The sequence below is a fragment of the Bradyrhizobium sp. NBAIM08 genome (assembly GCF_020193935.1).
Classification (GTDB): domain Bacteria; phylum Pseudomonadota; class Alphaproteobacteria; order Rhizobiales; family Xanthobacteraceae; genus Bradyrhizobium; species Bradyrhizobium yuanmingense.
On sequence record NZ_JADYVR010000022.1, the window covers coordinates 1 to 54,210 of the forward strand.

Sequence of the window (54,210 nt, forward strand, 5' to 3'; positions counted from 1 at the left end):
GACACTCCCGGAACTGCACCCCCGCCCCCGCCGTTATGGCTCGGGCGGCCGCCCGGCCGCGTCAATGTTGCAGGCGAGATGCTCGCCTCCGCCAGCCACTTTCCGCTAAAATGCCCGAAAACCGCGCCGATGCATGAGGTCCGCCATGAGCTTCCGCCGCGACACCATCACAAAGCCGATCTTCTCATGGGCGCGCGGCGTGCTGCCGGCGATGTCCGACACCGAGCGCGAGGCGCTGGAGGCGGGGGACGTCTGGTGGGATGCCGATCTCTTCACCGGCAACCCCGACTGGTCGAAGCTGCTGAAGGTCCCGCAGGCGACGCTGACGGACGAGGAGCGGGCCTTCCTCAATGGCCCCGTCGACGAGCTCTGCGCGATGCTCGATGAGTGGAAGATCTTTTGGGAATCGCGCGACCTGCCGCCGGACGTCTGGCACTTCGTCAAGCGCGAGAAATTCTTCGGCATGATCATCCCGAAGGAGTACGGCGGCCTCGGCTTCTCGCCCTACGCGCATTCGGAAGTGGTGCGCAAGATCTCGACGCGCTCGATCGCGGCCGCGGTCACCGTGATGGTGCCGAACTCGCTCGGCCCGGGCGAACTCCTGATGCGCTTCGGCACCACAGAGCAGCAGCAGCGCTGGCTGCCGCGCCTCGCCGACGGCCGCGAGATTCCCTGCTTCGGCCTCACCAGCCCGGAAGCCGGCTCCGACGCCGCCTCGATGGTCGACACCGGCATCATCTGCAGGGGCGAATTCGAGGGTCGCGAGGTGGTCGGCCTCCGCCTCAACTGGCACAAGCGCTACATTACGCTCGGTCCGGTCGCGACGCTGCTCGGTCTCGCCTTCAAGGCCTATGATCCCGATCATCTCGTGGGCAGCCGGGAAGAGCTCGGCATCACCGTGGCGCTGATCCCGACGAACCTGCCCGGCGTCGAGATCGGGCAGCGTCATCTGCCCTCGATGCAGGTCTTTCAGAACGGCCCGAATTGGGGCCGGGACGTCTTCATCCCGCTCGACTACGTCATCGGCGGCAAGGAGCGGCTGGGGCAGGGCTGGAAGATGCTGATGACGGCGCTCGCCGCCGGCCGCGGCATCTCGCTGCCGTCGCTGTCGGCGGCCGGGGCCGCCTATGCCGCGCGCACCACCGGCGCCTATGCGCGCATCCGCGAGCAGTTCGGCATCTCGATCTCCAAGTTCGAAGGCGTCGAGGAGCCGCTCGCCCGCATCGTCGCGACCGCCTACCAGCTCGACGCCGCGCGCCGGCTCACCTGCGCGGCACTGAACGCCGGCATCCATCCCGCCGTCATCTCCGGCATCATGAAGCTGCACGCGACCGAGCGGATGCGCACTGCGGTCGACGATGCCATGGACATTCATGGCGGCAAGGCCGTGATCGACGGTCCGCAAAATTATCTGGGCAATCTCCACCGCGCCGTGCCCGTCGGCATCACAGTGGAAGGCGCCAACATCCTGACCCGCAATCTCATCGTGTTCGGACAAGGAGCCATCCGCGCCCATCCTTACCTGCTCGACGAGATGAACGCGCTCGCAGATACCGATCGCGAGCGCGGCCTCGGCGCGTTCGACAAGGCGTTCTGGAAGCATGTCGGCCACAGCTTCAGGACACTCTTCCGCGCCATGGGTCGCAGCTGGACCTTTGGCGCATTCGCCCCAGTGCCCGATGCGGGCGATGCCACGCCCTTCTATCGCCAGCTCTCGCGCTACTCGGCGGCCTTCGCGCTCTGTGCCGACATGGCGCTGCTGACGCTCGGCGGCGCGCTCAAGCGCAAGGAAATGCTGTCGGCCCGCTTCGGCGACATCCTGTCCGAGCTCTATCTGCTCTCGGCCGCGCTGAAGCGCTGGCAGGACGAGGGGCGGCAGAAGGAGGATTTTGCCGCGCTGGAATGGTGCATGGCGACCGGGTTCAAAACCATCGAGAACCGGCTTGCCGAAATCCTGGCCAATCTGCCGAACCGCTTCGTCGCCGGCTTCCTCAGGCTCGTGGTGCAGCCGTTCGGCGCCCGCGTGCTCGGCCCGTCCGACCGCATCGTGCACCAATGCGCTGCCATCGTGCTGGAGCCGTCCGCGGCACGCGATCGCCTCACGCCGGATCTGGCCCATGTCGACGACGACGGCGGCTTTGCCCGGCTGGAGCGCGCGTTCAAGCTGGTCGCGGCGACGGATGCGATCGCCAGGCGCATGCGTGCTGCGCATATCCGCGACTGGAAGGAGGCGGTGACCAAGGGCGTAATCACGCAAGCCGAGGGCGAGCAACTCGCCGCTGCCCGCGAAGCCGTCACAAAAGTGATAGAGGTCGACGATTTTGCGCCGGAGGCGCTGTCGCCGATTTACAAGAAAACCGTCAATGTGCATCAGTTCTTCCAGGAACTCGGTGAGCAGAGGGCGGCGAGCTGATGGCACGACCGGTATTCATCGTCGACGGCAGCCGGACGCCGTTCCTGAAGGCGCGTTCGGGGCCAGGGCCGTTCACGCCGGTCGATCTCGCCGTGCAATGCGGCCGACCGCTCTTGGCGCGCCAGCCGTTCTCGCCCGATAGCTTCGACCAGGTCATCCTCGGCTGCGTCAACGTGATCGCGGACGAGATGAACCCGGCCCGCGTCGCCGCGCTACGGCTCGGCATGGGCGAGGACATGGTCGCCTTCACCGTGCAGATCAATTGCGGCTCGGGCATGCAGTCGATCGACACCGCCTACCGCTATATCCGCGAAGGCCATGCCGATATGGTTTTGGCCGGCGGCACCGAGGCGCTCAGCCACGCGCCGCTGGTCTGGCCGAATTCCGGCGTGCGCTGGTTCGCCGGCCTTGCCACCGCAAAGGGCATGGCCGCGAAGCTCGCCTCGGCGTTCAAGCTGAGGCCGCGCGATCTCAAGCCGATCATCGGCCTCGAGCGCGGCCTGACCGATCCCGTCACCGAGCTGAACATGGGCCAGACAGCCGAGGTCGTCGGCCATCTCTTCGGCATCACGCGCGCGCAGTCGGATGCCTACGCGGCCGACAGCCATCGCCGGCTCGCGCATGCGCAAAGCGCGGGTTATCTGAAGGGCGAGGTCGAAACCGCGTTTTCCCGCGACGGCAAGTTCTTCGACCACGACGATGGCGTGCGTCCGGACTCCACGGCGGAGACGCTCGCCAAGCTCCGGCCGGTGTTCGAGCGCCCGTGGGGCCAGGTTACCGCCGGCAATTCCTCCCAGATCACCGACGGTGCCTCCTGGGTGATCCTCGCCTCTGACGCTGCCGTTGCAAAGCACAAGCTGACGCCGAAAGCTGCGATCGTCGACAGCCATTGGGCCGCGCTCGACCCCAGCATCATGGGGCTCGGTCCGGTGATGTCGGTGACGCCGCTGCTGACGCGCAACGACCTCACCCTCAAGGACGTCGAGACCTGGGAGCTGAACGAGGCCTTCGCAACGCAGGTGCTCGGCTGTCTCGCCGCCTGGAACGACGACAAGTTCTGCCGCGAAATATTGCGGCTCGACGGCGCGGCCGGCGAGATCGACCGCGAGCGGCTGAACGTCGACGGCGGCGCGATCTCGCTCGGCCATCCCGTCGGCACCTCCGGCAATCGCATCGTGCTGCATCTCGTCAATGCGATGAAGCGGCTCGGCACGCGGCGCGGAATTGCCACCGAATGCATCGGCGGCGGGCTCGGCGGCGCCATGCTGATCGAGGCGGTATGACCATGGATTCCAAGATCATGACCGTGCTCGCCGACCGCGTGCTGGAGCTCGGGCCGCGCCCTGCGCCGGATGGTCCCTACAAGCACTTCAAGCTGACGCGAGATGAAGACGGCGTCGCCTGGCTGCTGTTCGACCGCGCTGATGCCAGCGCCAACACCCTGTCCTCCGACGTGATGGAGGAGTTCGACGCTGTGCTCGCGGCGATCGAGACCGAGCGTCCCGCCGGTCTCGTCATCCGCTCGGCAAAGCCGTCCGGCTTCATTGCCGGCGCCGACGTCAATGAATTCCGCGGGGCCAGCGATGCCGGCATGGTGGAGACGCGCATCCGCGCCGCGCATGCGGTGGTCGACCATCTGGAAGCCTTGAGGCTGCCGACGGTCGCGGTCATCCACGGTTTCTGCCTCGGCGGCGGCCTCGAGGTGGCGCTGGCCTGCCAGGCGCGCATCGCGATCGAAGGTGCGCGCTTCGGCTTCCCGGAGGTGATGCTCGGCCTGCATCCCGGCCTTGGCGGCACCGCGCGTTTCACTGCGCTCGTCAATCCGACGCAGTCGATGGCGCTGATGCTGACCGGGCGCACCATCGATGCGCGCCGAGCCAGATCGCTCGGCCTCGTCGACACCGTGACGCAGGAGCGGCATGTCCAGGGCGCGGTGAAGGATGCGCTGTTCGGCCGTCTGAAGCGGGCCAAGCCTGGACTGCTGGCGCGCGCCGCCAATCTCGGGCCGGTGCGCGGCCTGCTGGCCAAGCGCATGCGAGCGGAGGCCGCGAAGGCCGCATCGCGCGAGCATTATCCAGCGCCCTATGCGCTGATCGATCTCTGGGAAGCACATGGCGGCAGCAAGGCCGCGATGCTGAAGGCCGAACAGGCCTCGTTCGCCAAGCTGATGGTGACGCCGACCGCGCAGAATCTGATCCGGGTCTTCTTCCTGCGCGAGCAGATGAAGAAGGCGGCAGGCGCCGGCAGCACGGTGAAGCATGTCCACGTCATCGGCGCCGGCGCGATGGGCGGCGACATCGCGGCCTGGTGTGCGGGGCAGGGCGTTCGCGTGTCGCTCGCCGACATGAAGCCGGAGCCGATCGCAGGCGCGGTCAAGCGCGCGGCCGACCTCTACGGCAAGATCATCCGCAAGCCCACCGACGTGCGCGACGCGCTCGATCGCCTGATCCCCGACATGGACGGCGAGGGCGTCCGCAACGCCGACCTCATTATCGAGGCGGTGCCGGAAAAGCTGGAGCTGAAACAGAAGGTCTATGCCGGACTCGAGCCGCGGATGAAGCCCGGAGCCATCCTTGCGACGAACACGTCCAGCATTCCGCTGCAGGATCTGCGCACCACGCTGGCGCGGCCGGAGCGGCTGGTCGGCCTGCATTTCTTCAACCCGGTGTCGCGGCTGCAATTGGTCGAGGTTGTCAGCCATGACGGCAACGATGCACACGTGCTGAAAGAGGCGCTCGCCTTCGTCGGCGCGATCGACCGTCTGCCGCTTCCTGTAAAGAGCTCGCCGGGTTTCCTCGTCAACCGCGCGCTGACGCCTTACATGCTGGAAGCGATGGTGATGCTGGACGAGAAGATCGACCAGCGTCTGATCGATGAAGCGGCCGAGCAGTTCGGCATGCCGATGGGTCCGATCGAGCTGGCCGATCAGGTCGGGCTCGACATCTGCCTCGACGTCGGCGACATGCTGCGCACCAAGTTCGGCGATCTCCTGCCGCCGACGCCGGCCTGGCTGCGCGAGAAGGTCGCGAAGGGCGAGCTCGGCCGCAAGACCGGCAAGGGCTTTTACACCTGGAAGGACGGCAAGGCGGAGAAAGCAGCGTTGCCGGAGACCGGACCGCGGGTCACCGACCAGATGATCGACCGCCTGGTGTTGCCGATGTCCAATGTCTGCGTCGCGGCGCTTCGCGAGGGCATTGTCGACGATGCCGACGCGGTCGACGGCGCCATGATCTTCGGCACCGGTTATGCACCCTTCCGCGGTGGCCCGCTGAATTACGCGCGCACGCGCGGCGTGGAGAACATCGTATCCACTCTGCGCGCGCTGGCGGAACGATTCGGCGCGCGCTTCGCGCCCGATCCGGGCTGGGACAATTTCAAGTGAGAGCCATATGAGCGAACAAGCGACCGGACCGCGGGGATCTCTGCATCCGCACGCTGGCGATGCCGGCCGACACCAATGCCAATGGTGACATCTTCGGCGGCTGGCTGCTCAGCCAGATGGACGTCGGCGGCGGCGTGTTCGCCTCGAAGGTCGCGCGGTCGCGCACCGTGACGGTCGCGATCGAGGCGATGAATTTTCGCAAAGCGGTCTATGTCGGCGATCTCGTCTCGGTCTACGCCAATCTCGTGCGCGTCGGGCGCACCTCGCTGACCGTGCATCTCGAGGCCTGGGCATTGCGGCGAAAGGAGTTGCATCCGTTCCTCGTCACCGACGGTCATTTCACCTACGTCTCGATCGACGACCACGGCCGTCCCCAGGCGATCCAGCAAAACGATCCGCCGATCGCGACGTAATCGCGCGCGACGCACTGTCCCATCTTGCCAGGCCTTGCAGCGCCGCAGAACGCGGCACGAGCAAGTCACATCGTCGCGGCTTCGCCAAGAACCAGTCAAGAACCAGTCATAAAACGGATGAGGTCCCGGCGTACTCAATTGCGTGTCGATTCGGGGTGGAAACGGCCGCAAATGCCCTTGGGAACCTTTGGGCAGGAGCGCCGTTGTTTGCCCGCACTGAGGAAGCCACGGACTATGCCGGACAGCTACATCATCGAAGTCGATTCGCAGACCGCAGGTATCGTCGTTCGTTCTTCTGGAGGCTACTGCTTCTTCGCCTCATCGCACCGCTTCAACCGTCTCGAAGGCCAGCTCTTCCGCAACGCCCGCGAAGCCGAGCGCGCCGCGCGCAGGCTGGTGAATGGCGACGTGAAGGAGGCGGCGTAACTGTCATTCCGGCCCGCGAGGCGTGGTCGGAATTTTTTGCCGAGCGCGCCGCTGCCCTCCTTCTCCCCTTGCGGGAGAAGGTGGCGCGAAGCGCTGGGGTTGCTTCAGCGAATTCAGCAGAGAGATAGACACGCGGATAGATACCCCTCACCCGTCTCGCCGCTACGCGGCGAGCCACCCTCTCCCGCAAGGGGAGAGGGTGAGGGCAATCATCACAACTTCGTCGCCGCCCGCGACAACAGCTTCCACTCGTCGCCTTGCTTCTGCCAGTTCATCAGGATGTGAAGGTTGGTCGATACTTTTTTCCCATCGGCCGCCATCTCCTGCTCGCCCAGCCAGTGGAAACGCACGATCGCTGCGGGGCCGACGACCTTGATGGTGGGATCCTTGTATTCGATGGACAGAAACTTCGATTTGCCGTCGGTGGCGTTGGCGATGAACGCCGCCTTGTCTTCGACCTTGCCGCTGGAATGGCTGTAGCTCAGTTCCTCCGCGCAGAGCGCGCCGAGCGCCTTGGGATCGGCCGCGATCTGGGCGAGGCGGAAGGCCTCGACCCTCTTCGCCACGGCGTCCTCGTCTGCCGAAGCGGCGAGCGCCGGCGTGGCGAACGCAAGCGCGGACACGGCGAGCGTCGAGAGAGCCAGATCCCGTCGGTTGATCGTCATCGTTTCCTCCTTTTTGATCTTGCAATCAGTGTTGCAGTCGCACGCGACTTTGTCGAGTGTCACCTGCCTCATGTGGATGCGTCATTGCGCGATCGAGGCCGTATTGATACGCCTTCCGCATCGATGCGCCGCGCATTTGGGAAAGTACGGAAATGATCGAGACCAAACACGATGGAATGGGCCGGGCGCTGTTGTTCGACATCGACGGCACGCTCGCCGACACCGATCCGTTGCACTTGAAGGCTTTCAACCAGGTGCTCGGCCCGCACGGACACGTCTTCGATCACGCACGTTTCTCCCTCGAGCTGCAGGGCTTCGCCAATGTCGCCATCGGCGATCGCTTTCTGCCCCACGAGGCGCCGGAGCGGCGCGCCCTCATCCTCGAAGAGAAGGAGGAGGTCTTCCGCACGCTGGTGGCCGGGCAGATCGCGCCGCTGCCGGGCCTGATGGCGCTGCTCGACCGCGCCGATGGCGCCGGCATCCCCATGGTCGCCGTGACCAACGCGCCGCGTCTCAACGCCGAGCTGCTGCTCTCAGGACTCGGCATCACGCATCGTTTCAAGGCGCTGGTGATCGGCGCCGAGCTGCCGCACGGCAAGCCGCATCCGCTGCCCTATCAGGAGGGGCTGCGTTTCGTCGGCGCGAGCCCGCGAGCCTCGATCGCATTCGAGGACTCCCGCACCGGCGTGCAGTCCGCAACGGCCGCCGGCATTCCGACTGTCGGCATCCGCACCAGCCTCAGCCATGCTGACCTGGTTGGAGCAGGCGCGGTCGCCTCCGCCAGCGCGTTCGACGACCCGACGCTGCTCGCACGTCTTGCAAGTGCCATGGGGTGGTAAGAAATGGCATGGTGAGGACCTTCATCCGTCAACCGTGATCGGCGTCCGCATTGACCGCAGGCGCGAACCGCCGCACCATGCATTATTCTGATGTGAGGCCTCTGCCGTGACCGGATTGACCCATCGCCAAGCCGAAATCCTCAACATCGCGCGCGCCTCCGGCCGTGTCATGGTCGAGGAGCTCGCGCGCCGCTTCGAGGTATCGGCGCAGACCATCCGCAAGGATCTCAACGATCTCTGTGAGCGGAGATCGCTGACCCGCATCCATGGCGGCGCCATCATCGCCTCGGGCGTGGAAAACCTCGCCTATGAGGCGCGCCGTTTCGTCGCCGCCGACGAGAAGAAGGCGATTGGGGCTGCCGCCGCCTCGCTGATCCCGAACGGCTGCTCGCTCTTCATCAACATCGGCACCACGACGGAGGAGGTCGCGAGCGCGCTGACCTCGCATGAGGATCTGCTCGTCATCACCAACAACCTCAATGTCGCCATGCTGCTCTATCGCCATCCGCGCATCGAGGTGGTGGTCGCCGGCGGCACGGTGCGGCGCGCCGATGGCGCCGTGGTCGGCTCGACCGCGACGCAGCTGATCGGACAGTTCAAGGTCGACTATGCCATCATCGGCGCCTCGGCGATCGACGAGGAGGGGGCGCTGCTCGACTTCGACTATCGCGAGGTGCAGGTGGCGCAGGCCATCATCGCCAATGCCCGCAGCGTCATGCTGGTCGCCGATTCCACCAAGCTGCGCCGCAGCGCGCCGGTGCGCATCGCCCACATCACCCAGATCCAGACCTTCGTTACCGACCAGGAGCTGCCCGAGCGCCTCGCCACCATCTGCCACAGCAAGGGCATCGAGGTGGTCGAGGCGATGCCGAAGGGCGCGGAGGTCGACGATGCGTCGACCGAGGTGCAGGATGCCGCACCGGAAGCCGCGCCAGTGGTGCGGCTGAGATAGAGGCTAAGCGCCGTCCCACGGGTTGAGCAGCGGAACGCCGAAGGCCGCAAAATCCTTCACGTTGCGTGTGACGAGTGTGAGATCGTTGACCAGCGCAGTCGCCGCAAAGAAGCCGTCCATGACGGACAATGCGACGCCGCTCTTGCGGCTCTGCGCCATGAGGTCACCCCAACGCTCGGCCACTGTTTGGTCGATCGGCAGGACGCGCTCGGCAAACCGCGCAGGCAAATCGTGGGCAAGCCAGACGGCCAGCGCGGTGCGTCGGCGACCATCCTCAAGCAATGCGATGCCACGGCGAAGCTCGGCGATCGAGGCGACGCTGATGAACGCACGGTCCTCATCGATCCTATCCAGCCATGCCACAACTTTTGGCGAAGGCGCGGGCCGCTGAACTTCCGAAAGCACGTTGGTGTCCAGCAAAAGGTTCATGGCACTTCGTCGCGTGGCGCGTCGTGCAGCCGGTCGAGTTCAAGGTCAACGCCGCGTAATGGCGAGGCCAGCAGGAATTCGGCCAGGGTGCCCTTACGCGCTGTCTTGCGCGCCCATTCCTCGACGGAAACGATGACGGCATTCGGCTTGCCGTGACGGGTGATGACCTGCGGGCCGGTCTGGGCGCGGTCGAGCACCTCGGACAGTCGCGCCTTGGCATTGGCCAACGTCCAGCTGTCATTCGTTGGAAGCGCGTCGGGTTCAACGTTACGATTGACCATAGGGATAAACCATTTTGACTAAACCATTTTGACTAGTATGACTATAATCGCTCGACGCTGACCAATCAAGGTGCTGGTGCCTCCCAAATCGCCGTGGCGCTGCCCAACATGAACTCCTCTTGCTCACCAAGAAACTTCCGCTTTCGCTTCCTTTCGCCTCTCTTTCATCTTGCTTTCGTTTTTCGGTGTGATCTAATCAAAAGCGAAAGTAGCCGCTTGATGGAACGGGCGGTCGCCGGGGGATGCGTCTGTTGGAGCGTATTTTCGATCTCGCCATCATCGGAGGCGGTGTTAACGGCTGCGGCATTGCGCGTGACGCGGTGGGCCGCGGCAATACCGTTTTCCTGTGCGAAATGAACGATCTGGCGAGCGGGACATCGTCGTGGTCGACCAAGCTCGTGCATGGCGGCCTGCGCTATCTCGAATATTACGAGTTTCGGCTGGTCCGCGAGGCCCTGATCGAGCGCGAGATCCTCTGGGGCATCGCGCCCCACATCATCCGGCCCCTGCGATTCGTTCTGCCGCATCACGCCGGCCTGCGCCCGGCCTGGCTGCTGCGCCTCGGCCTCTTCCTCTATGATCACATCGGCGGCCGTCACCTGTTGCCGGCGACCCGCTCGGTCGATCTCAAGCGCGATGAGGTCGGCAAGCCGCTGATCCCGAACCGCTACAGCCGCGCCTTCGAATATTCGGACTGCTTCGTCGACGACGCCCGCCTCGTCGTGCTCAATGCGCGCGATGCCGCCGACAAGGGCGCCGAGATCCGCACCCGAACCCGCGCCACCGAGATTCGCCAGTCGGACGGCGTCTGGACCGTCAGCATGGTCGATACGCTGACCGGCGCGCGCTCGCAGATCCAGGCCAAGGCGCTGATCAATGCTGGCGGACCCTGGGTCGAGGACGTGCTCGGCCGCGGCGCCGGCGTGAATGCGAAAGCCAAGGTGCGCCTGGTGCAGGGCTCGCACATCGTCGTGAAGAAGCTCTACGACCACGACCGCGCCTACATGTTCCAGAATGCCGATGGCCGCATCATCTTCGTGATCCCGTACCAGGACGACTTCACGCTGATCGGCACCACCGACCGCGACTATGACGGCGATCCTGCCAAGGTGAAGGCGACGCCTGAAGAGATCGAGTATCTTTGCAAGGCGGCCAGCGAATATCTGGCCAAGCCCGTCGCGCCCGCCGACGTGGTCTGGACCTATTCCGGCGTGCGTCCGCTCTATGACGACGGCGCCAGCGAGGCCAAGGCCGCGACGCGCGACTACGTGTTCGAGCTCGACACGCCCGGCGGCGTGCCGCTGCTGTCGATCTATGGCGGCAAGATCACGACCTATCGCAGGCTCGCCGAAGAGGCCTTGGAGCGCCTTGCGCCTTACTTGCGCAGTGCGAAAGCGCGCGAAGGCTGGACCGGCAAATGGCCGCTGCCGGGCGGTGACATGAACGTATCCGACATCGACGGCCTGATCGCCGAGCTGCAGCGCGGCTATCCCTTCCTCAGCCATGAGCATGCGCGGCGCCTGGCGCGCGCCTATGGCACCCGTGCCATCAAGCTGCTCGGCGATGCAAAATCGGCTGCGGATCTCGGCCAGGCCTTTGGCGCCACGCTAACCGAGCGCGAGGTCCGCTATCTCATGGCCAACGAATGGGCCGTCACCGCCGACGACGTGGTCTGGCGCCGTTCCAAGCTCGGCCTGCGACTATCTGCCGACGAGATCGCGACCCTCGACGACTGGATCAGGAGCCATGCCGTGGCGCAAAGTCCCCTGCTGGAAACGGGAGGACGCTCATGACCGTGACACTCGATCACGTGACCCGGACCGTGGAAGGCGTGCCGCACATCCGTGACGTCTCGCTGACGCTCGAGAGCGGTACGCTCAACGTGCTGCTCGGGCCGACGCTGTCAGGCAAGACCTCCATCATGCGGTTGCTCGCCGGCCTCGACAAGCCGACCACGGGCAAGGTGTTCGTCAACGGCAAGGACGTCACCGGCGCCGACGTGCGCCAGCGCTCGGTCGCGATGGTGTACCAGCAGTTCATCAACTACCCCTCGCTCACGGTCTACGAGAACATCGCCTCGCCCCTGCGCGTGCAGGGCAAGCCGCGCGACGAGATCGAGGCGCGCGTCGCCGAGGCCGCAAAGCTGCTGCGGCTCGAGCCGTTCCTGAAGCGCACGCCGCTCCAGCTCTCCGGCGGCCAGCAGCAGCGCACCGCGATCGCACGCGCGCTGGTCAAGGGTGCCGACCTCGTGCTGCTCGACGAGCCGCTCGCCAATCTCGACTACAAGCTGCGCGAGGAGCTGCGGGCGGAGCTGCCGCGCATCTTCGAGGCCTCCGGCGCGATCTTCGTCTATGCCACAACCGAGCCGACCGAGGCGCTGCTGCTCGGCGGCAACACGGTGTGCATGTGGGAGGGCCAGGCGCTGCAGATGGGTGAGACCACCAATGTCTATCGCCGGCCGCAGACCTTGCGCGTTGCGCAGGTGTTTTCGGATCCGCCGCTGAATCTCGTGGGCCTCGAGAAGGGGAACGGCATGGTCCAATATGCGGGCGGGAGTGCAGCGCCCGCGTCCGGGCTTTATGCCGGTCTGCCCGACGGCTTCTATCGCGTCGGCTTTCGTGCCCATCAGCTCGGGCTTGCCAATGGCGAGGCCGACCGTCACGCCTTCCACGCCACTGTCACGGTGACCGAGATCACGGGTTCGGAGAGCTTCGTGCATCTGACCCGCGACGGATCGAATTGGGTGGCGGTGCTGCACGGCGTGCACGAGTTCGAGCCGGGCCAGATGCTCGATGCCGTGCTCGATCCCAATGATGTCTTCGTCTTCGATGCCGCCGACCGTCTGGTCGCGGCACCGGGCTCTTAGGAGGGAGATGCGCCATGGCCCGCATTGACCTCGTCGATCTCGCCCATTCCTACGGCGGCAACGATGCGCCGCAGGAGAGCTTTGCGCTCAAGCCTGTCACCATGACCTGGCGGCAGGGCGGCGCCTATGCGCTGCTCGGCCCCTCCGGCTGCGGCAAGACCACGCTTCTGAACGTCATCTCCGGCATCATCACGCCGTCGCGGGGGAAGATCCTGTTCGACGGCAAGGACATCACACCGCTGTCAACCCAGAAGCGCAACATCGCGCAGGTGTTCCAGTTTCCGGTGATCTACGACACCATGACGGTGGGGGAGAATCTGGCGTTTCCGCTGAAGAACCGCGGCGTGCCGAAGGCCGACATTGACAGGCGCGTCGCCGAGATCGGTCGCCTGCTCGATCTCGAGCCCTATCTGAACCGCAAGGCCACGCGCCTGACCGCCGACGCCAAGCAGAAGATCTCGCTCGGCCGCGGTCTCGTGCGCAACGACGTTGCCGCCGTGCTGTTCGACGAGCCGCTGACGGTGATCGATCCCGAGCTGAAATGGCAGCTCCGCTCCAAGCTGAAGGCGCTGCATCGCGAGCTCGACCTCACGATGATCTATGTGACCCATGACCAGACCGAGGCGCTGACCTTCGCCGACACCGTCGTGGTCATGCATGACGGTCGCGTGGTGCAGAGCGGCACGCCGGCCGAGCTGTTCGACAAGCCGGCGCATACTTTCGTCGGTTATTTCATCGGTTCGCCCGGCATGAACATCCTGCCGGCCGAGGTGAGGGGGCGCGAGGCCAGGATCGACGGCCACGTCATCGCGCTGAACCGCAGCTACGACAATCTGCCTGCAGGGGCGAAGATCGAGATCGGCGTTCGTCCCGAATTCGTCGAGGTGGTCGCGCCCGCACCTGGCCTGCTCACCGCCAGGATCGATCGCATCGACGACCTCGGCCGCATCCGCTTCGCGCGCGTGCGCGTCGGTGATGCCAAGCTCGCGGCGCGCGCTCCTGGCGGCTTCACCAGCGCGGACGGTACCGCCGGGCTGAAATTCGATCCGTCGCACGTCCACGTCTATGCCGACAGCCTTCTGGTGGAGGGAGCCGCCTGATGGACAAGACCGTCAACCAAAAAGCCTGGTTCCTGGTGCTGCCGGTGTTCCTGGTCGTCGCCTTCTCGGCGGTGCTGCCGCTGATGACGGTGGTGAATTATTCGATGCAGGATACCTTCGGCAACAACCAGTTCTTCTGGAACGGCGTCGGCTGGTTCAAGGAGCTGCTCGATCCCTCCACCGATCTCGGCGGCCGCTTTCTCGCCTCGCTCGGCCGCAACCTGTTCTTCTCGCTCGTTATCCTGGCCATCGAGGTGCCGCTCGGCATCGTCGTCGCGTTGTCGATGCCGCGCGAGGGCTGGACCGTCGCAGCCTGCCTCGTCATTCTCGCGCTGCCGCTGCTGATCCCCTGGAACGTGGTCGGCACCATCTGGCAGATCTTCGGGCGTCCCGACATCGGCCTGCTCGGCTACGTCCTCAATGCCATGGGCTTCGATTACAATTACGTCTCCAACGACGTCGATGCCTGGTTCACGGTCATCGTGATGGACGTCTGGCACTGGACCAGCCTCGTCGCGCTGCTGTGCTATGCCGGCCTGAAGTCGATTCCCGAAGCCTATTACCAGGCCGCGCAGATCGACGGCGCCTCGCGCTGGGCCGTGTTCAAGGCGATCCAGCTGCCGAAGATGAACCGCGTGCTCTTGATCGCGGTGCTGCTGCGCTTCATGGACAGCTTCATGATCTACACCGAGCCGTTCGTCGTCACCGGTGGCGGGCCCGGCAATTCCACCACCTTCGTGTCGATCGAGCTGGTCAAGATTGCGCTCGGCCAGTTCGACCTCGGCAAGGCCGCGGCGCTGTCGCTGGTCTACAACCTCATCATCCTGATCGTCTGCTGGATCTTCTACACCGTCATGACCAATGCCGGTGTCGAACGCAAAGTCCAGGTTTCGAGCGAGCCGGCGGCGGAGCCCAAGCCCGCGGCCGCGCTCAAGCCCGTGCCCGCACTCGAGCCAAGGGAAGGAGTGGCCTGATGCATTCGATCCCCGGCCGTCGCCTCATCATGGGGCTGTTCCTGATCTTCCTGCTGCTGCCGATCTACTGGCTCGTCAACATGAGCTTCAAGACCAACAGCGAGATCGTCTCGACGATGACGCTGTGGCCGCACACTCCGACGCTGCAGCACTACAAGCGCATCTTCACCGACGAGAGCTGGTATTCGGGCTACATCAATTCGCTCGAATACGTCGTCCTCAACACCATCATCTCGATCGCCGTGGCGCTGCCGGCGGCTTACGCCTTCTCGCGCTACCGTTTCCTCGGTGACAAGCATTTATTCTTCTGGCTGTTGTCGAACCGCATGGCGCCGGCGGCGGTCTATGCGCTGCCGTTCTTCAATCTCTATTCGGCGATCGGCCTGTTCGACACCCCCTGGGCCGTCGCGCTCGCGCACTGCATCTTCAACGTGCCGCTCGCGGTGTGGATCCTCGAAGGCTTCGTCTCCGGCGTGCCGCGCGAGATCGACGAGACCGCGTTCCTCGACGGCTATTCCTTCCCGCGCTTCTTCATCAAGATCCTGGTGCCGCTGATCGCGAGCGGCATCGGCGTCGCCGCCTTCTTCTGCTTCATGTTCTCCTGGGTCGAGCTCTTGCTCGCGCGCACGCTGACGTCGGTGCATGCCAAGCCGATCGCAGCGATCATGACGCGTACGGTGTCAGCGGCCGGCATGGATTGGGGCCTGCTCGCCGCCGCCGGGGTGCTCACCATTATTCCGGGCGCGCTGGTGATCTGGTTCGTCCGCAACTACATCGCGCGCGGTTTCGCGCTCGGCCGCGTCTGAGGAGGCATCAATGGAATCCATCGCATGGATGGCCTGGACGCTGCCGACCGCGATCTTCTTCGCCGCGCTCGCCTGCACGCTTCTCGTGATGACCTGGCTCGCCGCGGTCTATCCCGAGGCCGAGCGTGTCGGCGTGCTGCGCATCCCGACCACGCGCGGCGACCGTCTGTTCATCTCGCTGATCGCGGCCGCCGTCATCCACCTCGCCTGGATCGGCCTCGTCGGCACCGACGCGATCGCTACGCTGCCTATCGGCGAGGAGGGGTTTGAAATCTCGAGCCTGTGGCTCGCATCAGGAATTTCGCTGGTCACGGCCGCGCTCATTTTCCGCACGGTCTGAAGCTTGCGAAGGGACGGCCAGATCCGGGACCAACCCGGGCCTGTATAAAAGTTTGTCGCTGCAACGGAGGAACAACATGCGACAGTTTAGGAGAAGGAAAGGTCCATTGACCAAGAATAGTTTTCTGACCATGTCCAGCGCCGCTGCGATCATCGCGGTGTCGTTCGCCGTCTCGGCGCCGGTTCGCGCCGCCGACGAGGCCGTGATCCAGAAATGGATCGCGGAATTCACGCCTTCGACGTTGTCGAAGGAGGACCAGAAGAAGGAGCTGGAGTGGTTCGCCAAGGCCGCCGAGCCGTTCAAGGGCATGGAGATCAACGTCGTCTCCGAGACGATCACGACTCATGAATACGAGGCGCAGACGCTCGCCAAGGCATTCTCCGAGCTCACCGGCATCAAGCTCAAGCACGATCTCATCCAGGAAGGTGACGTCGTCGAGAAGTTGCAGACCCAGATGCAGTCGGGCAAGAACGTCTATGACGGCTGGATCAACGACTCCGACCTGATCGGCACGCATTTCCGCTACGGCCAGACCATTGCGCTGTCGGACTACATGACCGGCGAGGGCAAGGACGTCACCAACCCCATGCTCGACGTCAACGACTTCATCGGCAAGTCGTTCGGCACCGGGCCGGACGGCAAGCTCTACCAGCTGCCCGACCAGCAGTTCGCGAACCTCTACTGGTTCCGCTACGACTGGTTCACCAATGCCGACTACAAGGCCAAGTTCAAGGCCAAGTATGGCTACGAGCTCGGCGTGCCCGTGAACTGGTCGGCTTATGAAGACATCGCCGAGTTCTTCACCAACGACATCAAGGAGATCAACGGCGTCAAGGTCTACGGCCATATGGACTATGGCAAGAAGGACCCCTCGCTCGGATGGCGCTTCACCGACGCCTGGCTGTCGATGGCCGGCAACGGTGACAAGGGCATTCCGAACGGTCTGCCGGTCGACGAATGGGGCATCCGGATGGAGGGCTGCCGCCCGGTCGGCTCTTCGGTGGAGCGTGGCGGCGACACCAATGGTCCGGCCGCAGTCTACTCGATCACGAAGTATCTCGACTGGATGAAGAAGTACGCCCCGCCGCAGGCGCAGGGCATGACCTTCTCCGAGTCCGGCCCCGTGCCGTCGCAGGGCAACATCGCCCAGCAGATGTTCTGGTACACCGCCTTCACCGCCGACATGGTGAAGCCGGGTCTGCCGGTGGTGAATGCGGACGGTACGCCGAAGTGGCGTATGGCTCCGTCGCCGCACGGCTCCTATTGGAAGGAAGGCATGAAGCTCGGCTACCAGGACGCTGGCTCCGCCACGTTGCTGAAGTCGACTCCGCCGGATCGCCGCAAGGCAGCCTGGCTCTATCTCCAGTTCATCGTCTCCAAGTCGGTGAGCCTGAAGAAGAGCCATGTCGGTCTCACCTTCATCCGTGAATCCGACATCTGGGACAAGTCGTTCACCGAGCGTGCGCCGAAGCTCGGCGGCCTGATCGAGTTCTACCGCTCGCCCGCGCGCGTGCAGTGGACCCCGACCGGCAACAACGTGCCCGACTATCCGAAGCTCGCGCAGCTGTGGTGGCAGAACATCGGCGATGCGTCGTCCGGTGCGAAGACGCCGCAGCAGGCGATGGATGCTCTCGCGGCGGCCCAGGACTCCGTGCTGGAGCGTCTGGAGAAGTCCGGCGTGCAGGGCGCCTGCGGTCCGAAGCTGCACAAGAAGGAGTCGGCCGAGTACTGGTTCGCCAAGGCTCAGAAGGACGGCACCATCGCGCCGCAGCGCAAGCTCGCCAACGAGAAGCCGAAGGGCGAGACGGTGGACTACGACACCCTGATCAAGTCGTGGCCCGCCACTCCGCCCAAGCGCGCGGAAGCGAAGTAAGCGGCGCTTAGAGCGATATCAAACACGAGAGGCCGGGAGCGATCCCGGCCTTTTTGTTTTGTCGTAGTGGTGCGAGGGTTTTTCACACCCTCGGTGTCATTGCCCGCCTAGTGCGCAATTGCGCACAGGGGCGGGCAATCCATTATTCCAGAGACGGTCGTGGTTGAACCGAGAAGCCGCGGCGTACTGGATGCCCCGCCTTCGCGGGGCATGACCAGCGTCATGTGTGGAGAAGAACCTACTCCGCCGGCTCGGCCGCCAGCGTCGGGTAATCCGTGTAGCCCTTCGCACCACCGCCGTAGAAGGTGTTCTTGTCCCAGTCGTTCAGCGCCGCACCCGCCTTCAAGCGTTCGACCAGGTCGGGGTTGGAGATGAACGGCTTGCCGAAGGCGATGAGGTCGGCGGCGTTCGCGTCCAGCACCTTGCTGGCCAAGTCGAAATCGTAGCCGTTGTTGGCGACGTAGGCGCCCGAGAAGCGGTTGCGCAACGATGCATAGTCGAACGGCGCGATGTCGCGCGGCCCGCCGGTGGCGCCCTCGACCACGTGGAGATAGACCAGCTTCAGCGCGCTGAGGCCGTCGACGATGTGATCGTACATGGCCTGCGGGTTGGAATCCGAGATGTCGTTGGCCGGCGTCACCGGCGAGATGCGGATGCCGGTGCGCTCGGCGCCGGCCTCGGCGACGACGGCCTTGGAGACCTCCAGCATCAGCTTCGCGCGGTTCTCGATCGAGCCGCCATAGGCATCAGTGCGCTTGTTGGCGCCGTCCTTGGCGAACTGCTCGAGCAGATAGCCGTTGGCGCCGTGGATTTCGACGCCGTCGAAGCCGGCTTCCAGCGCGTTCTTCGTGGCGCGCTTGAAGTCGTCGATGATCCCGGGAATCTCGGAGAGCTCGAGCGCGCGCGGCTCGGAGACGTCGGCGAAGCCGCCGTTGACGAAGGTCTTGCCCTTGGCTCGGATCGCGCTCGGTGCCACCGGGGCTGCGCCATTCGCCTGCAGATCGACATGCGAGATGCGGCCGACATGCCAGAGCTGGATGAAGATCTTGCCGCCGCGTTCATGCACCTTGTCGGTGACCTTGCGCCAGCCGGCGACCTGCTCCTTGCTATAGATGCCGGGCGTGTCCTGGTAGCCCTGACCTTGTTGCGAGACCTGGCTCGCCTCGGTGATCAGCAGGCCTGCGGATGCACGCTGGGCGTAATATTCGGCGGCGAGGGGACCGGGCACGAAGGTGCCGGGTACGGCACGGTTGCGCGTCAGCGGCGCCATGACGAGGCGGTTGGCCAGCGTGATCGGGCCGAGCTTGTAGATCTCAAACAATTTGGTCGAACGGCTCATGGGAATGCTTCCAGGCGATGAGGGGTGTCGAACAATTGTGCATCGCGGCATCGGGCGCAAGGGATAAGCCATACGCAAAGTGCAGACGAGCTGCGCGGCAGGGCGCGCGTAGCATAATTCGTGTGCAATGTCGGCTGCGACAGCGAAATCCCACTGTCGCGGCCGTGCGATTTCACAAATCAGTTCGCGCCGAGGAAATCGCGCTTGCCGATCTCGACGCCGTTGTGACGCAAGATGCCGTGGGCGATCGCGGCGTGGAAATAGAGGTTCGGCAGCGAGAACGAGCTCAGGAATTGCTGTCCCGTCATGGTGATGGTCTTGCCGGGGCCGATCGGAAAGGTGACGTCCTTGGCGTCGGCGCCCTCAAACTGCTCGGGCTTGAAGGATTTGACATAGTCGATCGTTTTCGCCAGCCGCTGCTTCAACTCCGCAAAGCTGGTTTCGGTGTCGGGCGTCGAGGGGACCTCGCTATGCGTCAGCCGCGCACAGCCTCTGGTCGGATAGTCGCTGACCAGCTGGATCTGCCGCGACAGCGGCAGCATGTCCGGGAAGAGGCGCGAGCCGAGCAGGACGCTGGGATCGATCTTCCTGGCCGCGCAATGCGCCTCAGCTTTGGTGAGCAGCCCGGTCACGCTGTTCAGCATCTGCAAATAGGCGGGGACGACGGCGTCGTAGAAGGACATGTGATGCTCGCTTCAAATGGTGGGAAATCTCAGGAGGAAACCTGAGCCACTCACATGGGAGCCTCATGGAAAATTGCAATCGCGGAAAGCCGCTTGTGCGATGCGAAAATTCTACCGCACCGTCGTCTGGGGCAGAACCTGCGCCGTGCCGCCGCGCATGCGCGCAAGCAGCTCGGCGGTCGGCCAGGAATCCGCCGGCAGGCCGTACTTGATCTGCGTCGCCTTCACCGCGGCGCGGCTCTGCTGCCCCAGCACACCGTCGACCTTGCCGACGTTGAAGCCGGCGCGCACCAGCAGTTGCTGCAATTCCTTGAGCTCGTTGAACGGCAGCTGCGCGACCGGCGCAGCCGGCTTGCGCATCGGCGCGGCCCCGGCGATGCGCGAGGCGAGATAGCCCGCCGTGGTCGCGTAGATCAGCGAGTTGTTCCACTCGGTGTAGGCCGCGAAATTCGGATAGGCCATGAAGGCCGGCCCGAAGCGTCCCATCGGCAGCAGCACGGAGGCTGCGAGATTGTCGTTCGGCAAGGGCCGGCCGTCGGGATAGGTGACGCCGAGTTGCGCCCATGTCGAGCGCGGCTCGCGTACCGTGAGATCGGTCTTCTCCCACGGCAGGTTCGGCGGCACCTTGATCTCCTCGAGCCACGGCTCGCCGCGCCGCCACTTCAATCCGTTTGCGATGTAGTTCGCGGTCGAGCCGATCACGTCGGCCGGCGAGCGCAACAGGTCGCGCCGTCCGTCGCCGTCAAAGTCGACCGCGTAGTTGACGTAGTGCACGGGCAGGAATTGGGTCTGGCCGAGCTCGCCGGCCCAGGAGCCGATCATCTCGTCGGGATGCAGATCGCCGCGGTCGATGATCTTCAGCGCCGCGATGGTCTCGTTCACGAACATCTCCGAACGGCGGCAATCATAGGCGAGCGACACCAGCGATTTCAGCGTCGGCAAATTGCCCATGTTGGCGCCGAAATCGCTCTCAAGGCCCCAGAACGCGGCGATCACCGCGGGCGGCACGCCGTATTCCTTTTCCGCGCGCGCAAACGCCGCGGCGTATTGCTTGATGTGCTGCTGCCCGTTCTGCATGCGATAGGCCGCGGCCATGCGGCCGGCGAATTCGGTGAAGAGCTGTCCGAACACGCGCTGGCCGCGGTCGCGGTTGACGATGCCCTGGTCGTAGACGAGATAGGGCGATGCCTCCGCGATCGTGCGCTGCGACACGCCGGCGGCCACCGCCTGTTGCTTCACCTCGGTCAGGAAGCGATCGAAGCTCGCGCCATTGTGGCACGAGGCGGCGCGCGGCGAGGGGGCCTTCGGCACTGCGGGCTTGGCAGGAGGCGGAAGCATTTGGGCGGATGCCGTGGCCGTGCATGCGATAAGCGCGAGGGCCGCGATCGGAAATCGGGTCTGGACCATGGGGGTTCCGGCGGGGAAGGGCAGGCGTGGATTCGGCCGAAGTTTAGGGGAAGCGGCCGCCCCAGGCCATCCCCACCCTGCACCTGATCTGGAGGACGATAGGTCGCCCGCCTTGGTGCGCAGGGGCATGTATTCAGAAATCAAGCGATCGGCTCGGTTGGATCAATCCCGCCGAATCGGGGTTGACCTGTCGAAACCGTTACGGAAAGGCTCGTTCTGTGGCCGAGTTGCCTCCGGCGTCGACGCAACGAACACCGGCCGTGCGAGCCGCAACCTCGCCCATGCTCACGGCCGGCGGCATCGTCCTAGCCATCGGAGCCCTCTATCTCGGCCGGGAAATCTTCGTTCCTTTTGCCCTTGCGATCCTGCTGAGCTTCGTTCTCACGCCCTTGGTCAATTGGCTGAGACGTTGGAAAGTGCCCCGCATTGCAGCGGTGCTAATTGCCGTTTCCATTGCCTTCATCGTCGTCGCAGGGGTCGCCTTGGTCGTTGGGCGCCAACTGGTCCAACTCGCCAGCAACCTTCCCAATTATCAGACCACCATCACCGAGAAGATCCGCTCGTTGCAAAGCTCCGCGCCGGGCGGCGGGGTCGTCGACGCCGTTACCACGACGATGCAAGATCTCGGCAGAGAGATCTCGGGAGATGAGAAAAAGTCGGCGGCTGCATCCTCCCGGCTTGGCACCGGCAGTGAGAGTCGGGAGCCTGTCACCGTGCGGGTGGAGCCGCCACAGCCGAGACCGCTGGAGCTCATTCGATCGGTCATAGGTCCATTGCTGGCGCCGCTTGCGACTTCCGGGCTGGTCGTCATTTTCGTGATCTTCGTGCTGCTCGAGCGCGAAGACCTGCGCGACCGATTCATCAAGTTAGCCGGAGCCGGTGACCTTCAGAAGAGTACTCAGGCCATCAACGATGCTGCCTCGCGGGTCAGCCGCTATCTGCTGATGCAGCTTGTTGTCAATCTGACTTACGGCGTGCCGATCGGTGTTGCACTCTACTTTGTTGGCGTGCCGAACGCGATTCTTTGGGGCTTGCTCGCAGCGGTACTTCGATTCATTCCCTACCTCGGTCCTTTCCTGGCTGCTATATTTCCCGTTGCCCTGGCCATCGCCGTCGATCCAGGCTGGACGATGCTGTTCTGGGTCGTCGGTTTGTTCGTTACGGCTGAACTCGTCAGCAACAATGTTGTCGAGCCTTGGCTCTACGGATCCAGCACCGGGCTGTCGTCCCTCGCAATTATCATCGCCGCGATCTTCTGGACGATGCTGTGGGGACCCGTCGGGCTGTTTCTGGCGACGCCTTTGACCGTCTGCCTCGTCGTCATGGGGCGCTACGTCCCGCAGTTGGAGTTCTTGGGCGTTCTGCTCGGCAGCGACCCTGTGCTCGCGCCGGAGGAGCAACTCTACCAGCGGTTATTGGCTGGCAACCTGGAGGAGGCGGTTGAGTTCGCCGAGAACTATGTCGACGAGTGTTCCTCACGCGAGCTGTACGACAACGTCGGAATTCCGGCGCTGCGCCTGGCGGAGAATGATCGTCAGCGCAGCAGCATCGACACCAATTACCGGCGTCTCGTTGCGGATACGGCTATCTCGGTTGTCCGGGAGGTTGATGACCATATCCGCGAAAAAGCGAATGCAGTGGACGAGGGAAATCACACCGCGCAGCGACCATGCGTCCTCTGTCTCGCTGGACGCACGGAGCTCGATCATGCAGCGGCGGAGATGCTCGCGCAGGTGCTCGAGGAGCGCACCATCGGCGCCAAGGTCTTGCCGCCGATCGCGGTCAGTCGGGGAGCATTGGAGCAACTCGATCTCCAGGGGGTCGACGTGGTGTGCCTGTCCTACTTTCACCCGCAGCCGCAGGTCTACGCCCGCTATGTCTTTCGTCGCCTGCGCCGTCGGGCTCCACAGGTGAAGCTTGCCGCCTGCTGCTGGAATTTGATCGCCGGAACGGAACAGACGGGAGAGCTCAAGACCCAGATGGCGGCCGACGCGGCATTCGCCTCTCTCCAAGCATGCGTCGAGCAGGTTGAAGCATGGGTCGGTCGCGCGGCAGCTCTCGGCGATACGCCCCAGCTCACGGCCGACGCCGAACGTGCGCAGCTCGCCGCGCTGCGCGGACTTGGCTTGGACGCCTCGAAACGCCAGGACCTGGACGAGGCCTCCAGAAAGGTCGCGCAAGCGTTCAACGTTCCGATCGCGCTGGTGACATTGGTCGATCATATTCAGCTAACCGCCGCTGAAGCCCGCGCCCAAGAAGTCCAAGCAGGTCTGCCGAGCAATCACGAGGGCTCCCTCGACGCGCATGTGATCGCTGCAGGCGATATGCTGGTTTCGGAGGATGTGACCGAAGACCCGCGCTTCGCCGACGATCCGCATGTGCTGGAGCGAGGCATTCGCTTCTACGCGGGGGTCCCGCTCCGGACTTCATCCGGTCATGTTGTAGGCAGCCTTTGTGTCATTGATACTCAGCCGCGGGAGTTCACCGACCGGGATCGTGACCGCCTGCAGGAGATGGCGAAGCAATTGATGATCGATATCCAGAGCGCTCGAGTGGCCACAGGCGTCGAGTCGGATAGCTCGAGAGAGGTGCATCCCGCCCCCTAGCGGAGAGGAAGCCGACCTTGCCGCTAACAGTGCGTGGCGCTAGCCGAACAGCCGCATCAGCAGCGCCTTACCGACCGGGAGCGCCCTGACGCCCCGATAGGCCCGAACATATTCGCCGGCATAGAACGCCCTGATTGCATGCACGCGCGTGTCCATGCCTTCCGCGAACCGTACGGCAAATCCATCAATGGTCCGCCGCACCACGATGGCCGCGATCGAGCGGCCGTAGATCTGGCACTCGATGGTGCTCCCAAGCGCCGGCGGATCGGGATCGATTAGCCGCGCACCGGTGATGGAGATATCGGCGAGCCGCGCCAGATGCGACCTGCCGTCCTGGCGCAGCAGCACCGGCTCGTTGCGATTGAAGCGCTCCGCCTTGCGCTTGCGCGGCTGCTCGATGCAGACGAAGCAGACCACGGTGAGGATGAACGCGTTGTAGAAGCTCCAGGCCAGCGCCAGTCCGCCATAGGCGATGTTCTCGCCGCGCTGCTGCAGGATGAAGGCATAAGCGATGGATGCGAGCGTGATGAAAAGTGCACAGCCGTAGATGCGCAGCAGCGGCCATTCGACGAAGCGTCGGTCGCGGTCGCCGCCTTTCGCGGTGACCTTGAACTTGTGTCCCTTCGGCTTCAACAGGCCGGTCGCCACCGCCTTGAGCACGGCAGGCGCGGCAATCAGTTGCGAGACATCAGTCATCATTGCGAGCGAGCGGCCGCGCGAAAGCCAGGCCATGCTGAGGCCGTTCCAGACATAGAAGGGCAGAAAGACCCGCAACAGCTCGCTCAGATCGGCCCGCACCGCCTGGATGCCGAACAGCAGGAACAGCCAGGGCACCACAAGGCCCGCCACTTTCGAGGTGTAGACCGCCGACCAACTCATGAAGGCGTCGGCCAGCGAGAGGCGGTCGATGAAGGGCAGCTTCGAGTCCCGCGAGAGCGGTCCGCTGCGGCCGCGCACGATCTGCATCAAGCCGAGGCACCAGCGGGCGCGCTGGGTGATGTATTCCTTCAGCCCTTCCGGCGCGAGCCCGATCGTCAGGCGCTCGTTGAGATAGATCGTATTGAGTCCGCGCTCCTTGAGGCGCAGCGTGACGAGATAGTCCTCCGTCACCGAATCGGTCGGAAAGCCGCCGATCCGCATCAGTCCGGAATAGCGGATGAGGGAGGAGGTGCCGCAGCAGAACGCGACGCCCCAGGCGTCCTTGGCCGGCAGCAGGATGTCGAAGAAGAAGCGCTGCTCGTCGGGCCAGACGTCGGTCGCGGCGAGGTTGGTCTGGATCGGGTCGGGATTGATGAAGTGCTGCGGGGTCTGGACCACGCCGACCGACGCATCGTCCATGAGCGAGACGGTGCGCGCAAGGAAATCGGGCCGCGGCACGAAGTCCGCATCGAGAATGGCGACGAACTGCGGCCGCTCCGGCAGCGCCCCGACATGCCTCAGTGCGTGATTGATGTTGCCTGCTTTGGCGTGCTGGTTGTCGGGCCGCGTCAGATAGTGGCAGCCGAGCTCGCCGGACAGCCGCCGCAGCCAGGGCCGTCTTCCGTCGTCGAGCACCCAGACGCGGTAATTGCCGTAGTCCATGCCCGTCCCGCCGATGATCGTACGCTCGAGAATCCCTCGTTCCTCGTTGTAGGTGCAGATGAAGACGTCGATCAGCGGTGCGCCCGGATCGGTGGTGCGGCCGTCGACCTTCGCTGCGCCGGTGCGGTCGCGCGTCCGGCTCAGGAACAGCAGCGACAACGCGACCGCGACGAGCGAGGCCGCCTCCAGCAGCATGAAGGGGTAGCCGATCACGGCATCGACGGTCAGGCGCGGCGGCGGAAGCGTCGACATGATCCGCCAATAGAGATAGCGCAGCAGCAAGGTCACCGAGACAATGGCCAGGAACGAGCGTGCCATCGTGCTGTCGCGCCTCAGCAGCGGTACGATCGCCATGAAGGCGCCGAGCGCGATCAGGCCGCTCGTCAGCGCCGCCGTCACGGTGCGGTCTCGTGCCGCGCAAACACCACGCGGCCGGTGCGGCCGACCGTGCAGGCGCGAGCTGCGGCATCGCGCGAGGCCACGGTCACACGATAGGGCTCCTTGCTCAGCGCATCCGGATTGATGGCGAGATTGGCCGGCGCACCGGCAGCGCCGGTCAGGTTGACCACGGTGCCGGAGATCGGCTCGCCGCCGTCATTGGGCTCGAACGTCGCCTGGTCGCCGAGCTGCAGGCGGTTGTAGACGTTCTCGGTGACATTGGCGGTGATCACGGCGCCGCTGCAATCGAGCACTTTGAGCAACGGCTGGCCTGCCTGCACGTCCTCGCCCGGCGATGTCATCATTTCCCAGACGCGGCCTGCGACGGGTGTCGTAATGTTGGCTTCGGTGAGATCCGCGAACCGAACCTCCTCGACGATGATCTCGTTGGCGAGCCAGGCGATCTCCGTGTCGGTGCGCGCGAGATCGGCCTCGAGGTCGCCGGCACGCTGGCGCATCTCTTCCTCGCGCTGAACCGAGCTTGGCCGGTCGTTGTAGCTGTCGCCGAGGAAGGATCCGTTCCGTGCCGCGGCGAGCTCGACCTTGGCCGCGTCCAGCCGCTTGCGCGCACCGAGCTCGGTCTGTTGCGACACGGAGAGCTCGCGCGTCAGACGTGCCAGTTCGACGGTCGAGACATTGCCCGATTTTGCCAGCGAGGAGGCGCGCTCGACGGCGGCACTGGCCTCGTCCCGCCGCGCCGCCGCCGCCTCGATCGAGGTCTGGATCTCCGCGATGCGGGCCTCGAGCTGGAGCACGCGTCCGTCGCGAAACAGCGCGGCCTGCCGCGCCAGATCCTTTTGTGCCGCCTGCGCCGAAGCGAGCTTCGCCGCAAGGCTCGGCCGTTCGTTCTCCAGGCGCGATTTCTGCCGCCGGAGATCGTCGAGCCGCGTGCGATCGCCGCGCGAGTTGAAGACGCGCAGGACGACGGTCCCGGCTTCGAGCTTGGCTTGGTCAGTGACGCGCTGGGCGGCCGCGACGCGGCCACCGATCGGGGTGCGCAAGGTGACGAGGCGGGAATTTAGCACGGCTTCGACGCTCGAATTTTCCCAGATCGCGCGCAGCGGCAGCCAGCCGAACACGGCGACGATGGCGAGCCCGATCGCGACCTTGGCTCCGCGCCTCAGATACGGCCAGCGGCGTCCCGATTCTTGCCCGCTCTGCGTCGTGGAAGCATGGTCGGACTCGTCATTGGTGAAGAGGTGCTCGTGCAGGGAGTCCTGCAAACCCTTCGCATCAGTTCTGGCGTCGTGAGGGGAGGGGGCGGATGAGGGGGCGACGGAGGCGGCGCTCGAGCGGTCTACCATGGCGGTCACCTTGCTGACGGGAGGCCAACGGGAACCCGGTCAATGCACAAGGCCAATGCCGCGTGCCCGGTTACCGCGAGTTATGCGGAAATTGCGCTTTCCAGGTTGCTAAGCCTCCGCGTGTGTTTTTGCGCAAATCCCGGTCAAGCTTTAGTGGCGGCGGAAAGGCTGGCTGGCGCCGCTGGCGTCTGCGGCTCCACGACGCACGAACCTTGCAGCCGGCGGCCGCATTCATACTTCGAAGGTGCCGGCCAGAGGTTCGCCCGCGGCCGCCCCAGGAGACGGCCATGAACTATTTTCGTACCGCAATGCTGCTCGCTGGCCTGACCGCCCTGTTCATGGGCGTCGGCTATCTGATCGGAGGCGCCTCGGGCGCCATGATCGCGCTCGTCATTGCCGCCGCAACCAACCTCTTCACCTACTGGAACTCCGACCGCATGGTGCTGTCGATGTACGGCGCCCATGAGGTCGATCGTTCGACCGCGCCGGAGCTGGTCGGCCTCGTCGCCGAGCTTGCGGGCCGTGCCGGCCTGCCGATGCCGCGCGTGTTCGTGATGGATGAGATCCAGCCCAACGCGTTCGCCACCGGCCGCAATCCGGACAACGCCGCGGTCGCCGTCACCACCGGTCTGATGAACCAGCTCAGCCGCGAGGAGCTCGCCGGCGTGATTGCGCACGAGCTCGCGCATATCAAGCATCACGACACGCTGCTGATGACGATCACCGCGACCATCGCCGGTGCGATCTCGATGCTGGCGCAGTTCGGCATGTTCTTTGGCGGCAATCGCGAGAACAACAGCGGTCCGGGCATCGTCGGCTCGATCCTGTTGATGATCCTCGCTCCGCTCGGTGCCATGCTGGTGCAGATGGCGATCAGCCGGACCCGCGAATATGCCGCCGACAATCTCGGTGCGCGCATCGTGGGACAGCCGATGTGGCTGGCCTCTGCGCTGGTGAAGATCGAGGGCGCTGCGCACCAGGTCCCGAACTACGAGGCCGAGCGAAACCCTGCGACCGCGCACATGTTCATCATCAATCCGCTGTCGGGCCACGGGGTGGACAACCTGTTCGCCACCCACCCCTCGACGCAGAACCGCGTCGCCGCGCTCCAGCAACTGGCGGCCGAGCTCGGCGCGCGCGCGGCGCCGTCGGTCGGCGCCAACGAGAACTATCCACCGCGCGGGCCGTGGGGCCGCTCCTCCTCACGTCGTAGTCCCTGGGGCTGACGGAGCCGGCAAGGATTGCGTCTGGCTTTGTGATCTGGCGCACACAGGGGGGTCCCCAACCAGTGTTAACTCCTCGGCGTGACCATTCCTTCGAAAGGGGATGGGTGGCTGGCGCGCTGCCGGCCACCGTCGAAGATGACCAGAATTGCCGTACCATTGCTGATCGTCCTTTGCGTGCTCGTCGGCTTGTCCACGCACATGGTCGTCAATTGCGGCGACGAGGATGATCCCGACATCTGCTCGGCCGTGATCGGCTTCTCGCCGCTGCGCGGCTCGCTGATCGCCTTCGCCTATGCGGGACGTGGACGGATCGCGCTGCGTCACGGCGACTTCAAGCGGGCGATCGCCGATTTCGACGAGGCCATCCACCTCAATCCCAACCGCGCTTCGCTCTATCGCGACCGGGCGCTGGCGCGCCGGCAGAACGGCGACTTCGAGCTTGCCATTGCGGATTACGACGAGGCGATCGCGCACGATCCCAAGCGCGCGGCACCTTATCACCAGCGCGGTCTCGCGCTCGCCGCAATGGGCGATCTCGACCGCGCCATCCTGAGCTACAGCACGGCGGTCCGCCTCGACCCCACCGATGCGCAGGCCCGTCTCGACCGCGGCCTTGCGTTCCTCGCCCGCGGCCAGACGGACGACGCCCGCGCCGATTTCGAGGCCGCGCTGGCGCTGCCCGCCGGCAAGGACGGTCGCGCGCGAGAGGCCGCGCGCGCCAAGCTCGCGGAACTCGCCAGCGCCGAGCCGACACTGGTGGCCGCGCCGCGAAGATGAGGGAAGTCTCTCCGCGAAGCCCGGAAAGCGTAGGGTGGGCAAAGGTGCACTTCGCGCCGTGCCCACGATCTTCTCAATACGACGACAGACGCGTGGGCACGCTTCGCTTTGCCCACCCTACGATGCTTCTGTAGGACAGGTGGCTTGCCGCATAGCGGCGAGATCGGTGAGAGATGCGGAAAGCGAGACTGTCGCGGCTGCCTGCTGCGCGTATGAACCAGTTCAACAAGTATTGAGTTGGATCAATACTGGCAGGGTCCAGAGTGCATCCATGTCGTGCGCCCCTGGAGGAGCTTCCAATGTACAAATGGGCTTTGACGATTCTGACCGTGAGTATCGCCCTGACAGCGGGAGATGCCCGGGCCCAAAGATATGACCCCGCTTATCCCGTTTGCTTGAACGTCATTTCTCGCGGAATGACGCCATACTACCGATGCAGCTTCACGACGATGGACCAATGCAGGGCGTCGGCAAACGGCCAGATGTGCGTCCTCAATCCCTACTACGCCGGTCCTCCGGCGAGAGGAAACGCTCGGCGGCATCATCGCCAGACCTACGCGCCATCGAGGCCGCCGGTCCAGTACCGGGCGGTACCCTATAATCAGTTCAATGAACCCTATTATGGGGCATCCCAAGGTTACGCGCCTGGCGAGAAAGAGCGCTTTCTCCAAAGTGTGAGGCGATACATGTGAGGGATGTCGCTCGACTGTTCGACCAGCCCATGCCTGGGGCGGAGGAATCGTTGAGGTCGCGGCCGGCCCGATTGCGGCGGCCGCGAGGGAGCGCGTCGCAAACGCGCAACGCGGCGATCCGATCAAGCCGGAGATGATTGGGAGACAGGCCGGCGAGCCTCCAGATCGCCAATCCCGTGGCGGCGATCAGGAACGTGCAACGACTACGTCTTCTTTTTCGCTTTGGCTTTCTTTGCGGCCTTCTTCGCCGGCTTCTCGTCCTTTGCCTTCTTCTCCGCTTTCACCGTAACAGGCGTGCTGGCGGCGAGGCGCATCGACCGCGCGTAGCTGTCGGCGACGTTATCGGCGGACATCTGCAGGCGCTTGGCGGCTGCAGTCGCCTGCTCCATGGTGGCCTTGGCCATGATCTTGAAGCGCTCGCCAGTCTCCTTGCCCTTGGCCTTGGCCGCAAGGCTGTTGAAGCGATCCCGCCGCTCCTTGGCACGGGTCATCAGGCCCGTATGCAGCTGTCTGGCCAATTGCCGGATCACGACATCCAGGTCGGCTTCCGCCATGGTCTCTCATCCCCTTCGAAAACGGTATCGATGCGGGCGGGACTATGCAGATCGGACCCCGGCTTGGCAATTCCCGGCTGTGCGTCATCCGCAGCTTACCGAGCGCGCGAAACAAAAAAGCCGCGCTGTTCGCGCGGCTCTTTGGCTTGGCTTGGCGCCGTCCGCTCATTTCAGCGAGGCGACCGGGCCGTTCGAGGCCGCCGGCTCGGGGTCGAAGCCGAACACGCCGACCAGATATTTGTAATAGTCCGGCATCTTCTCCTTGAGCGCCTCGCGCGACTTCGGATCGTGGAATTCGCTCTTGCCGGCCAGGAAGATGCTGGCGGTCACCGCAAAGAACTCCATGGGATTCTTCATCGCATAGGATTCCTTTGGCAAGAGGTCCTTGGACTTGGCGAGGGCGTAGTAGGTGATCACGCCCTTGTTGGCGTAGCCGTCCGGCAGCAGCCGCGCGTGGAAGGCGTGCAGCATCTCGTGCAGCAGCACGGCCTCCTTCTCGTAGCGCATCATGTCCGGCCGCAGCATGATCACGCCGAGGCCCGAATCGACCGCGAGGTCGACGGCATTGGGATTGGTCCAGCGCTGCTTGGCGGGGTCCCAGACCGTCAGGGTCCGGGGCGCGGTGCGCTGCATGTCCGGCGTGACCCGGCCGTAGCAGGCGGTAGCGGCACCTTCGTCGAGGCAGGCGAGTTCGCTCGCGACGATCGGAACGGTGTGGAAGAAGCGCAGCACGCGCGGAGAGAGGCCGACGCCTTCGACGACGTCGATCTGGCTCTTCAGGTTCTCGGTGAGCTTGTCGACGTCCTTGCGGTCGCGGTTCTCGGAGATGTCGAACATGTAGCCGCGGTAGCCCTGGAAGCCCGGCGGCAGCGGCTGCGCCGCGTCGGCATCGAGCGACCCGGCGATGGTTGGACTGGCGAAGAGCGCGCCGACGATGGTTGCGGTCAGCAGCAACGCAATGCGCATGATGAACCCCCTGATGTCACTTCGCCCGGCAGATTAGGCCGCCCTTGTTTGCGAAAAGTGAGTGCGGCGAGACTAAGGCACTGATGTTGAGGCGTGCTTAACCGTTGGTTGCAGATCGCGCGGGCGGATTAGGGTCGGGTTAACCAAGCGTGGATCGGCTGCGCGCTTCGGCGTAACATCCGCCCGGGCTCGAGGCCCTCACATCATAGCCGGAAGGGGAGGATGCCATGTATGCCGCCATCCGTCAGGCCAAGGCAAAAAGCGGGAGCGCGGAAGAGCTGACGCGCCGCATCAAGGACGGCGCCGTTCCCATCATCAGCGACGTCGACGGTTTCCGCGCCTATTACGTCGTCTATGGCGGCGACGACACGGTCACCGCGATCTCGATCTTCGACAAGTTCGAGCAGGCCGAGGAAGCGAACAAGCGCGCCATCGCCTGGATCGAGAAGGATCTCGGCCCGCTGCTCGCCGGCGACGCCCGCGCCGTGGCGGGACCGGTGATTGTGCATACGCTGGCGTGAGGGCGCGCGCTATTGATGACCGGAGCGGCGACCACACACTTGGTCGGCATGCCCGGGCTTGACCCGGGCATCCACGTCTTTCTGCGTACGCGGAAGCGCGTGGATGGCCGGGTCAAGCCCGGCCATGACGGAAGAGAGAGTGTGTGCCTCACAACTCCCTTGCATTCGAGAACGCAAAGCTCGACACCCGCCGCGTCGTCTCGTCCAGGATCAACGTGCGTGTGATCGGTGGCTCGGCGCGCTGGGCGCAGTTCTCGCGCTCGCAGAGGCGACAGTTGACGCCGATCGGGGTGCCCTCGGCCTTTTCCAGGTCCATGCCGGTGGCGTAGGTCAGGCGGGCGGCGTGGCGGATCTCGCAGCCGAGGCCGATGGCAAAGCGCGGCTGCGGCAGCGGATGCGGCGCCACGGGGCGGCGCACCATCTGCGCGATCGAGAAATAGCGCGTGCCGTCGGGCAGCTCGATCACCTGCTTGAGCAGGCGATCCGGCGTGTCGAAGGTCGAATGCACATTCCAGAGCGGACACGTGCCGCCGAATTTCGAGAACGGGAAGGTGCCGGAGGAGAAACGCTTGGAGACGTTGCCGGCATTGTCGACGCGCAAGAGGAAGAACGGAATGCCGCGCGCATTCGGTCGCTGCAGCGTGGTGAGGCGGTGGCAGACCTGCTCGAACCCGGAATTGAAGCGCTGTGCCAGCACGTGGATGTCGTAGTTCAGCGCTTCGGCGGCCGCGAGGAACGCCGGGTAGGGCATCATCACGGCGGCCGCGAAGTAATTGCCGAGCGTGATCCGGAACAGCCGCCGCGGCGCATCGTCCAGCGGGCCGGCCCGGCCGATGATGGTCTCCAGCGCCTGCGCGCATTCCGCTAAGCCCAGCTGGAAGGCGAGCTGGAATGCGCGGCCGGGCGGATCGACCAGCTCCGAGATCAGCAGCTGCCGGCGGTGGCGGTCGAATCGGCGGAGCGTCTCGCGCATCACGTCGACCGGCATGATGCGGGTCTGGATTGAGTGCTTCTCGCGCAAGCGCGTTATCAGCGCGGCATACAGCCCTTCGGCGGGCTCGTTCAACTCGTCGCGCAGATTTTCCGCCGCCTGCTCCAGCTCCGGAAAATAGTTGCGGTTGGCCTCGATCAGCTCGCGCACGCGCTCGACCGGATTGGCTTCGAAGCGCGTGCCGACGTCGCGGTCGGCCATCTGCGCCGCGGCCAGCGTCTCGCCCTGACGCGCCTCGGTATAGGCCGCGTAGAGCCGCTGCAGCGCATGGGTGACGCCGGGGCAGAGCTCGGCGAGGTCGCGCAGCTCCTGCTTGGGCACGTCGATCTGCCGGAACAGGGGATCGGAGAAGATCTCGTTCAGCTCGGCGAAGAAGCGGTCCTCGTCCGCGGTGGCGAGATCGCGCAGGTCAAGGTCATAGGTCTCGGCCAGCCGCAACAGGATCTGCGCCGTGACCGGGCGCTGGTTGCGCTCGATCAGGTTGACATAGCTGGGCGAGATCCCGAGCCCCTCGGCGATCTGGGTCTGCGACAGCCCCAATTGCTGCCGGATTCGCCGGAAGCGCGGGCCGACGAAGAGTTTCTTGCCGGAATCGGCGGGCATGTCTCAGATCTCCAGACTCAATCAAGGTCAGAACAGTTGACCTATTATTTACAAATTTTACAAAGTGACATCTATTACAGGTTCAGATGTTACATGACATCACCAATAAAAAACAAGCCATCTGTACGAACTTTTCCTTTTCGCGTTTAGCTTCTGACACGCATCTCGCAATGCATTGTCAAGAATGTCGATGGCTGCCTCGCCATCGTCAGCGAAAGGATCAGGCACATGAATTACCAGCCCCGCGGTATCAGCACCCTCCAGGGTCCGTCCTCGTATCAGGACGAGGTCAAGGCGGCTCAGGCGCTCCTCGAGACCCAGCCGACCTGGAACGGCGTATCGGCCGAGGCCGTCGCGCGCATGCGCCTGCAGAACCGTTTCAAGACCGGCCTCGACATCGCCCGCTACACCGCGGCCGTGATGCGCGCCGACATGGCCGCCTATGACAAGGATCCCACCAAGTACACCCAGTCGCTGGGCTGCTGGCACGGCTTCATCGCCCAGCAGAAGCTGATCTCGGTCAAGAAGCATTTTGGCGGCAAGACCGACCGCACCTACCTCTATCTCTCCGGTTGGATGATCGCGGCGCTGCGCTCCGAATTCGGTCCGCTGCCCGACCAGTCGATGCACGAGAAGACCTCGGTGCCCGCGCTGATCGAGGAGCTCTACACCTTCCTGCGCCAGGCCGATTCGCGCGAGCTCAACGACATCTTCCGTCTGCTCGACAAGGCGCGCAAGGAAGGCGACAAGACCCGCGAGAAGGAGCTGATCGAGAAGATCGACAACTTCCAGACCCATGTCGTCCCCGTCATCGCCGACATCGATGCCGGCTTCGGCAACGCGGAGGCGACCTATCTGCTCGCCAAGAAGATGATCGAGGCGGGCGCCTGCGCGCTACAGATCGAGAACCAGGTCTCCGACGAGAAGCAGTGCGGCCACCAGGACGGCAAGGTCACGGTGCCGCATGACGTCTTCCTGGCGAAGATCCGCGCCTGCCGCCACGCCTTCCTCGAGCTCGGCGTCGAAGACGGCATCGTCGTGACCCGCACCGACTCGCTCGGCGCCGGCCTGACGCAGCAGATCGCCGTCAGCCACAAGCCCGGCGACATCGGCGACCAGTACAACAGCTTCCTCGATTGCGAGGAAATCACCGCGGAGAACGCCAAGAACGGCGACGTCATCATCAACCGCAACGGCAAGCTGATGCGTCCGAAGCGGCTGCCCTCCAACCTCTACCAGTTCCGCCCCGGCACCGGTGCAGACCGCTGCGTGCTCGATTGCATCACCTCGCTGCAGAACGGCGCCGACCTGCTCTGGATCGAGACCGAGAAGCCGCATATCGAGCAGATCGCCAGCATGGTCGACCGCATCCGCAAGGTGGTGCCGAACGCCAAGCTCGCCTACAACAACTCGCCGTCGTTCAACTGGACCCTCAACTTCCGTTGGCAGGTCTACGACGCGATGAAGGAAGCGGGCCAGGACGTCAGCAAGTACAACCGTGCCGAGCTGATGAAGGCGGAGTACGACGACACGCCGCTGGCGAAGGAAGCCGACGAGCGCATCCGTACCTTCCAGGCGGATTCGGCCAAGCGCGCCGGCATCTTCCACCACCTGATCACGCTGCCGACCTATCACACGGCCGCGCTCTCGACCGACAATCTCGCCCGCGAGTATTTCGGCGAGCAGGGCATGCTGGGCTACGTCAAGAACGTCCAGCGCGCCGAGATCCGTCAGGGCATCGCCTGCGTGAAGCACCAGAACATGGCCGGCTCCGACATCGGCGACGACCACAAGGAGTACTTCGCGGGCGAAGCTGCGCTGAAGGCGGGCGGCGTCCACAACACGATGAACCAGTTCGGCTAACGGCGGATCGGACCGGTCTGGAAGCCAGGTTGGAGTCCAGGCCGGTCACGCACCTCAACAGGAGACTGACAATGACCAAAGGCAGCAATTTCTGGGTGATCGGCGGCGAGTTCGGTTCGATGAACTTCCACAAGCTCGTGGAAGGCTCGGCCCAGGTCAAAGGTCCGTTCAAGACCCGCAAGGAAGCCGAGGAGTGCTGGAAGGAAGTCTCGGAAGAAAGCCGTCACAAGGCCGGCGTCCGCTTCTCGATCGTGGAAGAGCCCTCGCGGGTCTCGGCCTGATCACCTCGACTTAAGAAGACGTCCAAGGACGGATGGTCCCATCCAGGCCCTGCCTGGGTGGGATCGTCTGTTTTTGGCACAGGTGAACCAGCTGTGGGCGCCGTAAGTCTCTGGAATTGTAGGCCTTTGCGGAGGGTTTGGTTGCTGATAGGTTAATGGGCATAAGTCGAGGACGAGGCCGACAATGTCAGAGCCCGAGACCAGCGGGACCCATCCCGGCCAGCCGGGCCCGGTGCGGCTGCGCGATGCGCTGCTGCGCGCGCGGATCGAGGCGGCCGACCGCACCGGCGTCGTCGTCGATTTGCGCGACGCCGAGGTGGCACGGCTCGAGATCCTCAACGACGCGCTCGATCCCCTGTTCGCGCAGGTGCCTGATCAGATCGACCTGTTCGACCGCGGCATCAGCCAGGGCGATACGCCGCGGCTGTGGATCGACGTCGTCGCCCATATCGTGATGGGCCGCGACAAGCGGATGTACCGCTTCGTCCAGGACACCCGCTTCGGCCGCATCGTGCTCGCCGAATCGCACGACACCGCCGTGATCGTCGAGGCCGTCACCGACTATGTCGCGCGCCGCATGGTCGAGCGCGAGCGTGCGATGGTGGTCCAGCCCGAACCGCAAGCACCGACCGCCGCGCCGCCGCCGCGCCGTTCGCGCGTCTGGCCGTTCGTGTTCGGCTTCGTGCTGGGCGCGGCCGCGCTGTTCGGGCTTGCAGTGCTGGCAGTCTTGCGGAACTGGTGAGGCTCTCTCCGCCGTCATTGCGAGGAGCCCTTGCGACGAAGCAATCCAGACTGCCTCCGCGGAGATTCCTGGATTGCTTCGCTGCGCTCGCAATGACGACCGGGGACTAAATCAACCGCACATGCTTGATCTGTCCGATCTGAAATCCAGCTCCGAGGCTTCGCACCGTCTGCTCGCAGCGCCAGCCGGCATTGTCCTTCTCGATGGTGAACAGATTGTACGCCGCCGCCGGATAACGTCCGTGCGCCAGCGCGGAGGCCGACGGCACGCCGAGCGCGGGAATGTTGCCGTTCGGACCCTCGAACCACATCGTCGAATGAATGTGGTCGTGCCCGTGCAGGACCAGCTCGACGCCGTGGCGCTTCAACAGTCCCAGCAATTCCGGCGCGTCCGTCATCCGCTTCGCCCGCGCGCTGGACTTCAGCGGATGATGCACCAGCAGCACGCGGAAGACGTCTTCCGCGGCGAGCCGCTCGAGCACCTCCGCAAGCGCGGTGAGCTGATCGCGCCCGAGCGTGCCGGTTGCCATCAGCGGCAGGGTCGGCACCGCCGTGGACAGGCTGATCAGGGCAAGCGGCCCGCGCCGGCGCACCGCAGGGAAGGCTGCGCCGCCGGGTGTGTCCGCGGCGATGTAGTGCAGGAACGTCTCGCCGAAGCGATGACGCGTCGCGCTGACATAGGCGTCGTGATTGCCGGGGATCGCGGTCACGCGGTCGGGCGGGCCGACGCTTTCGAGCCAGGCCAGCGCCGGTGCGAACTCCGCCTCCAGCGCCAGGTTGACGAGATCGCCCGTCACTGCGATGTGGTCGGGCGCCTGCGCCTGCATGTCGGCGACGAGCGCGTCGAGAACCTCTCGGCGCTGGTACTTGTGGCGGTTGCGCGTCCAGTTGACATAGCCGAACGCGCGCTTGCCCGCGAGCTCGATCAGCCGCGGCTTCGGCAAAGGCGCCAGATGCGGATCGGACAGGTGGGCGAGCGTGAAGGGAGCCAGCGTGGAGGGAGTCATGGCGCGCGAATGCCTCGCTATTGCTCCGCTGTAATGGCAAGGTCGCGCGCCCCGCGCAAGCAGGGCCTGAAACGGGGCGTCGAGGAGCCTGATGGGAGAACGTCTGAACCGAGCCCGACGGAAAGCCGAGCCGCTGCTGCGGCGGTTCTTGCACGGCTATTTCCTCCTCGTCCGCGGCATGACGCTCGGCGTCCGTGCCGTGGTGCTGGATGCCGACAATCGCGTCTTCCTGGTCAGGCATAGCTACGTCAGCGGCTGGTATTTGCCTGGCGGCGGCGTCGATTTCGGCGAGACCATGGAAGAGGCGTTGCGGCGCGAGCTCAAGGAGGAGGGCGACATCGATCTGACCGGCGAGGCGATCCTGCACGGCGTCTTCCTCAACAGCCACGTCTCCCGCCGCGACCACGTCGCGGTCTACGTGGTCAGGCAGTTCAGGCAGGACCGCGTCCCTGAGCCCAACCGCGAGATCGTCGAATGCGGATTCTTCGACAATGCCGCATTGCCCGAGGGCACCACGCCCGGCACGCGGCTGCGGATCGCCGAAGTGCTCGATGGCAGGCCCGTGATTGCGACGTGGCGCTGAGGGCAGCTTGTGCTAGTAACCCGCTCGACGCGCACGGCAGGCCACGCCGCTCGGGCGCGAGCCGACAAGCCTCGGAGTGCTGCCCTGATGACCACAACGCAACTTCGTATCGCGGTGCTGGTGCCCTGCTACAACGAGGAGGCCGCGGTCGCGACCGTCGTTGCCGATTTCCGCAAGGCGCTGCCCGCGGCGGAGATCTACGTCTACGACAACAATTCGCGCGACCGGACCGCCGCGGTCGCGCGCGAAGCCGGTGCGATCGTGCGCAGCGAGCGCCGACAGGGCAAGGGCCACGTCGTGCGCCGCATGTTCGCGGACGTCGAGGCCGACGTCTATGTGCTGGTCGATGGCGATGCCACCTACGATGCGCCGAGCGCACCCATCATGATCGACAAGCTGCTCGACGAGCATCTCGACATGGTGGTCGGGCTTCGCGTCGATCAGGTCCAGGCCGCCTACCGGCTCGGCCACCGCACCGGCAACCGCATGCTGACCGGCTTCCTGTCCGACACCTTCGGCCACGCTTTCAAGGACCTCCTGTCCGGCTACCGGGTGTTCTCGCGCCGCTTCGTCAAATCCTTTCCCGTCCTCTCCGACGGCTTCGAGATCGAGACCGAGCTTGCGGTCTATGCGCTGGAATTGTCGCTGCCGGTTGCCGAGGTCGAGACGCCCTATTATGCGCGCCCCGAAGGCTCGTTCTCCAAGCTCAACACCTGGCGCGACGGCTTTCGCATCCTCGGCACCATGCTGAAGCTCTATCGCAGCGAGCGGCCGTTGCGCTTCTTCACGGTGATCGGAATCCTGCTGGCGCTGGCGTCGATCATCTTCGCGATTCCGATCGTGATCACCTTCATCGAAACCGGCCTCGTGCCGCGCCTGCCCACTGCCGTGCTGTCGATGGGCCTGATGATCATGGCCTTGCTGTCGGTGTCGTCAGGGCTCGTGCTCGATACGGTGACGCGAGGGCGGCGGGAGATGAAGATGCTGGCCTATCTGTCCCAGCCGGCGTCGAAACGGAACGCAGGTTGAGCCAGGCTTGCACTTCGCCCGCCGGGAGGTAAACGGGGCACCGCCCCCGCCCATGGACCTTCGCAGGCGCAAGTGCTACTCCGCGAATTGACATGAACGATCTCTCACTGACCATTCTTCCCGAAGCCGCCGGCGACGCTCAGGCGATCGAGCGGCTGCACGAACGCACCTTCGGCCCCGGCCGCTTCGTGCTGAGCGCCTACCGGATCCGCGAGCACGTCGACCATCTGCTCGAACTGTCCTTCACGGCCCGTATCGGCACGCTCCTGGTCGGCTCCGTCAGGCAATTGCCGATTCTGATCGGCCAAACGCCGGCACTGCTGCTCGGGCCGCTCACCGTCGAGCCGCCGTTCCGCGATCGCGGCATCGGCCGTCAGTTGATGGAGCGCGCGCTGAAGGACGCCAGGGAAAAAGGCCACCGCCTCGTGCTGCTGGTCGGCGACGAGCCCTATTACGGCCGCGTCGGCTTCAAGCAGGTCGCCAAGGGCCGCGTCACCATGCCCGGCCCGGTCGATGCCGCGCGCATCCTGGTGTTCGAGCTCGTCGACGGCGCCTTCGAGGGCGTGTCGGGCGCGGTCGGCCCCGACTGGAGCAAAGCGCGGACATAGGAGCGGCGCGCGTCGTTGGAAACGCCGTAGCCCGGATGGAGCGCAGCGCAATCCGGGAAGGTCTTCCGCAACGAGAGAACCCCGGATTACGCTACGCTCCATCCGGGCTACGACACTGCTCGTAGCTCATCCGGCTAAGAGACCGTCGAGAAGACGCGCGGCTGCGCGCGTCATACTCCGTCATTGCGAGCGCAGCGAAGCAATCCAGAGTCTTTCCGCGGAGGCGGTCTGGATTGCTTCGTCGCAAGGGCTCCTCGCAATGACGGCGCGTGTCGTTACCTAGAACTTGAAGTTCGCGAACGCCCTGACGCCGATGCCGGGCAACAGCACCTGGTCCTTATTGAAGGAGACGGCATTGCGGATGTTCTCGTTCAACAGGTTGTTGCCGACGAGCCCGACATGCATCTCGCGCGCGCCGAACCAACGTTGATCGAGCTGCGTTTTGTAGCTGACCTCGGCCCTTAGCAGGTTGTAGCCGGGCGTCGGCGTCTCCGCGATCGGTGCGATGTCGTTTTGCGCGAACGCGTGCAGCAGGTTGATCCGGGCAAACCATTCGGCGTCGCGATAGTACACACCACCGCCCAGCCGCTGGGGCGGAATGCGTGGCACGTTAGTGCCGTCGTCGAAGGTCGCGCGCACGATGTCGTATTGACCCTCGATGCCCCAGATCCCGTTCCAGACCGGCATCACGTCGTACTGGAACTGGAATTCGCCGCCCCGGAATGTCGCGTCGCGCTGCGAATAGACCGCTTGATTCAGTTCGAGGCCAGCGCCAAGCTGGCAAACGCCGTCCTCACACGTGTTGCCGGTCAGGCGCCGGTAGATGAAACCGTTGAACTTGGTGTAGTAGCCGGTGATTTCGAAGCGAAGCGGTCCTACCGCTCGTCGCAGTCCCGCCTCGACCGACTTGGCGGTCTCGATGCCGAGATTGGGATTGCCTATGTCGAAAGTGGTGGTGGCATCGTGGCCGCCGCGCGAAAACAATTCCGCCGGTTTCGGCGCGCGTTCGACATATTGGCCGGTGATGCTGGCGACCAGATCCCAAGGAAGGCTGTGGATCAGGCCGATGCTCCCGCTCAGCGGCGTGAAGTTGCGGTTGACCGCTGTTGCGGGGCCGATCGCGGCCGGATCGACGGCGAGGTCGAACACATCGGGGACGAAGGCCGGCGCCGTGCCGCTCAACCTTGCGCTCTCGACGCGTCCGGCGATCTGGGCCTTGGTGGCTTCGCTGAACTTGAACTCATTGAAGATGTACCCGGCGACCTTTGTGTTCTTGTTCGGATCGAACAGTCCGTTGATCGGGCTGCCTGGATCGTCCGGACTCGGCGCGGTCAACTTCTGGTGCGACGCCTGAACGCCCACAGCGGTGGTCAGCGCAGCAAAGCGGACGTCGAACGGCGCAAGCTGCACCTCGACGCGGCCTTCCTGTTCCTTGTTGGTGAAGGTTTGTCTCACGCCGAGGGAGCCGAGGTCGGCAGAGTCGGCGAGCCCGACCTCATCGTGCTTATAGTCGGTGGCGCTGGCCCAGAACCGGATCGCATCGATCGCCGCCGCATCCGGCCGATACTCGCCTTTTGTCGTGAACTTTGTTTGTCGTCCGTCGATCCGCGTCAGGAACTCGCTGCCCTCGATACCGGGAATGTGATAGAGCGCGTTGTGCTGCGTGATCGCCGCGCCCACGTAGCCGCCGTCGAAGATGTAGGAGCCGCCGACAGATCCGCCGTAGGCCTGCGATGCCGAATTCGGCTGGCGTCCGTTGAACGGCAGCGTCGGGTCCGTCAAGAACGGATAGCTCGGGATGTTGTAGTCGCCGGCCTTGCGGCCAAAGGCATCGGCGTGGAAGGCAAAGTTGCCGCCGCCGGCATCGAGCAGCACGGCACCTTCGGTCCCGCGATCGACCGAAGTTACGGCCGTCCGCGTTTCCGCGGTGATGCAGCCCGGCGATCCCACGTTTGCCAGCGGCGCCTTGGTCGGGAGTCCGTAAGTCGGAAAGGGCGCCGTGCAGGACGGCAAGGCATCCGGAATTCGATTGTTGGTTGCGCTGACCACGCCACCGATCGCGGTGGAGCCGTAGCGCAGCGTCGCCGGTCCGCGGATGACCTCGACCTGGGTGGCTGCCAGCGGATCAATCGGCACGAAGTGATCCTCGCCGAGATCGGACGCGCCGTTGCTGCCTGTTCCGTTCTCGATAATGCCGACCCGGTTGGTGTCGAGCCCGCGAATGATCGGGCGGCTGGATGCGCCGGGTGCGTATTCAGAGCCGGTGATGCCGGGCTTCGAGAACAGGAGATCGCCGAGCGTGCCGCCGCCGTTGCGCCGAATCTCCTCGTTCGGCACCACGGTGACGGTCGCGAACTGATCGGTCACAACAGGCAGCACGCCTTGCTGAGGCGCGGCGGGCACGGGAGCTGCCGGTGCCGCTTCAGCTGCCTGCTCGCGGCTGCGCACCCGCGCGGTCCGCGTGCCTCGGCCTGCGTTGCGGGTCGGCACCACTGCTCTGCGTACGATCGGGCTCGGCGCCGTTACGGTGATGGCGGGGAGCTCGGTCGATGATTTGTCTTGTGCCGGCTGTTGTGCCGGTCGTTGTGCCGAGTCCTGGGCGAACGCGGATGTAGCGGCGGCGCCGAGCAGGAGCAGGCTTGCTCCGCCAAGGCGCTGCGCGCGTCGCAATTGAAATGACATGGTCCTGATTCCACTTAAGGCGCCGTCCGGATGATGCTCTGCTGATCGGAGGCGGCCTGCCGTCGCGACGCGACGGAATTCGACTTCAACTTCTCCCAGGCACTTGCCGGTGTGCGGCGAGGCTGGGTGTGATCAAGCGTTGGAGTCAGGACGCAGGAGGGGCGCGCGGCTGGAACGCCGTGCCGGCCGATGTCAGATGAGCGAACTCGGCGTCGAGGCTGCGCCTGAGCAGCTCGATCGCCTGCGGTAGCAGCAGCACGGGCGGCGTCGCCGACACGATCGCACCCGCCATCGCAATGATGGCGCAGATGGCGCAACTCTCGTCGCGCGAATGCTCGCGGTCGGGACTTGAGGGCGATTGCTTCTCGACGGCGGCGCCGTCGGTCGCTGCAACGTCCTTGGCGCCGCCTTCGATGTGCTGGACCGATGATTGAGCAAAAGGCGCGGCCTGCGCGAACCAATGGCTGTGGCCGAACGTCAGCGCGAGCTGCACCAGCATCGCGAACAACGCGAGCCGGGCGCCGTGCCTGCTATTCGACCGGAACCACTTCATCTGGAAAACGCCACCCCCACACCGGGGCGTCAATCCCAGGACGCCGCGATGTTATAGTATAACATCGCCTGATCAGTTCACCGATGTCAACGGCAGGCCGGTTGGGCGCGCACTCGCCGCCCAGCCGATGTGTCGTTCAGGCAACTACCGCCCCTCGCGCACCCAGGTCGCCGCGAATGCGCCGAGCAGCAGCAGCAGGCCGATCAGGCCGGAGAAGATCGGCAGCACGCCGACGCCCTTGACCACGCTGGCATCGCGCATCCGCACGCCCATCCAGCCATCGCCGTGGAACATGCCGACCGAGCGCACCGGCAGGATGCGCGGCAGCTCGACGCTCGAGCTAGTAGCCACGCGCACGGCATCGCCGCCGGTCGCCTGTGTCAGCGGCTTCAACGTATCGACGGTGGAGGTCACTTCCGAAAATTCCTTCGGATTGGTCGGGCCGACATTGATCAACGCCTTCAGCGTGCCGTCGGTGGCCTGCCACAGGCCGAGTTCGCTCGCCGGCAGGCTGGCGCGCCACTCGCCGGGATCGCCGGCGCTCAGCGTCAGATCCTGCGACACGCCCGACGGCGAGGTCACGCTGACGGGCTGGACGCTGTCCGCCATGGTCTGACGCACCACGACGAGGTCCTTGCCCTGCACCTGGAGGCGCAACGCCTCCTCGTCGAGATCAGGCTGCTTCATCAGCCAGTGCGACATCCGCCTGAGCAGGTCGAGATGCGGACCGCCGCCCTCATAGCCGCGCGCCCACAGCCAGATGTGGTCGGACAGCAGGAGCGCGACGCGGCCCTCGCCGAAGCGCGACAGGAACAGCAGCGGCTTGCCGTCGACGCCGGTCATGACGGGCGGGTTGACCGCATTGCGGGTATCGACGGTGCGGAAGAACCGGCTCCAGCGCGGCGGCTCGCTGGCGGAGCCTTCCAGCCCGCGCGTGACGGGATGGCGTTTGCCGAGGTCGGACAGATGCGCATAGAACGGCTTCTCGGTGACGCCGACCGGTTCGGCCGGCAGCACCGAATCGAGCGGCGTGCGCCAGATGCTGCTGTTCGAGGCATAGTCGGGACCGGCCGAGACCAGCACGGCGCCGCCTGCACGCACGTAACGCGCCATGTTCTCGAAATAGGGGATCGGCAGCACGCCCTGGCGGGCATAGCGGTCGAAGATGATCAGCTGGAATTCGTTGATCTTCTGCTGGAACAGCTCGCGGGTCGGAAACGCGATCAGCGACAATTCGTTGATCGGCGTGCCGTCCTGCTTCTCCGGCGGGCGCAGAATGGTGAAATGCACGAGGTCGACGCTGGCGTCGGACTTGAGCAGGTTGCGCCAGGTGCGCTCGCCCGAATGCGGCTCGCCCGAGACCAGCAGCACGCGCAGCTTGTCGCGCACGCCGTCGATGGCGACGACGGCGCGATTGTTCACCGGCGTCAATTCGCGTTCGAGCGGCGAGGCCTCGATCTCGACGATGTTCGGCCCGGCATGCTTGATGTCGACGTCGACGCTCGCGGCCTGGCCGCTGGAGAGCGTGCGCTCGTTGATGACCTCGCCGTCGCGGCGGACCGTGACCCTGGCGCGCTCGCCGGTGACACCCTGGTCGTCGAGGCGGTAGGAGATGGTCTGGCTCTGCCCGACGATACCGAAGCGCGGCGCGGCGGTGATCGCGATGCGGCGGTCGCGCTCGTCCTTCTGGCCCGTGACCAGCGCGTGCACCGGCGCCTGGAAGCCGAGCGCGGCGGCGTTCGCGGGAATGTCGTGGACGCGGCCGTCGGTGATCAGGAACGCGCCGGCGACGCGGTCGACCGGCACGTCCGCCAAGGCCGAGGCCAGCGCGCCGAACAGCTTGGTGCCGTCGGTCTCGCCGTCGGCCTGTCCGGCCTCGACGACGCGGACCTCGAGGCCCTTGATCTTCTTCAGGCTGTCGACCAGCGCCTCCTGCGCTTGCGCAGCTTCGCGATTGCGGTTGCCGAAGTTCTGGCTCGGGCTCTTGTCGACGACAACAGCGGCGACCGAAGTGAGGGGATCGCGGTCCTCGCGGGTGAAGGAGGGATTGGCGAGCGCGAGCAGGAACAGCGCCAGCGCGGCCACCCGCACCGCGGCGCCGCGCGCGCGCGCCACCAGCAGCACGAGCGCGACAATGACGATCGCGGCGAGCGCGAGCCACAGCACGATCGCGGGGACAAGCGGCGTGAATGCGATACCGTAGTTCATGGCGTCACTCTCTGGGCATCGTCATGGCCGGGCTTGTCCCGGCCATCCACGAATAGCCGTGCGGCACGAAGAACGTGGATGCCCGGCACAAGGCCGGGCATGACGGCTTCCATTGGGGGATGTTCAATTTCATCACCCGCATCATTGCCCCAGCCGTTCGATCAGCGCGGGAGCGTGGACCTGGTCGGCCTTGTAGTTGCCGGTCAGCGTGTACATCACGATGTTGGCGCCGGCGCGGTAGGCGAATTCGCGCTGGCGGGGGTCGCCGCCGGTCACCGGCAGCATGGCCTGTCCGTCGGGCCGCACCGCCCAGGCGCCGGCCAGGTCGTTCGAGGTGATGATAATCGGCGAGACGCCGTCGCCGCCGCGCGCCGGCCGCTGCGCGCTCTCATCGTCGTCTTCGCGCGGCAAGGTCTCGACCCAGGTCTGGCCGGCGGTGAAGCGGCCGGGGAAGTCGCGCAGCAGATAAAAGGTCTTGGTCAGCACGTGCTCGCGCGGCACCGGCTCGAGCTCGGGCACGTCGAGCGAGGACAGGATCTCGCGCAGCGTCTGCATCGCCGGCGTCTGCGCCGCGCCGTTGGCGCCGGGCGGCGCCTCGATCGCGTCGCGGGTGTCGAACAGCACGGTGCCGCCCTGCTTCATGTAGACGTCGATCTTGTTGATGGCGTCCTGCGGCGGCTTCGGCGCGCCCGGCACGATCGGCCAGTAGATCAGCGGGAAGAACGCGAGCTCGTCGCGCGCGGGATCGACGCCGACGGGATCACCGGCCTCGAGCGCCGTGCGCTGGGCCAGGAACAGCGTCAGCCCGTTCATTCCCGCCTTGACGATGGAATCGACATCCGCATTGCCCGTGACGACATAGGCGAGGCGGGTCTGCGACACCGACTTCATCGCGAACTCGTCCGTGACGCCGTCGGCGCGCGACGGCGCCGGCGAGAGCGCCGCGAATCCCGCGAGCAGGGCGAGCACGATCATCGCGGGCGCGGCGCGGCGGCGCAGCAGCGCGGCAATGCCGCCGCCGAGCACCGCGATGATGATGGCGTCGATCAGGAACAGCGCGAGCGCCGTCGACAGCAGCCAGCCGCGCAAATCGCGCGGCTCGGCATTGGTGTAGGTGGCGTGCCGGGCGCGGAGGCTCGCGGTGTTCAGGGCGGCGATGCGGTCGGCGCTGGCAAGCGTGTTCACGGCGAGCGGTCCTTCTGCCGGGCCGTAGAAGCCGGGCGGATGATCTGATGTGGCGCGGTCGCGGTAATCCGCAGGAAGCGGCTTGGCCGTCGCGGGCGGCGGACCAAACGCGCCAAATCCGTCGAGGATGTGCAGCGGCGCCACGGTCTCAGTGGTCGCTTCGCCGGCAACGCCAGCGCCGGGCTTCGCGGTGTAGCCGGACATGTCGACCACCCGCCGCAGCATTTCGACGAAGGTGCCCGACATCGGTAAGTCAGACCAGCGCATGTCGGCGCTGACGTGGAACAGGCTGACGAGGCCCTTGCCGCGATGCTCGCCGGTGACGAGCGGGGTGCCATCTTCCAGCGAGGCCCAGCTCTTGGTGGCGAGCACGGCGTCGGGCTCGGCCAGCACCTGCCGGCTCACGGTGACGTCCTTCGGCACTGCGACCCCGGCGAACGGACCGTCGGCGGCGAAGGAGGCGAGATGCTGCGGCTTCTCCCAGGTCAGGCTGCCGCCGAGCGTGCGGCCGCCCTTGCGCAGCTTGACCGGCACGAGGTCGTCCTCCGCCTGTGCCAGCCGGGGCCCAGCGAACCGCACCAGCACGCCGCCCTGGTCGACCCAGGCATTGAGGCGTTCGCGCAGCTCGGGGGCGATGGTGCCGACATCGGCGAGGATGATCATCGGCAGCTTCTGGTCGAGGAACTGCGTGATGCCCTGCTGAGGCGAGCCTTTGTCGGCGAGCCGGACGTCGGCGAACGGCGCCAGCGCGCGGGTGAGATAGAAGGTCGGCGCCAGCAGTGGCTGCGCGGTCTCGCTGGTCGCGCCCGAGATGATGCCGATGGCGCGGCGGCGCCAGCGCTTGTCGAGCAGCTGCACCGCGCCGGCCGAGCGCTCGCCGGAGATTTCGAGCCGCGTGATGTCGTTGCGCAGCTCGACCGGCAGGTCGAACGCCGCCTCGGTTTCCTTGTCCTGCGGGCCGAACGAATAGCGCGCTTCGCCGATCGGCGACGCCTTCTGGTCCAGCGCGCGTACCGTGCCGACCGCAATCCCGCCGTCGGTGCGCAGCACCTTCACCGTCATCTTCGCTGCGGCATTCTCGGCGGCGACCAGGGCCAACGGCGAGGAGGTGCCGCCTTGGAACACGGTCAGGCTGCGATCGCCGATGGTCTTGCCGAGGCCGGCCACGAAGTCCTCGCCGCGGCCGGTGTCGACGCCGTCCGAGAGCCAGGCGATCTCGCAGTCGCCGGTGACCTTGAGGAAACGGTCGACCGCGGCCAGCGTCTCGACGCGGTCGATCGAATAGGGCTTTGGCGCCAGCTGCCGCAGCGCGACGCGCGCCGCACCCGCCGGCATCAGCGTGATGTCGCGGTTCGGCTCGGACAGCGGCACCAGCGCGATGCCGCGGCCGTCATTGTCGGCATTGGCGATAAGCTCATCGGCGGTCCTGATCCTGACGTCCCAGTGCGATGCGGCGCTCCAGCCGTCGTCGAACATGATCATCAGCGGCGCCTTGCTCCCGGCGACGCTCGTTTGCGGATTCCAGATCGGGCCGGCGGCGGCGAAGATCACCAGCGCGGCGGCGAGCAGGCGAAGCGCGGTCAGCCACCACGGCGTCCGTGAGGGCGTCTCTTCGCGCGGCGTGATGTCGAACAACAGCCGCGTCGGCGGAAACTCGATGCGGCGCGGCCGCGGCGGCATCACGCGCAGGAGCCACCACAGCACGGGCAGGCTGACGAGGCCGATCAGGAGCAGCGGTTGCGTGAAGGCGAGCGGCAATCCCATCATGCGGCCGGCCCCGCCTTGATCGTCGTGGTGCGTGCGCCGGACTTGCTCACCTGCATGCCGGCATGCAGGAACAGCAAGAGTTCGGCGGCGGATCGGTCGGTCGCGTGCGTCGTGAACAGCCAGTCGAGCTTGTTGGTCTCGGCGCGGATCTGGTCGCGGTGCAGCGCAAGCCGCGCGGTGTAATCCTGCGCCCAGCTCTCGGCGCGGCCGGCGGTGATCACGCCGAAGCCTTCGGGCTCGACGAACTCGACGCGGCCGGAATAGGGGAACGATTCCTCGGCGGGATCGACCACCTGCACCATCGTGCCGTGCGCGCCGGAGCTGGACAGCCCGGCGAGCGTTGTCCTGATCTCGGCGATCGGCGACCAGAAATCCGACAGCACGATGATCTCGGCCAGCGCGGCCGGAACGAAGGATGGCGGCAGGCTCAGTCGGTCTGCATCGTCATGCAGCATCGCCTGCGCCATCCTGTCGATGACGCTGCGGCTTGCGGTCGGCGCCATCAGCCCGGGAATGCCGACGCGCTCGCCGCCGGCGACGAGCAGCTCGGCCAGTGCGAAGGCGACGATCAGCGTCCGCTCGAGCTTGGACTCGCGCGCGGTCTTCGAGGCGAACGCCATCGAGGGCGAGCGGTCCGGCCAGATCCAGACCGTGTGCGAGGCTTCCCATTCCAGCTCGCGCACGTACAGATGGTCGTCGCGCGCCGAGCGGCGCCAGTCGACGTTCTGCGACGGTTCGCCCGAGACGAAGCGGCGGTACTGCCAGAAGTTTTCGCCCGAGCCGGCGCGGCGCCGTCCATGCAGGCCGTGGATGACGTTGGCGGCGATGCGGCGGGCCTCGAGCACCAAGCGCGGCAACGAAGCGGCGAGCGTGCGGCTTTCGCCATCTGCACGTCGGATCGCCAATATCTCCTTCGCTGCCCGCCCGTTCTCCGCTGCCATCAACCGATCCGTGTCTTCAATTGCCGGATCACGTCCGGAATCGTGCGGCCTTCGGCGCGCGCCTGGAACGTCAGCGCCATGCGGTGCTTCAGCACGGGCTCGGCAAGGTCGAGCACGTCGTCGATCGAGGGCGCCAGGCGCCCGTCGATCAGCGCACGCGCGCGTACCGCCAGCATCAGGGATTGGCTGGCGCGCGGGCCGGGACCCCAGGCAATGAACTTGCCGGCTTCGCCGGAGTCCGGACCCGGGCGGGCCGAGCGCACCAGCGAGAGAATTGCTTCCACCACGGAATCGCCGACCGGCAGGCGCCGGATCAGGCGCTGCGCGGTGATCAGCGCATCGGGCGTCATCGCGCCCTTGGCCAGAGTCTCCTCCGCGCCCGTGGTTTCAAACAGGATGCGGCGCTCGGCATCGCGGTCGGGGTAGTCGACGTCGATCTCCATCAGGAAGCGGTCGAGCTGGGCTTCGGGCAGCGGATAGGTGCCTTCCTGCTCCAGCGGGTTCTGCGTCGCGAGCACGTGGAAGGGTTTCGGCAGATCGTGACGCGCGCCGGCGACGGTGATGTGCTGCTCCTGCATCGCTTGCAACAACGCCGATTGCGTGCGCGGGCTGGCGCGGTTGATCTCGTCGGCCATCAGGAGCTGCGCGAACACGGGACCGGCAATGAAGCGGAAGGCGCGCCTTCCCGCGGTGCTCTCGTCCAGCACTTCGGCGCCGAGAATGTCGGAAGGCATCAAATCGGGCGTGAACTGGATGCGCTTGGCGTCGAGACCGAGCGTGACGCCGAGCGTCTCGACCAGCTTGGTCTTGGCAAGGCCCGGCACGCCGATCAGGAGCGCATGGCCGCCGGAGAGGATGGTGACCAGCGTGTTCTCGATCACGCGATCCTGGCCGAAGATGACCGAGGCGATCGCGTCCTTGGCCGCGCGAACCTGGCTCGACACCTGCTCGGCCGAACGGACGATCCCGTCCTCGAGTTTCTCGACACTCTCCGCCATTCGCTTGCTCCTTCAGCCTGTGCAACGCGGCTTGCTTGCATCGTCAGCCTGTCACGTCAGCTCATCACGCCAGATCATGGGCCCCATGCTAGACTTGCAGGAAGGCCATGTATTCGTTGAATTAACCTATCCCCACCTTATCGGCTTCGGGGTATGTACGGCATCACGAAGTGGCGACCTCCACACCGGGCTATTCCGGATGGAACCGCGCACCTAAGTACAACGTAGACCTGCACCAATCGTGCCAATCACAAAGTCAGGGCAAACCATGGCGAACCAAGGGCAGAGCGCCGATCGGGGTCTCGAGGGACTGACTGCCGCCGCCAAAAGCGCTGCCAATGCCGAAGGCGCCAAGAAAGGCCTGCCTCCGGTGCATCTGTGGAATCCGCCGTTTTGCGGCGATCTCGACATCCGAATCGCCTCCGATGGTACTTGGTTCTACATGGGGACGCCAATCGGGCGTGCCGCCCTGGTGCGGCTGTTTTCGACCATTCTCAAGCGCGAGGGCGACAAGCATTTCCTGGTCACGCCGGTGGAGAAGGTTGGTATCCGCGTCGACGATGCGCCGTTCATGGCGGTCGAGATGCAGAAGGACGGCGAGGGCAGTCATCGCGTGTTGCACTTCCGCACCAACGTCGACGACTGGGTCACCTGCGACGCGGCGCACCGGCTGCGCTTCGAGCAGGCGGAGGATGGCGGGCTGACGCCCTATCTGCACGTCCGCGCGGACCTCTGGGCCAAGGTGACGCGCGCGCTCTATTACGATCTGGTTGACATGGGCGAGGAGCGGATGGTCGATGGCCAGCCGATGTTCGGTGTCGAGTCGGCCGGCGAGTTCTTCGCCATGGCCGATGCGGAGCAGGTGAGGGCGGCGCTTTGAATTTGAACAACCCTATCCTGACGAACGAGCCGGTCGCGCTTGGCGCTGCGGATTTCTTCGCCCGCTCCAAGGCGAGGCTCGGCTTCGACGTGCCGCCCGGCCTCTATGATCCCAACATCATCCCCGCCTCGGGCGATCCCGGCACCGACAAGATGCTCGAGATCATCGCGCGCGAGCAGCCGGTGCGCCCGGCAGCGGTCCTGATCGCGGTGGTCGATCATCCCGAGCCCACCATCCTGCTGACGCAGCGCTCGGCGCACCTCAACGACCATGCCGGCCAGATCGCCTTTCCCGGCGGCAAGATCGACGCGATCGATGCCTCGCCGCTCGATGCGGCGCTGCGCGAGGCCGAGGAGGAGGTCGGGCTGGCACGCCACTTCGTCGAGCCGCTCGGCTATCTCGATCTCTACGGCACCGCCTTCGGCTTCCGCATCCTGCCGACGGTGGCGAAGGTCAGGCCGGGCTTTTCGCTCAGCATCAACCATTCGGAGGTTGATGATGCGTTCGAGGTGCCGCTATCCTTCCTGATGAACCCGGTCAACCACCAGGTGCACAGCAAGGAATTCCGCGGCACGCCGCGGTCCTATTACGCGATGCCGTTCGCGGAACGCTACATCTGGGGGGCGACGGCGGGCATGCTGCGTGTGCTGTATGAGCGGATCTATTCGTCATGATCCGGACGGTTCTGACCGAGATCGGAATCTTCCTCATCCCCTTTGCCGTCTATGCGCTGTTCCTGGCGGCGACGCGGTCCGGTGTGTTCGCACGCTCCTCATGGCCGGTCGCGATCGTCGCGCGTCTTGCGCTGGTGGCGATCGTGCTGGTCATCGCGGGCCTCATCGGCTTGGCGGAGTTCTCCGGCGCGCCGCCGGATTCGACCTACGTCCCCGCCCATATCGAGGACGGCAAGCTCGTGCCGGGCACGGAAAAGTAGGGGCGGGTCCATGAGCGCGGAGCCTTTACTCGCCGATGCGCCCTGGCTGACCGCAGGCGGCACCGCGCGCGTCCTGGCGCTGCTCGGCACCGATGGCGAGGAGGCGCGGGTGGTCGGCGGCGCCGTGCGCAACGCGCTGCTCGGCCTTGCGCCGGGTGACATCGACATCGCGACCACGGCGCTGCCCGACGAGGTGATACGGCGGGCCAAGGCTGCCGGCATCAAGAGCGTGCCGACCGGCATCGACCACGGCACGGTCACGCTGGTGATCGACGCCCACCCCTATGAAGTCACGACGCTGCGCGAGGATACCGAAACCTTCGGCCGCAAGGCCAAGGTCGCGTTCGGCCGCGACTGGATGAAGGATGCCGAGCGGCGCGACTTCACCATGAACGGCCTGTCGGTCGATGCGCGCGGCGTGGTCTACGATCATGTCGGCGGCATCGCCGACGCCAAAGCGCGGCGCGTGCGCTTCATCGGCGATCCCGACCAGCGCATCGCCGAGGATTACTTACGCATCCTGCGCTTCTTCCGCATCCACGCCGCCTTCGGTACCGGCGATCCCGACCGCGACGGCTATCTCGCCTGCATCCGCGGACGCGCGGGCCTGGCCAGCCTGTCGGCCGAGCGGGTGCGCATGGAGATGCTCAAGCTGCTGGTCGCCGGTGGTGCGGCTGCGGCCGTGCGGGCCATGGCCGAGGGCGGATTGCTGCAGGCGTTGACTGGCGGCGTCGTCTATACGGGTCCCCTGGACACGATGATCGCGATCGAGCGCGAACTCGGCCTCAGCCCCAGCAGCACGCGGCGCCTGGCCGCGCTCTCGGTCGCCGTCACCGAAGACGCCAAGCGCCTCGCCGTGCGCCTGCGGCTCTCCAATGCCGAGGCCAAGGCGCTGGATTCGATGGGGCACCGCTGGTGGCGCCTCGCCACCAAGGACGAAGCCAATGCACGGCGCTTGCTGTACCGGCTCGGGCCCGAGAGCTATCACGATCGCGTATTGCTTGGCTGGGCACGCGCCGCCGCTGACGTGCATTCGCCGCGCTGGCGCGCGCTCGCCGAGCTGCCGCAGCGCTGGACCGCACCCAAATTTCCGCTGAAGGCCGCCGATTTCATCGCCCGCGGTCTCGCCGAAGGACCTGCGCTCGGCCATGTGTTGGCGCTCGCTGAAGACGCTTGGCTCGCGGCGGATTTCCCGCTGGAAGAAGCCGCGCTCGCCGCGCTCGCCGATCAAGCCGTGGCTCGCATCAGAGGCGACCAGAAAGTTTGACCATCGTCTCAGGCTTCGCCGATATCTCGCTTCTGCAGCTTCTGCTGGTCGCAGCGATGGCGTTGTTTGCATCGATCATCGGCGGTCTCGCCGGCTACGGAACCGGGGCGCTGATGCCCCTGGTACTGGTGCCGCTGGTCGGGGCCGAGCCCGTCGTGCCGATCATCGCGATCTCCGCGATGCTGACCAACGCGAGCCGCGCGCTTGCCTATGTCCGCCATGCCGACCGCGGCCGCGTGCTGATCGTGCTGGCCTGCGCCGCGCTGACCACCGCACTCGGCGCCTATGGCTACACGCGCCTCACCAACGCCGGCGCCGCGCTCGTGATCGGCACCATGCTGATCCTGAGCGTGCCGCTGCGCCGTATGCTCCGCCGGCGCGATGTCAGGATCGGCGATGCGGGCCTTGCCGCCGGCTCGGTCGGCTATGGCGTCCTGGTCGGCGGCACCTCGGGCTCCGGCGTGATCCTGCTCTCGCTGTTGATGGCGGCCGGCCTGGAAGGCGCCGCGGTGATTGCGACCGACGCGATGATCTCGCTCGGCACCGGCCTGATCAAGATCTCGGTGTTCGGCCTCGCCGGCGCCGTCACCGCGCAGGTGCTCGCCTTGGCGCTGCTGATCGGCGGCATGGCCGTGCCCGGCGCGTTCCTGGCCAGGGCTTTCGTCGAACGGATGCCGGTGCAGATTCACACGGCGATCCTCGATGCCGCCGTGATCACCGGCGGGCTGATGATGATATCAGTGGTGGCGCGGCAGCTGATGGCCTAACGACGCCGGCTGAAATGGCGCAGGTGCAGCGCCGAATCCCAAATGTCGTTGGCTTGAAGCGCCCTCACGTCGTTCCGCAAGTCCCACCGCGCGTCTGGCGTCCCAGGAGCATCTGACGTCGCGAAAATCCGGATCACGTCGCGCCAGGCGAATCTTGCGCGCATAAACCGTGTTCCACAGCTCCACGCCGTGTCGCGGACGCTACAGCAATAGTGCGAGACCACCTGTATGACTTGGCTCAAGCGGACGGCCGGTCATCGGCGGTTGTACGAGTGCTCAAGCGGCGCCTCGAGGGAAGTTATGAAATCCATTGTCTCCGGTACTCTTCTGATCTCGGCTCTCTGTCTCTCCCACGCCGCCTCCGCGGCCGATCTTGCCAGGGCCTACACCAAGGCGCCGCCCGCGCCGGTCGCATTCAGCTGGACCGGTTTTTACGCCGGCGTGCATGGCGGTTATGGCTGGAGCGATC

The 54,210-nt window shown here is 65.5% G+C and carries 48 protein-coding genes; 30 read left to right on the forward strand and 18 right to left on the reverse strand.

The annotated features are described in order from the left end of the window. Positions 1–145 precede the first annotated feature (145 nt). The 5 genes from I6F37_RS36580 to I6F37_RS36600 all read left to right on the forward strand — a co-directional run bounded on the left by I6F37_RS36580 (position 146) and on the right by I6F37_RS36600 (position 6,634). The gene (locus tag I6F37_RS36580) at positions 146–2,413 is read left to right on the forward strand and encodes an acyl-CoA dehydrogenase (protein WP_036013867.1); all 2,268 of its coding nucleotides are present in this window, start codon (positions 146–148) and stop codon (positions 2,411–2,413) included. Next, positions 2,413–3,696, forward strand: a complete 1,284-nt coding sequence (locus I6F37_RS36585; protein ID WP_057026240.1) for an acetyl-CoA C-acetyltransferase — start codon at positions 2,413–2,415, stop codon at positions 3,694–3,696. The genes I6F37_RS36580 and I6F37_RS36585 overlap by 1 nt, the downstream gene beginning before the upstream one ends. Positions 3,697–3,698: 2 nt before the next feature. Beyond that, positions 3,699–5,795, forward strand: a complete 2,097-nt coding sequence (locus I6F37_RS36590) for a 3-hydroxyacyl-CoA dehydrogenase NAD-binding domain-containing protein (RefSeq protein ID WP_225154077.1) — start codon at positions 3,699–3,701, stop codon at positions 5,793–5,795. A 59-nt stretch (positions 5,796–5,854) separates the two neighbouring features. Beyond that, entirely contained in the window at positions 5,855–6,208 is a 354-nt protein-coding gene (locus I6F37_RS36595) for an acyl-CoA thioesterase (protein ID WP_225154063.1), read from the forward strand. A gap of 234 nt (positions 6,209–6,442) precedes the next feature. Beyond that, a complete protein-coding gene (locus tag I6F37_RS36600) occupies positions 6,443–6,634 on the forward strand; it encodes a hypothetical protein (protein WP_036013862.1) in 192 nt (63 codons plus the stop codon). Between the two features lie 212 nt (positions 6,635–6,846). On the opposite strand, the gene I6F37_RS36605 is transcribed toward I6F37_RS36600, so the two are convergent. Next, entirely contained in the window at positions 6,847–7,299 is a 453-nt protein-coding gene (locus I6F37_RS36605) for a nuclear transport factor 2 family protein (protein ID WP_036013866.1), read from the reverse strand. 152 nt (positions 7,300–7,451) lie between these two features. Here I6F37_RS36605 and I6F37_RS36610 point away from each other — a divergent pair, with 152 nt between their 5' ends. Continuing rightward, the gene (locus I6F37_RS36610) at positions 7,452–8,138 is read left to right on the forward strand and encodes an HAD family phosphatase (RefSeq protein ID WP_057026243.1); all 687 of its coding nucleotides are present in this window, start codon (positions 7,452–7,454) and stop codon (positions 8,136–8,138) included. A gap of 106 nt (positions 8,139–8,244) precedes the next feature. Continuing rightward, positions 8,245–9,090, forward strand: a complete 846-nt coding sequence (locus I6F37_RS36615; protein WP_225154064.1) for a DeoR/GlpR family DNA-binding transcription regulator — start codon at positions 8,245–8,247, stop codon at positions 9,088–9,090. A 3-nt stretch (positions 9,091–9,093) separates the two neighbouring features. Here I6F37_RS36615 and I6F37_RS36620 read toward each other — a convergent pair whose 3' ends face one another. Together I6F37_RS36620 and I6F37_RS36625 are read right to left on the reverse strand one after the other, a co-directional pair. Continuing rightward, the gene (locus tag I6F37_RS36620; RefSeq protein WP_057026245.1) at positions 9,094–9,519 is read right to left on the reverse strand and encodes a type II toxin-antitoxin system VapC family toxin; all 426 of its coding nucleotides are present in this window, start codon (positions 9,517–9,519) and stop codon (positions 9,094–9,096) included. After that, positions 9,516–9,800, reverse strand: a complete 285-nt coding sequence (locus tag I6F37_RS36625) for a type II toxin-antitoxin system Phd/YefM family antitoxin (protein WP_036013857.1) — start codon at positions 9,798–9,800, stop codon at positions 9,516–9,518. The genes I6F37_RS36620 and I6F37_RS36625 overlap by 4 nt, the downstream gene beginning before the upstream one ends. A 242-nt stretch (positions 9,801–10,042) precedes the next feature. On the opposite strand from I6F37_RS36625, the gene glpD reads away from it, so the two are divergent. The 7 genes from glpD to I6F37_RS36660 all read left to right on the forward strand — a co-directional run bounded on the left by glpD (position 10,043) and on the right by I6F37_RS36660 (position 17,759). Continuing rightward, positions 10,043–11,593 (forward strand): glycerol-3-phosphate dehydrogenase, encoded by a 1,551-nt coding sequence (gene glpD, locus I6F37_RS36630; protein ID WP_225143208.1) that lies wholly within the window; start codon positions 10,043–10,045, stop codon positions 11,591–11,593. Then, the gene (locus I6F37_RS36635) at positions 11,590–12,666 is read left to right on the forward strand and encodes an ABC transporter ATP-binding protein (RefSeq protein WP_057026248.1); all 1,077 of its coding nucleotides are present in this window, start codon (positions 11,590–11,592) and stop codon (positions 12,664–12,666) included. Before glpD ends, I6F37_RS36635 begins: the two co-directional genes overlap by 4 nt. A gap of 14 nt (positions 12,667–12,680) precedes the next feature. Next, positions 12,681–13,766: an ABC transporter ATP-binding protein gene (locus tag I6F37_RS36640; RefSeq protein ID WP_225143206.1), complete on the forward strand. Its 1,086-nt coding sequence runs from the start codon at positions 12,681–12,683 to the stop codon at positions 13,764–13,766. After that, complete coding sequence (locus I6F37_RS36645) at positions 13,766–14,740, forward strand: carbohydrate ABC transporter permease (protein ID WP_225154065.1); 975 nt, start codon at positions 13,766–13,768, stop codon at positions 14,738–14,740. Before I6F37_RS36640 ends, I6F37_RS36645 begins: the two co-directional genes overlap by 1 nt. Then, positions 14,740–15,546, forward strand: a complete 807-nt coding sequence (locus I6F37_RS36650) for a carbohydrate ABC transporter permease (RefSeq protein WP_036013847.1) — start codon at positions 14,740–14,742, stop codon at positions 15,544–15,546. Before I6F37_RS36645 ends, I6F37_RS36650 begins: the two co-directional genes overlap by 1 nt. A 10-nt stretch (positions 15,547–15,556) precedes the next feature. Next, the gene (locus I6F37_RS36655) at positions 15,557–15,886 is read left to right on the forward strand and encodes a DUF2160 domain-containing protein (RefSeq protein ID WP_036013844.1); all 330 of its coding nucleotides are present in this window, start codon (positions 15,557–15,559) and stop codon (positions 15,884–15,886) included. Between the two features lie 130 nt (positions 15,887–16,016). After that, the gene (locus I6F37_RS36660; RefSeq protein ID WP_225131906.1) at positions 16,017–17,759 is read left to right on the forward strand and encodes an ABC transporter substrate-binding protein; all 1,743 of its coding nucleotides are present in this window, start codon (positions 16,017–16,019) and stop codon (positions 17,757–17,759) included. 238 nt (positions 17,760–17,997) lie between these two features. Here the strand turns inward: I6F37_RS36660 and I6F37_RS36665 are convergent, their stop codons facing one another. From I6F37_RS36665 to I6F37_RS36675, 3 genes are all read right to left on the reverse strand, one after another. After that, positions 17,998–19,098 carry an alkene reductase gene (locus I6F37_RS36665; protein WP_225154066.1) on the reverse strand — a complete coding sequence of 367 codons (1,101 nt, stop codon included), beginning with the start codon at positions 19,096–19,098 and terminating at the stop codon, positions 17,998–18,000. A gap of 179 nt (positions 19,099–19,277) precedes the next feature. Continuing rightward, positions 19,278–19,781 (reverse strand): DUF1993 family protein, encoded by a 504-nt coding sequence (locus I6F37_RS36670; protein WP_036013837.1) that lies wholly within the window; start codon positions 19,779–19,781, stop codon positions 19,278–19,280. Positions 19,782–19,892: 111 nt separating this feature from the next. Further along, positions 19,893–21,188 carry a lytic murein transglycosylase gene (locus I6F37_RS36675; RefSeq protein WP_225143357.1) on the reverse strand — a complete coding sequence of 432 codons (1,296 nt, stop codon included), beginning with the start codon at positions 21,186–21,188 and terminating at the stop codon, positions 19,893–19,895. A gap of 281 nt (positions 21,189–21,469) precedes the next feature. Between I6F37_RS36675 and I6F37_RS36680 the strand changes: the two genes are divergently transcribed. Next, positions 21,470–23,794 (forward strand): AI-2E family transporter, encoded by a 2,325-nt coding sequence (locus I6F37_RS36680; protein WP_225154067.1) that lies wholly within the window; start codon positions 21,470–21,472, stop codon positions 23,792–23,794. A 39-nt stretch (positions 23,795–23,833) separates the two neighbouring features. On the opposite strand, the gene I6F37_RS36685 is transcribed toward I6F37_RS36680, so the two are convergent. Both I6F37_RS36685 and I6F37_RS36690 read right to left on the reverse strand, forming a co-directional pair. Then, a complete protein-coding gene (locus tag I6F37_RS36685) occupies positions 23,834–25,774 on the reverse strand; it encodes a glycosyltransferase (RefSeq protein WP_225154068.1) in 1,941 nt (646 codons plus the stop codon). Beyond that, entirely contained in the window at positions 25,771–27,117 is a 1,347-nt protein-coding gene (locus I6F37_RS36690) for an HlyD family secretion protein (protein WP_225154069.1), read from the reverse strand. The genes I6F37_RS36685 and I6F37_RS36690 overlap by 4 nt, the downstream gene beginning before the upstream one ends. 287 nt (positions 27,118–27,404) lie before the next feature. On the opposite strand from I6F37_RS36690, the gene htpX reads away from it, so the two are divergent. From htpX to I6F37_RS45815, 3 genes are all read left to right on the forward strand, one after another. Further along, entirely contained in the window at positions 27,405–28,343 is a 939-nt protein-coding gene (htpX, locus tag I6F37_RS36695; protein ID WP_225154070.1) for a zinc metalloprotease HtpX, read from the forward strand. A 135-nt stretch (positions 28,344–28,478) separates the two neighbouring features. Further along, positions 28,479–29,120: a tetratricopeptide repeat protein gene (locus I6F37_RS36700; protein ID WP_192893321.1), complete on the forward strand. Its 642-nt coding sequence runs from the start codon at positions 28,479–28,481 to the stop codon at positions 29,118–29,120. A gap of 299 nt (positions 29,121–29,419) precedes the next feature. Continuing rightward, positions 29,420–29,812 carry a DUF3551 domain-containing protein gene (locus I6F37_RS45815; RefSeq protein WP_306469182.1) on the forward strand — a complete coding sequence of 131 codons (393 nt, stop codon included), beginning with the start codon at positions 29,420–29,422 and terminating at the stop codon, positions 29,810–29,812. Positions 29,813–30,015: 203 nt separating this feature from the next. On the opposite strand, the gene I6F37_RS36710 is transcribed toward I6F37_RS45815, so the two are convergent. Together I6F37_RS36710 and I6F37_RS36715 are read right to left on the reverse strand one after the other, a co-directional pair. After that, a complete protein-coding gene (locus tag I6F37_RS36710) occupies positions 30,016–30,366 on the reverse strand; it encodes a hypothetical protein (protein WP_225143353.1) in 351 nt (116 codons plus the stop codon). 165 nt (positions 30,367–30,531) lie between these two features. Next, positions 30,532–31,332: a hypothetical protein gene (locus I6F37_RS36715; RefSeq protein WP_057026253.1), complete on the reverse strand. Its 801-nt coding sequence runs from the start codon at positions 31,330–31,332 to the stop codon at positions 30,532–30,534. Between the two features lie 227 nt (positions 31,333–31,559). On the opposite strand from I6F37_RS36715, the gene I6F37_RS36720 reads away from it, so the two are divergent. Then, positions 31,560–31,853, forward strand: coding sequence for a hypothetical protein (locus I6F37_RS36720; protein WP_036013813.1), 294 nt, complete (start codon positions 31,560–31,562; stop codon positions 31,851–31,853). Positions 31,854–32,001: 148 nt separating this feature from the next. On the opposite strand, the gene I6F37_RS36725 is transcribed toward I6F37_RS36720, so the two are convergent. Next, positions 32,002–33,447: a short-chain fatty acyl-CoA regulator family protein gene (locus tag I6F37_RS36725; RefSeq protein ID WP_036013804.1), complete on the reverse strand. Its 1,446-nt coding sequence runs from the start codon at positions 33,445–33,447 to the stop codon at positions 32,002–32,004. A gap of 228 nt (positions 33,448–33,675) precedes the next feature. On the opposite strand from I6F37_RS36725, the gene I6F37_RS36730 reads away from it, so the two are divergent. From I6F37_RS36730 to I6F37_RS36740, 3 genes are all read left to right on the forward strand, one after another. Next, positions 33,676–35,310: an isocitrate lyase gene (locus I6F37_RS36730; RefSeq protein ID WP_225130878.1), complete on the forward strand. Its 1,635-nt coding sequence runs from the start codon at positions 33,676–33,678 to the stop codon at positions 35,308–35,310. 71 nt (positions 35,311–35,381) lie between these two features. Beyond that, a complete protein-coding gene (locus I6F37_RS36735; protein ID WP_036013800.1) occupies positions 35,382–35,591 on the forward strand; it encodes a hypothetical protein in 210 nt (69 codons plus the stop codon). Positions 35,592–35,775: 184 nt separating this feature from the next. Next, the gene (locus I6F37_RS36740) at positions 35,776–36,333 is read left to right on the forward strand and encodes a hypothetical protein (RefSeq protein ID WP_225154071.1); all 558 of its coding nucleotides are present in this window, start codon (positions 35,776–35,778) and stop codon (positions 36,331–36,333) included. Between the two features lie 106 nt (positions 36,334–36,439). On the opposite strand, the gene I6F37_RS36745 is transcribed toward I6F37_RS36740, so the two are convergent. After that, positions 36,440–37,324, reverse strand: a complete 885-nt coding sequence (locus tag I6F37_RS36745; RefSeq protein ID WP_225154078.1) for a metallophosphoesterase — start codon at positions 37,322–37,324, stop codon at positions 36,440–36,442. A 106-nt stretch (positions 37,325–37,430) separates the two neighbouring features. On the opposite strand from I6F37_RS36745, the gene I6F37_RS36750 reads away from it, so the two are divergent. The 3 genes from I6F37_RS36750 to I6F37_RS36760 all read left to right on the forward strand — a co-directional run bounded on the left by I6F37_RS36750 (position 37,431) and on the right by I6F37_RS36760 (position 39,559). Beyond that, positions 37,431–37,922 carry an NUDIX domain-containing protein gene (locus I6F37_RS36750; protein WP_036013806.1) on the forward strand — a complete coding sequence of 164 codons (492 nt, stop codon included), beginning with the start codon at positions 37,431–37,433 and terminating at the stop codon, positions 37,920–37,922. 87 nt (positions 37,923–38,009) lie between these two features. Continuing rightward, positions 38,010–38,951: a glycosyltransferase family 2 protein gene (locus I6F37_RS36755; RefSeq protein WP_036013795.1), complete on the forward strand. Its 942-nt coding sequence runs from the start codon at positions 38,010–38,012 to the stop codon at positions 38,949–38,951. A 92-nt stretch (positions 38,952–39,043) separates the two neighbouring features. After that, complete coding sequence (locus I6F37_RS36760; RefSeq protein WP_057026259.1) at positions 39,044–39,559, forward strand: GNAT family N-acetyltransferase; 516 nt, start codon at positions 39,044–39,046, stop codon at positions 39,557–39,559. Between the two features lie 279 nt (positions 39,560–39,838). Here I6F37_RS36760 and I6F37_RS36765 read toward each other — a convergent pair whose 3' ends face one another. The 6 genes from I6F37_RS36765 to I6F37_RS36790 form a co-directional block, all read right to left on the reverse strand. Next, a complete protein-coding gene (locus I6F37_RS36765; RefSeq protein WP_225136692.1) occupies positions 39,839–42,241 on the reverse strand; it encodes a TonB-dependent receptor in 2,403 nt (800 codons plus the stop codon). Between the two features lie 145 nt (positions 42,242–42,386). Further along, on the reverse strand, positions 42,387–42,794 hold the full coding sequence (locus tag I6F37_RS36770) for a DUF2946 family protein (protein ID WP_036024819.1): 408 nt from the start codon (positions 42,792–42,794) through the stop codon (positions 42,387–42,389). Positions 42,795–42,938: 144 nt separating this feature from the next. After that, positions 42,939–45,002 carry a hypothetical protein gene (locus I6F37_RS36775; protein ID WP_225154072.1) on the reverse strand — a complete coding sequence of 688 codons (2,064 nt, stop codon included), beginning with the start codon at positions 45,000–45,002 and terminating at the stop codon, positions 42,939–42,941. 141 nt (positions 45,003–45,143) lie between these two features. Next, positions 45,144–47,954: a DUF4159 domain-containing protein gene (locus tag I6F37_RS36780; RefSeq protein ID WP_225154073.1), complete on the reverse strand. Its 2,811-nt coding sequence runs from the start codon at positions 47,952–47,954 to the stop codon at positions 45,144–45,146. Next, entirely contained in the window at positions 47,951–48,895 is a 945-nt protein-coding gene (locus I6F37_RS36785) for a DUF58 domain-containing protein (protein WP_036013782.1), read from the reverse strand. Before I6F37_RS36785 ends, I6F37_RS36780 begins: the two co-directional genes overlap by 4 nt. Continuing rightward, a complete protein-coding gene (locus tag I6F37_RS36790) occupies positions 48,895–49,893 on the reverse strand; it encodes a MoxR family ATPase (protein ID WP_036013780.1) in 999 nt (332 codons plus the stop codon). Before I6F37_RS36790 ends, I6F37_RS36785 begins: the two co-directional genes overlap by 1 nt. Positions 49,894–50,161: 268 nt before the next feature. On the opposite strand from I6F37_RS36790, the gene I6F37_RS36795 reads away from it, so the two are divergent. The 5 genes from I6F37_RS36795 to I6F37_RS36815 are packed head-to-tail and all read left to right on the forward strand — an operon-like array spanning position 50,162 to position 53,741. After that, the gene (locus I6F37_RS36795; protein WP_057026263.1) at positions 50,162–50,773 is read left to right on the forward strand and encodes a DUF1285 domain-containing protein; all 612 of its coding nucleotides are present in this window, start codon (positions 50,162–50,164) and stop codon (positions 50,771–50,773) included. Positions 50,774–50,775: 2 nt separating this feature from the next. Next, positions 50,776–51,447: a CoA pyrophosphatase gene (locus tag I6F37_RS36800; RefSeq protein WP_225154074.1), complete on the forward strand. Its 672-nt coding sequence runs from the start codon at positions 50,776–50,778 to the stop codon at positions 51,445–51,447. After that, positions 51,444–51,707, forward strand: a complete 264-nt coding sequence (locus I6F37_RS36805; RefSeq protein ID WP_036013774.1) for a DUF6111 family protein — start codon at positions 51,444–51,446, stop codon at positions 51,705–51,707. The genes I6F37_RS36800 and I6F37_RS36805 overlap by 4 nt, the downstream gene beginning before the upstream one ends. A gap of 10 nt (positions 51,708–51,717) precedes the next feature. Next, positions 51,718–52,974 (forward strand): CCA tRNA nucleotidyltransferase, encoded by a 1,257-nt coding sequence (locus tag I6F37_RS36810; RefSeq protein ID WP_225154075.1) that lies wholly within the window; start codon positions 51,718–51,720, stop codon positions 52,972–52,974. Further along, the gene (locus I6F37_RS36815; RefSeq protein ID WP_225154076.1) at positions 52,971–53,741 is read left to right on the forward strand and encodes a sulfite exporter TauE/SafE family protein; all 771 of its coding nucleotides are present in this window, start codon (positions 52,971–52,973) and stop codon (positions 53,739–53,741) included. Before I6F37_RS36810 ends, I6F37_RS36815 begins: the two co-directional genes overlap by 4 nt. The last annotated feature ends 469 nt before the right edge of the window (positions 53,742–54,210 follow it).

What these genes read in the sequence shown, in the direction of transcription:
- I6F37_RS36580 (WP_036013867.1), top strand. Translation starts at nt 146, where the DNA reads ATGAGCTTCCGCCGCGACACCATCACAAAGCCGATCTTCTCATGGGCG.
- I6F37_RS36585 (WP_057026240.1), top strand. Translation starts at nt 2,413, where the DNA reads ATGGCACGACCGGTATTCATCGTCGACGGCAGCCGGACGCCGTTCCTG.
- I6F37_RS36590 (WP_225154077.1), top strand. Translation starts at nt 3,699, where the DNA reads ATGGATTCCAAGATCATGACCGTGCTCGCCGACCGCGTGCTGGAGCTC.
- I6F37_RS36595 (WP_225154063.1), top strand. Translation starts at nt 5,855, where the DNA reads ATGCCGGCCGACACCAATGCCAATGGTGACATCTTCGGCGGCTGGCTG.
- I6F37_RS36600 (WP_036013862.1), top strand. Translation starts at nt 6,443, where the DNA reads ATGCCGGACAGCTACATCATCGAAGTCGATTCGCAGACCGCAGGTATC.
- I6F37_RS36605 (WP_036013866.1), bottom strand. Translation starts at nt 7,299, where the DNA reads ATGACGATCAACCGACGGGATCTGGCTCTCTCGACGCTCGCCGTGTCC.
- I6F37_RS36610 (WP_057026243.1), top strand. Translation starts at nt 7,452, where the DNA reads ATGATCGAGACCAAACACGATGGAATGGGCCGGGCGCTGTTGTTCGAC.
- I6F37_RS36620 (WP_057026245.1), bottom strand. Translation starts at nt 9,519, where the DNA reads ATGAACCTTTTGCTGGACACCAACGTGCTTTCGGAAGTTCAGCGGCCC.
- I6F37_RS36625 (WP_036013857.1), bottom strand. Translation starts at nt 9,800, where the DNA reads ATGGTCAATCGTAACGTTGAACCCGACGCGCTTCCAACGAATGACAGC.
- glpD (WP_225143208.1), top strand. Translation starts at nt 10,043, where the DNA reads ATGCGTCTGTTGGAGCGTATTTTCGATCTCGCCATCATCGGAGGCGGT.
- I6F37_RS36635 (WP_057026248.1), top strand. Translation starts at nt 11,590, where the DNA reads ATGACCGTGACACTCGATCACGTGACCCGGACCGTGGAAGGCGTGCCG.
- I6F37_RS36640 (WP_225143206.1), top strand. Translation starts at nt 12,681, where the DNA reads ATGGCCCGCATTGACCTCGTCGATCTCGCCCATTCCTACGGCGGCAAC.
- I6F37_RS36645 (WP_225154065.1), top strand. Translation starts at nt 13,766, where the DNA reads ATGGACAAGACCGTCAACCAAAAAGCCTGGTTCCTGGTGCTGCCGGTG.
- I6F37_RS36650 (WP_036013847.1), top strand. Translation starts at nt 14,740, where the DNA reads ATGCATTCGATCCCCGGCCGTCGCCTCATCATGGGGCTGTTCCTGATC.
- I6F37_RS36655 (WP_036013844.1), top strand. Translation starts at nt 15,557, where the DNA reads ATGGAATCCATCGCATGGATGGCCTGGACGCTGCCGACCGCGATCTTC.
- I6F37_RS36660 (WP_225131906.1), top strand. Translation starts at nt 16,017, where the DNA reads ATGTCCAGCGCCGCTGCGATCATCGCGGTGTCGTTCGCCGTCTCGGCG.
- I6F37_RS36665 (WP_225154066.1), bottom strand. Translation starts at nt 19,098, where the DNA reads ATGAGCCGTTCGACCAAATTGTTTGAGATCTACAAGCTCGGCCCGATC.
- I6F37_RS36670 (WP_036013837.1), bottom strand. Translation starts at nt 19,781, where the DNA reads ATGTCCTTCTACGACGCCGTCGTCCCCGCCTATTTGCAGATGCTGAAC.
- I6F37_RS36675 (WP_225143357.1), bottom strand. Translation starts at nt 21,188, where the DNA reads ATGGTCCAGACCCGATTTCCGATCGCGGCCCTCGCGCTTATCGCATGC.
- I6F37_RS36680 (WP_225154067.1), top strand. Translation starts at nt 21,470, where the DNA reads ATGCTCACGGCCGGCGGCATCGTCCTAGCCATCGGAGCCCTCTATCTC.
- I6F37_RS36690 (WP_225154069.1), bottom strand. Translation starts at nt 27,117, where the DNA reads ATGGTAGACCGCTCGAGCGCCGCCTCCGTCGCCCCCTCATCCGCCCCC.
- htpX (WP_225154070.1), top strand. Translation starts at nt 27,405, where the DNA reads ATGAACTATTTTCGTACCGCAATGCTGCTCGCTGGCCTGACCGCCCTG.
- I6F37_RS36700 (WP_192893321.1), top strand. Translation starts at nt 28,479, where the DNA reads ATGACCAGAATTGCCGTACCATTGCTGATCGTCCTTTGCGTGCTCGTC.
- I6F37_RS45815 (WP_306469182.1), top strand. Translation starts at nt 29,420, where the DNA reads ATGTACAAATGGGCTTTGACGATTCTGACCGTGAGTATCGCCCTGACA.
- I6F37_RS36710 (WP_225143353.1), bottom strand. Translation starts at nt 30,366, where the DNA reads ATGGCGGAAGCCGACCTGGATGTCGTGATCCGGCAATTGGCCAGACAG.
- I6F37_RS36715 (WP_057026253.1), bottom strand. Translation starts at nt 31,332, where the DNA reads ATGCGCATTGCGTTGCTGCTGACCGCAACCATCGTCGGCGCGCTCTTC.
- I6F37_RS36720 (WP_036013813.1), top strand. Translation starts at nt 31,560, where the DNA reads ATGTATGCCGCCATCCGTCAGGCCAAGGCAAAAAGCGGGAGCGCGGAA.
- I6F37_RS36725 (WP_036013804.1), bottom strand. Translation starts at nt 33,447, where the DNA reads ATGCCCGCCGATTCCGGCAAGAAACTCTTCGTCGGCCCGCGCTTCCGG.
- I6F37_RS36730 (WP_225130878.1), top strand. Translation starts at nt 33,676, where the DNA reads ATGAATTACCAGCCCCGCGGTATCAGCACCCTCCAGGGTCCGTCCTCG.
- I6F37_RS36735 (WP_036013800.1), top strand. Translation starts at nt 35,382, where the DNA reads ATGACCAAAGGCAGCAATTTCTGGGTGATCGGCGGCGAGTTCGGTTCG.
- I6F37_RS36740 (WP_225154071.1), top strand. Translation starts at nt 35,776, where the DNA reads ATGTCAGAGCCCGAGACCAGCGGGACCCATCCCGGCCAGCCGGGCCCG.
- I6F37_RS36750 (WP_036013806.1), top strand. Translation starts at nt 37,431, where the DNA reads ATGGGAGAACGTCTGAACCGAGCCCGACGGAAAGCCGAGCCGCTGCTG.
- I6F37_RS36755 (WP_036013795.1), top strand. Translation starts at nt 38,010, where the DNA reads ATGACCACAACGCAACTTCGTATCGCGGTGCTGGTGCCCTGCTACAAC.
- I6F37_RS36760 (WP_057026259.1), top strand. Translation starts at nt 39,044, where the DNA reads ATGAACGATCTCTCACTGACCATTCTTCCCGAAGCCGCCGGCGACGCT.
- I6F37_RS36765 (WP_225136692.1), bottom strand. Translation starts at nt 42,241, where the DNA reads ATGTCATTTCAATTGCGACGCGCGCAGCGCCTTGGCGGAGCAAGCCTG.
- I6F37_RS36770 (WP_036024819.1), bottom strand. Translation starts at nt 42,794, where the DNA reads ATGAAGTGGTTCCGGTCGAATAGCAGGCACGGCGCCCGGCTCGCGTTG.
- I6F37_RS36775 (WP_225154072.1), bottom strand. Translation starts at nt 45,002, where the DNA reads ATGAACTACGGTATCGCATTCACGCCGCTTGTCCCCGCGATCGTGCTG.
- I6F37_RS36780 (WP_225154073.1), bottom strand. Translation starts at nt 47,954, where the DNA reads ATGATGGGATTGCCGCTCGCCTTCACGCAACCGCTGCTCCTGATCGGC.
- I6F37_RS36785 (WP_036013782.1), bottom strand. Translation starts at nt 48,895, where the DNA reads ATGGCAGCGGAGAACGGGCGGGCAGCGAAGGAGATATTGGCGATCCGA.
- I6F37_RS36790 (WP_036013780.1), bottom strand. Translation starts at nt 49,893, where the DNA reads ATGGCGGAGAGTGTCGAGAAACTCGAGGACGGGATCGTCCGTTCGGCC.
- I6F37_RS36795 (WP_057026263.1), top strand. Translation starts at nt 50,162, where the DNA reads ATGGCGAACCAAGGGCAGAGCGCCGATCGGGGTCTCGAGGGACTGACT.
- I6F37_RS36805 (WP_036013774.1), top strand. Translation starts at nt 51,444, where the DNA reads ATGATCCGGACGGTTCTGACCGAGATCGGAATCTTCCTCATCCCCTTT.
- I6F37_RS36810 (WP_225154075.1), top strand. Translation starts at nt 51,718, where the DNA reads ATGAGCGCGGAGCCTTTACTCGCCGATGCGCCCTGGCTGACCGCAGGC.